Below are 57,118 nucleotides of genomic sequence, written 5' to 3'. Positions count from 1 at the left end.
TGAAGTTCTTCATGTTCAGACTGGCTAGGCTATACGCTTAAAAGAAAGCTTGCCAACCCGGAAAATCCGCTGACCCTCTTTTTCTTTCTGAAAACATTTTTTTATACGTTTTTCGAGCCCGAAAACGTATACCGTTAATGAATTCAATTATTTTTGTCCGACTTTTGTCCGACTGTTTTAAAAGTAAAGAGGATAAAAGATTGTGATTCAATCATTTATCCTCTTTTTAGTTGCGGAGGCCTGACTCGAACAGACGACCTTTGGGTTATGAGCCCAACGAGCTACCAACTGCTCCACTCCGCGATGTTGTGTTTTGATTACGGGTGCAAAGGTACGGCTTTTTTTCTAATCTCCAAATTATTTCTGCATCTTTTTCTCAAATAAAATAATCTTTTTATCTAATGTGTTGATATATAGAGTGTATGTAATATGTTAATTAACATTTACTTTAAGATTATACTTTATTTGTTTGTGTGGTACAAAGAAAAAATGTAATTTTGCTCACATATATATGTAATGTGCAATTGAACTTATATGGCAGTATCAAAGACTAGGGCTAAATTGGTAGACGTCGCCCGTCAGCTTTTTGCGAAGAATGGGGTGGATGATACGACAATGAATGATATAGCGGTGGCTTCCAAGAAAGGAAGACGCACGCTCTATACGTATTTCAAGAGCAAAGAAGACATTTATATGGCAGTGGTGGAGTCGGAGTTAGAGATGCTGTCGGGCGCTATGGAGAAAGTGGCTGAACAGGATATCGCTCCTGATACGAAAATACTGCGGCTGATAGAAACACATCTGGACTCTATCAAGATGGTGGTGTTCAGGAACGGAACTTTGCGTGCCGGTTTTTTCCGTGATATATGGAGAGTGGAGGCAGTGCGGAAGAATTTTGACCGAACGGAAACAAAGCTGTTCAGGCAGGTGTTGACGGAAGGAAAGGAAAAGGGAATCTTTGATATAGACAATGTGAATATCGTGGCGGATATTGTGCACTATTGCGTGAAGGGAATTGAAGCGCCTTATATACGTGGTCAGATAGGTGAGGAGCTGGACGATGAAACAGGATGGGCATACGTGGCAAAAATTGTGTATGGCGCATTGGGACGTAAAGAACAGAATAAGGAATAAAATTAACTTTATAATTATAAAATCAAAAATTATGGGATTATTAACAGGAAAGACTGCGATTGTGACAGGTGCCGCTCGTGGTATTGGTAAGGCGATTGCATTGAAGTTTGCTGCCGAAGGAGCAAATATCGCTTTTACAGACTTGGTAATTGATGAAAACGGTCAGAATACAGAAAAAGAAATTGCTGCGTTGGGTGTAAAGGTGAAAGGTTATGCTTCTAATGCTGCGAATTTTGAGGATACTGAGAAAGTGGTTAATCAGATTAAGGATGATTTTGGTTCTGTTGATATTCTGGTAAACAATGCAGGGATCACGAAAGATGGCTTGATGATGCGTATGAGTGAGGCACAGTGGGATGCGGTAATCGCTGTGAACTTGAAGTCTGCCTTTAACTTTATCCACGCATGCACTCCGATCATGATGCGTCAGAAGAGTGGGAGCATTATTAACATGGCTTCTGTAGTGGGTGTTCACGGAAATGCCGGTCAATGTAACTATTCTGCTTCAAAAGCCGGTATGATCGGTTTGGCTAAATCCATCGCTCAGGAATTGGGTTCTCGCGGTATCCGTGCCAATGCCATCGCTCCGGGATTCATCATTACGGATATGACAGCCAAATTGTCTGACGAAGTAAAAGCTGAGTGGGCTAAGAAGATTCCTTTGCGTCGTGGAGGTACTCCTGAAGATGTGGCGGATGTGGCTACTTTCTTGGCTTCTGATATGTCTTCGTATGTATCAGGACAGGTTATCCAGGTTGACGGCGGTATGAACATGTAATATGATAGTTGTTTACGAGGATAATCATATTATTGTAGTCAATAAGACTTCTTCTGAAATCGTTCAGGGAGACAAGACCGGTGATACTCCTTTGTCGGAGATGGTGAAACAATACCTGAAAGAGAAATATAATAAGCCGGGCAATGTTTTCATTGGGGTGACCCACCGCTTGGATCGTCCCGTCAGCGGATTGGTGGTGTTTGCCAAAACGAGCAAGGCATTGCCCAGACTGAATGAGATGTTCCGTAATGGTGAGGTGAAAAAGACCTATTGGGCGATAGTGAAAGAGTGCCCCAAGGAAACGGAGGGTGAGCTGGTACACTATCTGGTACGTAACGAGAAACAGAATAAGTCTTATGCATACGATAAGGAAGTAAAAAACTCCAAGAAAGCTGTACTGCATTATAAGCTTATCGGCCATTCTCAGAATTATTATTTATTGGAGGTGGATCTGAAAACCGGAAGGCATCATCAGATTCGTTGCCAGTTGGCCAAGATGGGATGTCCCATTAAAGGTGATTTGAAATATGGCTTTCCACGTTCCAATCCGGATGGCAGTATTTGCCTGCATGCTCGGACGGTACAGTTCGTTCACCCTGTGTCGAAGGAAATGATCCAGTTGACTGCACCGGTACCCGAAGGTAATTTGTGGAACGGCTTTGAGATGGATTAAAGATAGAAAACAAAAAGGGAATGCTTCACAGCATTCCCTTTTCTTACTTTTAGGCATCTTTCATTTACTTCAAAACTTCTCCGCTTTCGCTGAAAAGTACAGTGCTTTCAGTTCCCTCTTCATCAGTTAAAACAACCTTGTAAGTTTTAGTTCCATCTTCGTTCGCTTCTACGGCAGCTTCTTTGATAGTAGCTTCTGCATAGTTCTTTGTGATAGCTTCCTGCACGGCAGCCGGAAGGTCTTTCACTTCAATAGGGGTAAAGTCATTTATCATAGTTACGGTCACAGAGTCCACCATAAAGTTGTCGGCGAATGCTGCTGATGTTCCTAATCCCATTACCAATGCTGCTGCAACAAATAACTTTTTCATAATTGTAGGTTTTTACTGTTAATACTATGTTGTTTAGTTTTCTCTGATAACAGAAAAACAATATCTGTGCCAGAAAACGGGATTGTTTTTTAAAGTGCTGATATTTAGTAAATTGCCTTCGATTGGGATGAAAGGAAGATGGGAAAAAGTGTGGAATATGGGGAATATCTTGTGGAATTATTCCACATGGCCGATGGGGGAATGGGGTATATACTGTAAGGTTGTGCCCTACTGGAACAGCAGGGGTAACAGCCTTACGGTACAGTAGATTCTTGTTGGTAAAGTTATTGAATATCGTACAGCTTCAATTTGTTATATAAAGTTTTCCGGTCTATGCCTAATAAGATGGCGGCTTTACTTTTATTATTTCCTGTTTGCTTCAATGCCTCAAGGATACGTTTCTTTTCTGCCGCTTCATCATGCAGGCTGAATGTCTGCGGACCGGCGGACCTTATAGGTTCCTGCAGCTCATAACCTAATTCGGCAAGGGTGATGAAGTTGCTCTGTGCCAATAGGGTGGCACGTTTTACTATATTTTTCAATTGCCGGAGGTTTCCGGGCCATGAATACGTTTGTAAAGCTTGGCTGGCAGCGGTATCAAACCCTATCAGCTGGCGGTCCAGTTCTCTGTTTGCCTGATCCAAAAAGAAATTGGCGAATAGCAGGATATCTTCTTGCCGCTCTTTTAATGCCGGCATACGAAGGGTGAATTCATTGATGCGGTGGTAAAGATCTTCGCGGAAGTTTCCTTTTTCAATGGCCTGTTGCAGGTTCTCATTGGTAGCGCTGACCAGTCGCACGTCTACCTCTATTTCTTTATTGGAGCCGACCGGACGGATACGTCTTTCCTGCAAGGCACGGAGCAACTGTATCTGTACTTCATAACTTAAGTTGCCTATTTCATCCAGAAACAAAGTACCTCCGTTGGCTTCTACGAATGCTCCTGTTTTGTCGTTTAACGCCCCTGTGAAGGAGCCTTTGACATGACCGAAAAATTCGGAAGCTGCCAGCTCTTTGGGGATAGAACCGCAGTCTATGGCAATGAATGGCTTGTCGGCCCGTTTGCTTAGCTGATGAATACGGTGCGCCACATACTCTTTACCTGTTCCGCTAGCACCGTTTATCAGCACGGACATGGGGGTGGGGGCTACCAGACCTACATAATTGTAGAGTTGGCGCGCTGCCTCGCTTTCCCCCTCCAGAAAATTAGAGGGAGGAACGGTTGCACTGTGGGGAACGGCTTTGTTCTTAGATGCTTTGGGCGCGACTGTGTTCTTTTCTATTCCTACCGGTGTGGGTAAAGCTTTGTTTTGCAATGCCTCATTAATTTTCTTCAGCAACTCATCCGGTTGTATCGGCTTTGAAATGTAATCACTGGCTCCATGTTTTATAGCCTGTACAGCGCTTTGGATGTCAGCATAGCCTGTCATGATGATGAGTGGGATGTTATATTTCTGTTCTTTCATCCATGAAAGCAAGAAGATACCATCTTGATCAGGCAGGCGCAGATCAGACAAAACAAGATCGTATGGTTGTGCATCCAGTTGTTTGCGTGCGCGCGCATTACTGCTTGCTGTATCAACCGAAAATCCTTTTTTACCCAGCCAAGTTTTCAACATGGTGGCAAAAGTCAAGTCATCTTCTACTATCAGAATGGAATGTGGCATCTTTATGTGGTTTTTATTCGTGCAAAAATAAGCTTTTTTCACGGTGTACCGAAACACGGACTCTATTTCTAATACCTTTTAACTTAACAGGGCTTAATTCTTCATGCTTCATTCGGTATTTCGATCTGCTTTTTTGCTTCGTCAATTACTTTTTCTATTTCTTCTATTATAAAGTTTGTTTTCTCTATCGCTTCTTCACCGATTTCGGTTGTCCCTCGTCTTTGTTCCATCCATGTCAGTGCAGGAATGCAACGGGTAGCTCCCAGCATGGTGAACAGTGGCAACAGTTTATGAGCTATTGCCGTGATGTCTTCCATATTCTTTTTCGCCAATGCTTCTTCCATACACTCTCGGTTCTTTTTTGTTTCGCTGATGAAGGTACGGAGTATTTCTGAGGCTGCTTCCGGATCATCTTCCGAGAAGGCGGTCAGGGCGGAGAAATCCAACGTCTCTTGTTGGGGATGATTTTCTTTGGCCGGTGCTATATGGGGAGTCGGATTTCCTGTGGCGGGTACATCCTTTCCTGTGACCTGGAAGATGGCTGTAAACAATTCGTTTATGGTGAAAGGTTTGTGCAGGCAACCGGCAAAGCCATGTGAACAGAAATAATTTTCGTCCATATCGCTACGGGCGGTCAGGGCGATCACCGGCAGGGTTTGCACCCATGATGTGTCCAGCGTGCGGATGGCTTTCAATAAGTCGAATCCGTTCATGGCAGGCATTTGTATGTCGGTGAGTAAGACGTCGAAGCGCTTTTCTTTCAATTGGTTGAGGAGCTCTTCGGGATGATGGCAGCAGGTCACAGTCACTCCGGGGCGTTCCAGCATGGCGGTGGTAAGCTGTAACTGTATGCGGTCGTCGTCAATTAAAATCAGGTGAATCGGCTCACTGTCTTCGCGTGGAGTGTCTGTTTGCCGGATCCCGGTTGCGTCAGGGGAAGCAGGAGTATGTTCTGCTCCCGGTCCGGAAAGATTTTCATCCGGATGGGAAGGACCCTCAGGCAAAGGCAGATATACATGGAAGCAGCTGCCTTTGTCTTGTTCGCTTTCTATCTTGATATCCCCTTCGAGCAGAAGCACCAGTTTACGGGTGATGGCCAGTCCCAAGCCGAATCCTTCTTGTCCTTGTGCATTATGGAGCCGGGTGAATTCCTGAAAGATACGTTGTTGCTCTTCTTGGCTGATACCGCATCCTGTGTCACTGATACTGAAATGCAATTGGCCGTTTTCCAATGCTGCCCGCAGGGTGATGCCTCCTTCTTTAGTGAATTTCAGTGCATTGGATAGCAGATTCTCCGCTATTTGGCGGATACGGAACGGGTCTCCTATGTATACGCGGTTCAATGATTCGTTGCAATGATAGTTCAGTTCCAGCTGTTTGGAGTCTGCCATCGGTTTGAAGCTAATATAAATGGTGTCGAACAGTTGGTGGGGGTTGAACGATACCTGGTTGACGTCCATTTTATGTGCATCCAGCCGGTGGTAATCCAGCAGGGATTTGACCAGGCTGAGCAGGTGATTGGCTGAACTCTGCATATTGTTCAGATAGAAACGCTGGCGTTCTTCGGTAGTGATCCGCTCCAGCAGGTCGGTATAGCCCAAGATGGAACCCACGGGAGCTTTGATATCGTGGGTGATGGTCAGCATTAGTTTTTCACGCGCCGCCAATAAGTCTTCGGCGCGACGTTTGGCTTTTTCCAGTTCTCGGCGGTAGTGGTTGCTGCGAGTGATGTCTCTCCATATCAGGACCAGAAAGAAAATAGCCAGAACCACAGCGACAATGGCGATTCCCGCCACTGTGCGGATAGAGCTTTGGCGAATATATTCCTCTTGTATATGTTTGTTTTGGGCCAAAGCTTGCTCTTCCTCCTCTATAGTACTTAATAGCTGATTGACTTTCTGACTTAGTTTCAAGCCGCTGAGGCGCAGGGACTGGGTGCGGCGATTGACCATTTCCATACGTTCTTGTTGGGTATCGGTTACTCGGCTCTGTATGTTTTTCAACATGGTGACCACAGTATCTGCCGGACTGTATGCCTCGGTCAGCGTATCGGTATATTCTTCCTGAATCACATTGTTGACCTGTGTGGAATCTGCTTTTCCGGGCGAGAACACTTCTCCCAAACGTTTGAAGAAGCTTTTGGGCTTTTTACGAATAATATAAGAATTGGTGTGTGTGATTACTTTTTTTCGTACATGGGGAAGGCTGAGCAAGGAATCTTGCTGGGCGATCAGTTCGTCTATATGCTGTTTGTAAAGTATATCTGTCCCACCGTCCTGAATTGCTTTCAGCAGGTTGCGCATATTCCGTTCTTTATCCATGAAAAGCATTCCTACGGTATCCAGTCGCGCCAGTTGTATGCTGTCTGTCAGCAACGTGCGTAGGGAGTCAAGTGCCGTGGTGGCTTGTTTCATGGCTCGTTGGTATCGGTAGTATTGTTCTATTTGTCCCGTACTGAGTGATTGTCCGATGACTTCCGCCTGATAGAGCTGGCCGATAATTTGGTTGGTGACATGGCGCCGTTGGCTCAGGATGGCTTCATCATCACCGGTTCCGGACAGTGACTTCATTTCTTGATAGATATATCCGATAGATATAAAGAGCAGTGCAGTCAGCAGAATATAGCCGAATGCAACTTTCAGCTTGGTGGAACGGTTGGGCAGGCTCATGGTGGTTTTATTTTTATTTCGTATCACGGTTAAAGCGCAGGTAATAGAGTATTCCGGCTGTAGTCAGTCCGAAAGGAAATGCCATCCATATTCCTATGATTCCCCAATCCATGATGAAACCGAAAAAATAGCCGGCCGGCAGGGAGATAAGGAAATAGGCGATGAATGCGATATACATCATGGGTTTCACATCTGCGATTCCACGAAGGGCATTGGCGAAATTTATCTGTAAACCATCACCAAACTGGTAGATGATGAACGGAATGATAAGTTGTGCTACCATTACGCTGACCGCCGGACTGTCGCTGAACCATCCTCCCAGTTCGTTACGCAGCAGGAAGATGGGCAGGGCGCCTATCAGTGCGATGAGCAGCATGATATGGAATCCGGCGTATGCAGAGCGCCTGACGTTCATCCGGTCATTCTGTCCGCGGAAGTTGCTAACCCGCACGGCAACGGCTGCTCCCATGCCATAATACATCATAAAGCAGATTTGGGAAATGGCGAGCATCACTTGGTGGGCCGCCAGAGCAGTAGTCCCGATCCATCCCACCATAATGGCACTGAGACTGAACGAAGCAGTTTCCATTCCCATCTGCATGGCAATGGGCCATCCCAGTTTGTTCAGGTGCAGGAAGTCTGCCCGGTTGAGCGTATTGTGTAGAAAGCCTTCTTTATAAATATGATAACGTCGGGTACAGAAAAAAATGACGGCGAACACGATCACCATCATGATACGGGAGGCCAATGTGGAAATTCCCGCTCCCAGCAATCCCATTTCGGGCATTCCCAGTTTACCGTAAATCAGAATATAGTTGCCGATAATGTTCATTACATTTCCTGTCAATAAGATCCACATGGAAACGCGGGTATCGGTTATGCCGTCGGCAAATTGCTTGAAACCGTTGAAAAGCAGTACAAACAACAAGGATATCAGTAAAACGATGAAGTAGGGACGCATTAAAGGCAGCAGTTCTTCGGGTTGCCCCAGTCGGTGGATATTCAGATAAAGTATCCACATGATGAGTGTGAGCAATACGGCCAGCAGTGTGTTGGCAAACAGGCTGTTCTTCAGCATTCGTCCCACTACATGGGTTTCTCCTCGTCCGAACAGACTCCCTACGATAGGAGTCAGCCCGTATGAGAATCCGGTAGCGAAAATAATGGCCAAAGTAAACATATTGTTGACAAAACTGGCGGCGGCTAATTCATTCGTGCTGTGATGGCCTATCATCAATGTATCGGCAAAACCCAAAATGATGACACCTATCTGGCCGATAACGATAGGGATACCTAAAGTGAAAAGTGCTTTGTAATGTTGCATGGTTAATAAATTGCTAATGTGCCAATATGCTAATTTGCCAACTGGCTGCGCTGTGTTCCGCATGGCGCAGCCAGTTGGCAAATTAGCACATTATCAGGTCGGCAAATTACTTTTATAGTAGAGTGTGGAACAATTTTCTCGCACAAATGTTTTTTGTGCAGCTTCTTTTATCTGGCCGGCAGTGACCGAGCGATATTTGTTTACTTCATTGTTAATATCTTCCGCTTTGCCGGTCAGTTCAAAATAAGCCAGATTGGTAGCCACATTCAGGTAATTCAGGTTATTGAATATCTGTTCACTTTCATAGCGGTTCTTTACTTTTTCCAGCTCGTCTTCATCCACACTTTCTTCCGTCAATGCCTTCAGTTCCTGCCATACGGCAGCTTCGGCAGCTTCCAGCGTGACGCCTGGGGCGGGTTTGCCGGTGATATGGAACAATCCCTCGTCAATGCTGCCCGATATATAGGCGTCGATACTGTTGAATACCTGTTTCTCTTGTACCAGATGCTGCACCAGACGGCAGGAACGTCCGCTGCTCAGCAAGTCGCTTAGCATATCAAAAGCATAGTAGTCGGGATGGCGTCGTTCACAGATATGGAATGCCATAAAGAGCGCGTCTACAGGCACGTTCCGCTCTACTGTCAGTCGGCGTTCCTCCGTTTGCCGGGGTTCTGCCGGCAGTGAGCGGGGGGCTACGTTGCGGCGCGGGATAGGGCCGAACCACTTTTCAGCCAATGTCACTGTCTCTTCAAAAGTAATATGTCCCGTTACAGCCAGAATGGCGTTGTCCGGTGCATAATATTTAAAGAAAAAGGCTTTCACCTCTTCAAGGGTGGCATTGGCTATGTGGCTGATTTCTTTACCGATGGTAGGCCACTGGTACGGATGCACCTTATAAGCTAGGGCGCGTAGCAGATGTGAGGCGTCTCCGTATGGCTGGTTCAGGTTCCGCTGTTTGAACTCTTCGATTACCACTTGCCGTTGCACTTCCAGACTGCGCGGGTTAAAGTCGAGGGACAACATACGGTCACTCTCCAGCCAGAATCCGGTTTCCACATTCTGACGAGGGAGGGTGATGTAATAATTGGTTATGTCATTATTTGTCCATGCGTTGTTTTCGCCTCCGGCATTTTGTACCGGAGTGTCATAGTCGGGCACATGGATGGAGCCTCCGAACATCAGGTGCTCAAACAGATGGGCGAATCCGGTATGATCAGGATCTTCATCGCGTGCGCCCACATCGTACAATAGGTTCAGTGCCACCATCTGAGTCGTATTGTCCTCATTGTGTATCACACGCAGCCCGTTGGACAAGGTGTATCGGTTAATGTTAATCATCTGAGTCGCAAATTACTGAATACTTGCCTTGAGAATCCGGATATTCTCTATAGGGCGGTCTGCGCGGTTCGTTTTTGCTATTTCAATATTGTCCACTACTTCCATACCTTCGGTTACTTCACCGAATACGGTATAAGAACCGTCCAGGTGGGGAGCGCCGCCTATGGTGCTGTATGCTTTGATCTGTTCGGGGGTGAAGCGGAATTTCTCTTCTTTGTCCGCCAGCTCACGGGCTTGGGCTTCCAAGGTGTCCTGTAATTCCAGTAACCCGGCATTGTCTCCTGCCTTGCGCATCTTGTATATTTCCTTCATGTGCTGGCGTGCCAGACTGTCGAACAGAGCTTCTTCACGCTGTTCGTTTATTTTGTTCTCCATGCCCAGCAATTGCGGTTCGGTGAACTTGCGTCCGGTAACAATATAGAACTGGCAACCCGATGAAGCCTTTTCGGGGTTCACATCATCACCCTGGCGTGCTGCCGCCAATACTCCTTTCTTGTGGAAGAATTTCGGATTGAACTCAGCGGGAATGGTGTAACCCACATCACCGCTGCCCAGCATGGCAGTATCCGATGCGTTTTTGCTGTCCGGATCGCCAGCTTGGATCATGAATTGTTTGATAACCCGGTGGAACAATGTACTGTCATATACTCCTTCTTTTACCAGTTTGATAAAGTTATCACGATGTTTCGGCGTTTCATTATACAGGGCCACTGTGATATTTCCCATGGTGGTTTCCAGTTTTACCAAGGTACGCTTTTCATTTTCCATATGATGATTTGTTTGTCTTTTCGAGCCGGCGTTGCATGCAGTCAATGCAATGAAGGCCAGGCATATTAGTAAAATTTTGTTTGAAGTCATGAGCTATTTTTTATTTATCGGACAAAGATAGGAAATAAAATTGAGAGTAAGAGCGGAAAAGCGAAGAAAGGAAGGATAAAAAAAGGGAGAGAGCGGAGGAATACTTCAGACGCAGACGCGGCAGAACCAGGTCTTTTTTCCTCACAAACGTGCGTGTTCTTATAATTTGTAGAGAAGAAAAGTAAATGAGGCAGAGTGAGGGGAAGAGAAGCACCGGAAAGAGAAAAGACGAAAGAAAATAGATAAAAAGACCGGCGGCAAAACCGGAAGATGATAAAACTTGAAAAAAGAAAATTAAAAAAGTTTCTGAATAACATGGTTTGCATAAGTCTTGAAATTCGCATTGAATAGTAGTATGGCATCCATCGTTTCAGAGGGAAGTCTTTGATGAAGGATGCCGGATTTATATCATATTTGTAATATGCGCGCACGTGTGTGAGAAAAAGGAACTGCGTCTACGTTGGAAGTAGCTTCCGTCTTCTTGGAAATCTGTCGGCTTGTCCGTATTGTTCATATTATGGGAACAGACGGGAGAGCTGAAAGATTTAAATTTTGCGGGGGTAAGATTATAGATCTTTCCTAGTGGCAACAGGTAGTCCGTAAGTTCTTTTTTAATAAATTATGGGAAACAAAAGATAAAAGCTGCGTTCTTTCAACCATTATGCCGATAAAATTGTTTAAATTTGCAGGAATACTTGTACAGACACTCGATGAAGAAAAAATATGTTCGTTGGACATTGTGGACGATAGCATCTCCGTTCATTCTGTTCATCATTTTATGTATATTGATTTATTTGCCACCTATTCAGAATTTTCTGGTGGACAAAGCTGCTGTATATGCCTCGGAAGCTACGGGTATGAATATCTCCGTGGGACGTATCTCTTTGTCTTTTCCGTTGAATCTGGTGGTGACCAATGTAGATGCTGCTTCCCCGCATAATGATACGTTGCTCAGTGTACGCCGCCTGCAAGTGAATGTGCAGTTGCTGCCACTGCTGAAAAAGCAGGTGGAAGTGGATGGCATATCCCTGCAAGGAGCCACAGTGAATTCTAATGACTTGATACATGGCATGAAGTTGAACGGTACTTTGGGGGAATTGTTCATTTCCAGTCATGGAGTGGCACTGGACCCCGAAACTGCCATCGTTAACAAAGTCTTGTTGAAAGATACGGATTTATCTCTTTGCCTGAATGACACCGCTGCGGCCGATACGGCTGCAAGCGACACCGCCTATTGGAAAATAATATTGCAGGATATTGATTTACAGAATGTATCCTTTGCGCTGGATATGCCTTTGGACAGCTTGTCATTGGCGGCTTCGCTGGATAATGCCATACTGCGCGATGGGCTGATAGACTTGCATAAATCGGCCTATTCGCTGCAAACGTTTCGGATAGAGAACGGACGTGTGCGTTACGATAACGGGAAGCCGCTGGCTGCCGACAGCCTGTCCTCCGGACTGGACCCCTCCCATATTGCACTGACGGATATCGGTGTGAAACTGGATTCCCTATACTACGGAGGTAGGAATATGAAAGCCATAATCAGCCAGTTTGTGCTGAAAGAGCGTTCGGGAGTGGAAATCGTTTCTGCCACAGGGCGGATGGTTTCCAATGACAAGGTGCTGCGTGTGCCTTCATTGAAACTGGAAACCCGGGATTCTTATCTGGAACTGAACGCTGCGATGGATTGGAATGCCTTGGATTTTAAGGATGAAGGCTTGGTGTCCGCACGGCTGATGGCTGATATAGGAAAGCCGGATGTGGTGAGATTCATGGGAAGTATGGATGAAAAGTTTATCCGGCAGTATCCTTCCGAACCCTTGCGCATCCGTACAGGGATCGACGGTGATTTGAACAAGCTGAAACTGACTACGCTGACTGCCGAGCTGCCCGGTGCATTGGGATTGTTCGCCCGGGGGGAGCTAACCCATCTGACAGACAGTCTGCTGCGCGGGGGGGATATCACTTTGGAAGCTGAAACCAAGGATTTGAAGTTTGTTTCCACGTTGGCTGAAGGAATAGAAATTCCATACGGAACGCGCTTGGAAGGCAAATTTACGATGGCGGGCACTAAAATGGGCACGGACCTGCTGCTGATGCAGCCCGAAGCCCAGGCGGTGGTTGCGGCCGATACTATTCCTATAACGGTTTATAATGACAGCATCTCCGTAGCGGATGATTTCAAGATGGAACGGGCAGCCCGTCTGTTTGCCAAATACGACTTGTCGCGTGACAGGTATGAGGCAGACTTGGCTGTCAATCATTTTGACCTGCACCAGTTTATGCCTGCCGATTCTTTGTACACCTTGTCCACCCGTCTGAAAGTGGAGGGGGAAGGTTTTGACTTTTTTTCTCCCCGTACTTATTTCAATGCGGAGGGCGGCATAGACCGTTTCCATTATGGCAGTTATCATCTGACAGGAATTTCATTGGCTGCCGGACTGGAGAAATCGAAGGTGCATGCTTCACTGGCAGTGAAAAACTGGACCATGGATATCAAGGCGCATTTGGATGGTATCTTGAAACCTCATGATGTTTCGGGCGACTTGAAAATGGATGTGGCTCATTTGGATTGGCAGGCGCTTCATCTGATGGATACCCGTTTTCAGACCTCCCAGCACCTGGGGGTCCGTTTCAGCAGTGACCTCAGAAAAAGGTATGTCGTAGAGGCCGAGATGACGAATGCCACGATTGTCACTGCCAAACGCACTTCCCATTCCAAGGACCTGTTTGCTGGATTCAGTACTTCCAGAGATTCCACTTTTGCTTATCTGCGTGCGGGGGATCTTGATTTGAGTCTGGAAGGAGCAGGGCACATGGAATACATTTCCGGCAGGGCGGATTTGCTGATGAAGAAACTGGCGGAACAATGGGAAAGCAAACATATTGAACAGGAGGAGCTTCGGGAATTTCTTCCGGGACTATGTCTGAAAATATCTTCCGGTCCCGATAATCCGATAGCCAATTATCTGTCAATGATGGGGTTGTCATACAGTCGTCTGTTTATGGATGTGGATTCATCTCCGGCAGAGGGATTGAACGGGGAGGCTTATTTATATGGATTGCGTACAGACAGCCTGACTTTGGATACCATCTATTTGGATGTACAGCAGGACCTGAATGGCATAAATATGTTGAGCGGAGTGGTGAACGGACCCAAACCGGGACAGGAGGCGTTTGATGTGACGCTGGAGGGAAATGTGGGAAACAACAGTGCCCAGTTGTTGGTTCAATACCTGAATGCCCGTAAAGAACAGGGAGTATATATGGGCGTGATGGCCGACCTGCGCCGCCACGGCATACGCATGAAGGTTTTTCCAGAGCATCCCACGTTGGTATACCGTCCTTTTACCGTGAATAAAAATAACTATATTTATCTGGCTGACAACGGGCGGATTCATGCAAATCTGGATTTGCATGACGAGCAGGGGACCGGACTCAGTTTCTATACCAATCGGGAAGATACCATAGCCAAACAGGATATGACGGTGGAGCTTTCACGCATCAATCTGAAAGAATTCCGGCGTATCCTTCCCTATATGCCTGATATGGAAGGATGGATCGGAGCAGAAGCGCATTATATAGATTCCGGTCCGTATATGATGGTGAGCAGTGATTTGCGTATAGATGAATTCAAATATGAAGGCAGTGCGTTGGGAAATTGGGAACTGGGTGGTGTGTATCTGCCCGGTGAGGCAAAGGATCATCATCTGGATGCCTATATACGCCATGATGGTGAGGAGATAGCTCATTTGGGAGGTATCTATCTGCCCGCGGAGGAAGGAACGGGAAGCCTGAGCGCGGATATAGCCTTCGAACATTTTCCGCTGAATGTCGCCAATCCGTTTGTGCCCGACCGCATGGTGGAACTGGACGGGGATATTGATGGAACATTGTCCATGAAAGGTGATCCGGCCAAACCCTTGCTGAATGGGGAACTGGCATTGGATTCCGTGACTTTCTTCATGCCGGAGATGTCTGCCATGTTCCGTTTTGATAATGAACCGGTGCAGGTGGTGAACAGTAAGATGATGTTCAAGGAGTTCGATATATTCACCAAAGGCAAGACTCCTTTTACCATTAACGGCGAGGTGGATTTCTCGGATTTGGAACGGACGGCAGTGAACCTTAAAATGCATGCCGAGAATTATGAGTTGCTGAATGCTCCCCGTACCAAGCGGGCTATGGTTTACGGCAAGATGTATGTGGATTTTAACGCAACGCTGCGCGGTCCTGTGGAGGAACTGGTGATGCGGGGGAACATGAACATCTTGGGGAAGACCAATGTGACCTATGTCCTGAAAGACTCTCCCTTGACGGTGAACGACCGTTTGGGGGATATGGTGACTTTTGTCAATTTCAACGACACAACTTCGGTAGAGGAGTCCTCTGTCCAGCAAATCTCTTTGGGAGGGATGGATGTGGCCATGACCATGCATATAGACCAGGCGGTGCAGGCACGTGTGGATCTGGTGCCGGACGGCTCCAACTATATGTTGCTGGAAGGAGGCGGAGACTTGTCATTCCAGTACACTCCTCAGGGGGATATGTTGCTGACCGGGCGTTATTCCTTGATGAGCGGGGAGATGAAATACCAGATTCCGATTATTCCGCTGAAGACTTTTAATATTCAAAATGGCAGTTATGTGGAGTGGACGGGAAATATCATGAATCCGCAACTGAACATTACCGCGACCGAAAGGGTCCGTGCTTCGGTGGGCGAGGATGGAAAGACTTCGCGTATCGTCGGGTTTGATGTAGGGATCGCTTTGAGCCAGAGTCTGGAGAATCTGGGGCTGGCGTTTACCCTTTCGGCTCCCGAGGATGCGTCTGTGCAAGACCAGCTGAATGCCATGTCGGTGGAGGAACGGGGAAAACTGGCTGTCACCATGCTGGTGACCGGAATGTATATGGCTGAAGGAAACTCTACGGGAGGATTTAATGTGAATAATGCCTTGAACTCATTCCTGCAGAGCGAAATCTCGAATATTGCCGGAAAAGCACTTGATATCAATGTGGGCATGGAAACGGTGGATGACGCCGATAGCGGCGGGAAACGCACGGATTATAATTTCCAGTTCGCCAAACGTTTCTGGAATAACCGCTTCCGTATAGTGGTAGGCGGTAAAGTGTCTACCGGAAGTACGGTACAGCAGGATGAAACCTTTATTGATAATGTATCCATAGAATACCGCTTGGACAACAGCGGTACCCGGTATGTCAAGCTCTTCCACGACAAGAACTATGAGAGTGTGCTGGAAGGTGAGATCATAGAGACCGGTGTGGGTATTGTGCTTCGCAAGAAGATGAGTCACCTGGGCGAACTGTTTATTTTCAAGTCTAAGAAGAAAAAATGATTGTTGGAGATATGGAGAGAAAACATAACATAAACCTGCTTCTATTATCGGTATTGTTGCTGATGACAGCTGCCTGCTCTACTACCAGGAATTTGCCGGAAGACGAAACGCTATATGTCGGTGTGAAAAATATGGAGATTCTGAATGAAGACAAGACCCCTGCCGGTGTCCAGACCTTGGAAGAGGTGGAGGCTGCTTTGTCTTATCCTCCCAATAATGCCATTTTGGGAAGCAACTCCTTGCGTTTTCCCATTCCTTTCGGTTTGTGGATATACAATGATTTTGTGAAATACCAGGATAAAAAGGGGGTGGGGCATTGGATCTTCAACAAGCTGGGGTCTACTCCGGTGTATTTGTCTACGGTGAATCCGGAAACCCGTGTGAAGGTGGCCACCAATCTGTTGCATGATTATGGCTTTTTCAATGGTGCTGTGACTTATTCTGTAGACTCGTTGAAGAATCCTCGGAAAGCCAAGTTAAGTTATAAGATTGATATGGCGAACCCTTATTATCTGGACTCTGTCATGTATCTGAAATATCCTCCTCGCGCCGATAGTCTGATCAGGGCTGCTTATGACCAGAGGGTATTGCATAAAGGAGATAATTTCAGTGTGTTGAAACTGGAGGAGGAGCGCCAGCGGCTGAGTACCCTTTTCCGTAACAATGGTTATTATTATTTCCGTCCCGAATTCATTACTTTCCGTGCGGATACCTTGCGCAAACCGGGAATGGTCAGTTTGCAGGTTGTCCCGAAAGCTGGAGTGCCTGCCGATGCGAAAAGACCTTATTATATAGGGAATACTTCTGTTTATCTTACCGGATATAAAGGAGAGGAACCTACTGATTCCATCGTCTTTCCGGGAATGACTTTACACTATAGCGGTAAGAAACCCGGTATCCGCCCCGGAGTATTGGCTAAGCGCTTCTTTTACCAGAAAGGGCAGCTTTATTCTCAGGCCCGTCAGAATTTCACGCAGGAAGCCTTGGCGCGTTTGGGCATTTTCAAATTTGCCGAGTTCCGCTATGCCCCGCAAGATACATTGCCGGGGTGTGATACGCTGAATGTGCGGATGAATGCTACATTCGATTTGCCGTATGACGGAGAACTGGAATTCAATGTGACTACCAAAAGTACGGATCAGACTGGTCCCGGAGCGATTTTCAGCCTCTCGCGGAAGAATTTCATGCGTACAGCCGCCACGCTTTCTTTCCAGTTGAAAGGGTCATACGAATGGCAGACCAATTCTACGGCGGACGGGAACAGTTCTAAATTGAACTCATACGAGTTGGGAACTTCTTTTTCATTGGAGTATCCTCGCCTGGTGTTGCCGTGGATGAGTAAAAAAATGATGAGCTCGCGATTTCCGCAGCATACCTCATTCAAGTTGTATGCCAGTCAGTTGAACCGTGCCCGCTTCTTTAAAATGCTTTCTTTCGGTGGAACGGTGTCATACGATTTCCAGCCTTCGCGGGTATGGAAACATACTGTGACTCCTTTCAGATTGGCATTTAATACGTTGCAGCATACTACTACACGTTTTGATACGATAGTGGACAAGAACCGGAGCTTGAAAATCAGTTTGGGAAATCAGTTTATTCCAGCTATGAGTTATACGTTTACGTATGATAACGCCCCGTTGAAGAAACGCAATAATTTATGGTGGGAAACTTCCTTTACTTCGGCAGGTAATCTGACTTCGTTGGTGTATGCTGCTTTTGGGAAGGGATTCAAGGAAACAGATAAGAAGTTATTAAACAGTCCTTATGCGCAATTCCTGAAAATGACATCTGAAGTGCGTTGTTTGTTTAAAGTCGGAGAGAAACAGCATATAGCCACTCGTTTGATGGGGGGAATTTTGTATGCATATGGGAACCAGACTGTAGCGCCTTACAGCGAGCAGTTCTATATTGGGGGAGCTAACAGTATCCGTGCGTTTACAGTGCGCTCTATCGGCCCCGGTTCTTATCGTCCCGAAGATAAACAGTATGGTTATCTGGATGAAACCGGAGATGTGAAGCTGGAAGCGAATGTGGAATACCGTTTCCCTATCCTGGGTGATTTGTACGGGGCAGCTTTTCTGGACGCGGGAAATGTGTGGCTGCTGCGTGAACAAAAGAATGAGGAAGGTGAGAATATACGTCCCGGCGGTTTGCTTACTCTTCGTAATTTTGCTAAAAGTATAGCTTTGGGTACTGGGGTGGGATTGCGTTATGACCTTACTTTCCTGGTGATCCGCCTGGATCTGGGTATTGCTCTTCATGATCCGTATGATACCGGCAAGAAAGGATATTATAATATTCCTAAGTTTAAGGATGGACTGGGATTGCACTTTGCCATCGGCTATCCTTTCTAGAAATAGGGCTTGATTTGTGTCAAAAGGAGGGAAATGATTGATTTATGCTCGAATTTGAATGGAATGTAGCTTTTTTCCTCCGTATTATTTTGTAGCTTTGTACCATCAAATATTCAATTTTAAATAAATAAACTATGAAACCAACTTTATTTTTATTGGCGGCTGGTATGGGCAGCCGTTACGGAGGATTGAAGCAATTGGATGGTCTGGGTCCTAACGGCGAAACTATTATGGATTATTCTATTTATGACGCTATCAACGCCGGCTTTGGAAAACTGGTCTTTGTTATCCGTAAAGATTTTGAACAAGATTTTCGTGAAAAGATTATTTCTAAATATGAAGGTCATATTCCTTGCGAACTGGTATTCCAGGCTTTAGACAATCTGCCGGAGGGTTTTACTTGTCCTGCGGAGCGTACAAAACCTTGGGGAACTAACCATGCTGTCATGATGGGAGCTGATGTGATACAGGAACCGTTTGCGGTGATCAATTGCGATGACTTCTATGGCCGTGACTCGTTCCAGGTAATGGGCAAGTTCCTTTCTGCACTGCCCGAAGGTGCTAAAAACACGTATGCTATGGTGGGCTTCCGTGTAGGAAATACATTGAGCGAGAGTGGAACGGTATCCCGCGGCATCTGTGGAACCAATGCGGATCATTTGTTGACTTCCGTGGTAGAACGTACCAAAATTCAGCGCATAGACGGAGAAGTGAAGTATATTGACGACAATGGCGAATGGACAGCTACCCCTGACACAACTCCGGTGAGCATGAACTTCTGGGGCTTTACTCCTGATTACTTTGCTTACAGCAAGGAATTCTTTAAAGCATTCTTGAGCGATCCTAAAAATATGGAAAACTTGAAGAGCGAATTCTTTATTCCGCTGATGGTGGACAAGCTGATTAATGACGGTACTGCTACCGTTGAGGTATTGGATACTACCAGCAAATGGTTTGGAGTAACTTATCCTGAAGACCGTCAGAGTGTGGTTGACAAGATACAGGCATTGGTGGATGCCGGTGAATATCCTGCAAAATTATTTTAAGATGAGAGGTAGTGTAGTCACACTTATATAATTTACTTTCGGGGGCTGTCCGTTTTTTTTCGGACAGCCCCCGTTGGATTACTATTTTTTATCTTCTGTTTTCATTATTGCATCTTGTATTCGCTGGGAGATAACCCGGTATGGTGCTTGAAGTATTTGCCAAAAAAGGAAGGGTTCGGGAAGTTCATAAAATAAGCTACTTCCTGAATAGACATGACGGAGTATTTCAACAGCGCTTTGGCTTCCAGTATCACATATTCGTCAATCCACTCTCCGGCAGTTTTTCCGCTCACTTTCTTTACTACGGTGGAGAAATGTTTGGGACTCAGGAATAATTGCTCCGCATAAAAATCTACGCGTCTTTCTTTACGGTGATGTTCGGTCAGCAAGTTGATGAACTGGTTGAACAATACCTCTTCCCTTTTCAGTGATTTCGGATTCTCGGAAAGGAATTCCGGTTGTTTTCTATGAAGGATGGAACCTATCTTATATAAATAGGCCCCCATTAGTCTGCGTACGATTTCTGTCCTGAAGTTATCGTTCCGGCTTACGGTTTCTTCTATCAGTTCATAGAATGATTTCAGTTCCTGTACCTCTTCTTCCATCAAATGAAATTTGGGATTCTCTTTCAATGAGATGAAAAATGGCATGAAACTGTTCAGGTTGATATACATCTCTTTTAAGAAATCAGATGATATTAAAAACATTTGTGACAAATGAATGCCCGGTGATAACATGGACTGTAGAATATCGCCGGGAGCGCAAATAATCAGATCGTTTTGCTCAATGTCGTATTCCCGTAAATTGATATTGACTTTGGCAGAGCCTTTTTCACGGATAGAGATAATGATTCCATCCAGCCGTAATGGGTATTTAAAGATGGGGTTCATATTCTCGGGGATGTAATGTTCGCTTCTATCCATTACGAAATCATTGTTAATCCCTTTTAGACTGGGATTCATCTGTCGGATACGGGCTATGGATATATTTCCTATTTCATGTTCCATATTTCTTAATTTTGCCTCAAATGTATAAATCAAAAGTCAATAATCCACTCTTTTTTTCTCATAATATCATTTTTTAATTGAAATTGACGGATGTGAATTCGGAGGCGTGTGATGGCAGGAATTCTTAATTCTATTTAAAAGGGGGATGCTGGCAAACTATTTGTACATAATAACGTGTATATTTAACAACAGAATTATAAAGAACAAAACTATGTCAATGTATTGGATCTTATTTATTGGAATCGCGGTAATCAGCTATATTGTACAGAATAGTCTGCAAAGCAAGTTTAAGAAATACTCGAAGATGCCTTTGGCCAGCGGTATGACAGGAAAGGATGTGGCTGAAAAAATGTTGCATGATAACGGTATCTATGACGTGCGTGTAACCAGCACTCCGGGTATGCTGACCGATCATTATAATCCGGCAAACAAAACGGTGAACCTTAGTGAAGGGGTATATGGAAGCAACAGTGTGGCTGCTGCGGCAGTTGCCGCCCATGAATGCGGACACGCCGTGCAACATGCGCGTGCATACGCTCCGCTAAAGATGCGCTCGGCTTTGGTGCCTGTGGTGCAGTTCTCATCTTCTATTATGACTTGGGTGTTACTGGCAGGTATTTTGATGGTGAATACTTTCCCGCAGTTATTGTTGGCAGGAATTTGTCTTTTTGCCATGACCACTCTTTTCAGCTTTATTACGTTGCCTGTTGAGATCAATGCCAGCCAGCGTGCGTTGGTATGGTTGAGCAAGGCCGGAATTACAAATTCATATAACCATCATGCGGCAGAGGATGCGTTGCGTTCGGCTGCTTATACGTATGTGGTTGCGGCACTTAGTTCGTTGGCTACACTGATTTACTATATAATGATTTATATGGGACGTCGTGACTAAGACCTTATAAGGGAAATATATTTTTATTATAGAAGGCTGCCTACGGGGCAGCCTTTTCTAGTTATATTTTGATTAGTTTCGAAATAATTTTTGTTTTAATCTCTTTTTCTTTTCGTTTTAATTTGTATTTTTGCCCTGTCAGCAAAATGAGATAATACCTATGAAAAAACAATTACTGGTCTTTTTAACAATTTGTTGTTTCCCGTTTATGCTAAATGCACAAATGCCGGAACGTACTCCCGAGAATATTGCAAAATACAAAGAATTGTGCCGTGCCCATATTTATAAAGATATGAAAGGCATGTATCGTGAAGCCGGAGGAGCTTTAGTCTTTCCGTTCCTTGCTCCGGGAAGTAATCAATACTTAGATATGCTATGGGATTGGGATTCTTGGTTGAGCAACATCGCTCTGCGCCAAATCTTATTAGAGAACGGCACGGAAAAGGATAAGCAGGAGGCCCTGAAGTATGAACAGGGATGCATCCTCAATTCCTTGCACTATGGAGGTATGGACGGTTGGATTCCTATCTGGATAGAACGGAATGCCCCTAGCCGCGAAGAGATGTTGAAAACACGGAATCCTTGGAAAAGCAATATGCACAAACCTACATTGGCACAACATGCCGCCTTTATTGTCCGCAATATGAACGGGGATGCGGAGTGGTTGCGCGATGATTTTTATACGTTGCAGGCATTTGTCTGTAAATATTTGAATTTTCATCGTCACAAGGCGACTGGGTTATTCTATTGGGAAACTGATGAGGCTATCGGAGTTGATAATGATCCCAGTACTTTTTATCGTCCTCAGGGCAGTTCGGGATCCATCTTCTTGAACGCGTTGATGTATCGCGAATTACAGGCTATGGCATACTTGGCCGGCTGTCTGAATTTGGATGATATAGCAGTTTCCTTTGAGAAAGAAGCGGCAGTATTGAAAGGAAAGGTACAAGAACATTGTTGGGACCCGCGTGACCGTTTTTATTATAGTGTGGATTTGAATCTGCTTCCGGTGGAGAAACCGGATATAAAGGGGCTGTACCCGGGACAATTGTTTCTGCACGTAGGGCAGCCGCGTGATTATGATTGTTTGATTCAGCGTCTTAGTGTGTGGAGCGGATTTATGGCGATGTGGGCTGAAATTGCCACTCCGGAGCAAGCAAAGGAAATAGTGCGGATTCATTTTCATGATACTTGCTCCTTTAACGCTCCGGCGGGAATCCGTACTTTGTCTCCTTTGGAAAAAATGTATAATGTACGTGCCAGTGGGAATCCGTCTTCCTGGCAAGGTCCGGTTTGGATTAATGTGAATTATCTGGTCTTTCGTGGATTGGTGAAATATGGATTTACGGAAGAGGCCCGGGAATTGGCGGAAAAGACCATTTTGCTTTTGGGACGTGACTATGAACGTTTCGGGGCATTACATGAATATTATCTGCCTGATAATGGTGAGCCGGTATTGAATAAAGGTTTTCAGAACTGGAATTTACTGGTGTTGAATATGGCTGCATGGTTGGATGGGAAACCATTCGTTACTGAATTCTAGGTATGAAGCTGCCTTTTGACATAGAGCGGGAATTAATTCGGAAACTTATAAATGGAGACAAGATTGCTTTCAGCCATCTTTTCTCTTTTTATAAGTCCCAGGTCCTTTATTATTGTGTCCATTTTGTCAAGGATAAAGAGATAGCTGAGGATATAACACAAGATATTTTTTTGACCGTTTGGGAAAAGAAGGAAGATATTCGGATTGAGCAGTCTTTTTCCGCTTTTCTTTATACTATAGCAAGAAATCGTATTTACGATATATTTCGTTCTCTGTCTGCCCGATCTGTGCTATACGAAAAACTGATGGAACAGGCCATTGATTATGTAGATGATGTAGAGAAGAGTCTGGAAGAAAAGAATATTAAGGAATTGATTGCACAGGCTTTGGAACAGTTGAGTCCGCGCCAACGGGAGATTTTCGAATTGAGCCGGAATAGAGGACTGTCTCATAAAGAAATAGCTGAACAACTTGGTTTGTCTGTTTATACTGTGCAAGATCATATAAAAAATGCATTAGAGAAAATTCGTGCTTATCTGATCCCTTTCATTAGTGCCTGTCCAATACTTGTAAGCCTAATCATATTAAAATACGTTAAACCATAAGATTCCTATCCCCACCTTTTGCTTTTGATTCGTATCCTTTATAAAGAAACGAAAGAAATGCATAATGAAAGAAAAACAAAAGATACATTATTCGGTTTGGAAAAGATTTGTTGACGGTATTTATACCTGTAAGGATATTGAGGAACTGTTGGCAGACACAAAGACAGACCGGTCAAAAGACTTTGATGAAGCTTCTGCTTGTTTATGGAAAACTGGTGAAGAAGAGTCTTCATCCTCATGGGAGGAATGGATTTCCAATGAGCGTCAGGCACTTCAAATTATCAGCAATTACGAGGATAGGCGTCGGAATCACTCTATCTATTTAGTAAAAAAATGGGGGAGCATTGCTGCGGCTATATTGCTTTGCATCGTTTTGAGCGTAGTTTATTTTGCTAATCCGGCAGGCATGAAGGTTGCTCAATATGAAATACACGTACCTTATGGTAAAAGACAAAAAGTGGTGCTCCCTGACGGGACAAAAGTGATCTTGAATGCAGGCTCTTATATGAAATATCCGAGGCAGTTTGGAAAAGAAGGCCGTTACGTTCATTTCAAGGGAGAGGCTTATTTTGATGTAGCTAAAAATAAAGACTGTCCTTTCATTATTCAAAGTCAGGATTATAAAATACGTGTTTTGGGTACTACTTTTAATCTGAATAATTATGAAGATAGTGAGGAACTGCAACTGACTCTATGCACAGGAAAGGTGCTGATGAATTTCGGCGAAGAACAATTGAAACTGACCCCCGGCGAGCAATTGGTATTGGATAAAACCAATATGCATCTGGAGCGTGAGCATGTGAATACTCAAAATTATATGTTGTGGATGCAGAACAAGTTATACTTTAACCGTACTCCGATACAAGAAGTGACGAGGAGGTTGGAACGGGTGTATAATTGTACTATACGATTAGACTCAAGTTTTGTCTTTAACAATTTCCTTTCGGGTACGCATGATAATAGGAGTTTGGAGGCGGTTTTGGAGTCCATTCGCTTGGCTACGGGCATTAAATACAGGAAAGCAAACAATTCGTATATTCTATATAAATAATACCTTAATAATTAAATAATCAAGATCTATGAAACAACATGCGAAGAGGGCTTCGTGGGCCCGAGTATTGCTTGTACCGACCTTATTGCTAGGTTCGGCATCCATGGCTGCTTTCCCCGTGCATGCAGCACAAGTTGAATTGAATCAGATAGTTACATTGCAGATGCGTAAAGTGAAATTGGCTGATGTGTTCAAGAAACTGAGTAACCTTTCCGGTTATGAGTTTTTCTATGATGAGAGTGTTGTCCAAAAGTATAATACGATCGATATTGATTTGGACAATGTAAGTTTCGATCAGGCTTTAGAGCAAATCAGGAAACAAACTAGTCTGCAATTGAGCAAGGTGAATAACACCATTGTGGTGAGTCTTGCCAGACAAGTACTGGCATCTTCCGGTAAAGTACAGGCTTCCAGGCATAGAGTCACCGGTAGGGTAACCGATGCTAATAATGAACCGCTGATTGGGGTAAGTATAGTTATTCAAGGAAATAGCGGAGGAACTATAACGGATATTGACGGACGTTATACGTTGGAAGAAGTGGATGCCGATGCCACTTTGGTCTTCTCTTATATCGGTTATGTTTCACAGAAAATAGTTGTCGGAAATCAGCAGACATTGAATGTACAAATGAAAGAAGACAACCAGACTTTGGAAGAAGTCGTAGTAATAGGTTATGGTGTGCAAAAGAAAAGGGATATGACCGGTTCTATTGCTTCTATTAAAAGTAAGGATATCACAGCTATTCCTACTACCAATGCCTTGGAGTCATTACAAGGAAAAGTAGCCGGACTTGATCTTACAAACTCTTCGGGGCAAGCAGGAAGCACACCTAATTTTACGATCCGTGGAGAGCGTTCATTGACGGCTAGTAATGCTCCGTTGATTCTTGTGGATGGTATTGATTATGGTACCTCGCTAGATATAAATCCCACTGATATAGAATCTATTGAAGTGTTAAAAGATGCCTCTTCTACAGCTATTTATGGAACACGGGGTGCGAATGGTATTATTATGATTACGACTAAAAAGGGAAAAGAAGGAAAGTCAAAAGTATCCTTTAATGCTTTTGTTTCTTCTACCATGATAACTGATTATCCTGATATCATGGATGCTGAAGAATATGCCCAATACAAAAGAGAGGCCTATCGGGACAGAACAACAGGAAAATACGCAGAGGATGCTGCTGTATTTGCTCCTGAAGAACTGACTTATCTGGAAAAAGGATATGATACGAACTATCGTGACATGTTGATGCACAACGGATTTAACCAAAATTATGAGGTGTCTGTATCTGGGGGCAATACGAAAACCAAACATAATATATCTTTGGGTTACAGAAGCGAAGAGGGACTCTTTAAGGATGATAATTATAAACGGTATAATGCCCGTGTAGCACTGGACCATCAATTGTTTGACAATGTGCAGGTAGGGACAAACATTATCTATGCCTATGTAGATAAGAATAATCGTTATAGTCCGCTGAATATGGCTAATAAAATTGTTCCTATCTCGAAACCTTATGATGAGGAGGGGAATTTAGTGATGTATCCGTCTCCCGGTTATAATACTCAGATGAATCCGTTGATTGACGATCAGGAGGGTATGCGTGTGGATAATACCATTCAGGAGCGTTTCTTCGGCAGCTTGTACCTGAACTGGAATATCACCAAGGATATTTTATTCCGTACGACGCTGGGATTGAACTCAGTGAATGTGCGTAGAGGCTTTTTCTGTGATAAGAACTCGTTGCAGGGAAGTGGCAAGGATTCACAATCCTATAAGGAGCACACCATGACACGTAATCTGACATGGGAGAATGTGCTGACTTATTCAAAGGACTTCTCTGATATCCATAATTTGCAGGCAATGGTTGGAACCTGTACGATTCTCAACTCTAAAGAATATACCTATGCAGGTGGAAAGGGACAAGTATATGCTGATAACTGGTTCCATAATTTGTATTCCAATGAAAAAGAAATCACTATAAAGAGTTCACTGGTCGATCAAAATCTGGCTTCCTTCTTTGGGCGTGTTAATTATAAATTGATGGATCGCTATATGCTGACTGCTTCTTTGCGTGCCGATGGTTCTTCTGTTTTTGCACTAGGTAAGAAATGGGGATACTTTCCGTCTGTAGCACTGGCCTGGCGTATCAATGAAGAGAATTTCCTGAAAAATGTGGATGCTATTTCAAATTTAAAACTCCGATTGAGTTGGGGACAATCTGGCCAATGTGCTATTGATCCTTATCAAACCGTTGGTTTGCTGGGTAACTCCACTTATTCGTTCAATAATGAGGGAGCTTATGGATTCTATCCTAAAACGATGTCAAACAAGGAACTGACTTGGGAAACTACCACGCAGTATAACCTTGGTCTGGATTTCGGATTTTTTAATAATCGTATTTCAGGTAGTATTGATATTTACAAGGCAGAAACCCGGGATATTTTAATGAATCGTGTAATTCCATCTATTAACGGTTATGCTTCGGTTATGGAAAATATCGGTAAGACTGAAAGTACTGGTGTTGATTTGACACTGAGTACGGTTAATATTCAAAACAAGAACTTCTCCTGGTTCTCAGATTTCTCATTGTCACACAATAGGGAAAAAATAAAAGAACTTGCTTCGGGACAATTAAAGGATGAGGCGAATGCTTGGTTTGTAGGAGAACCTTTCAAAGTGTTTTATGATTATAAGAAAGAAGGCATCTGGCAATTGGGTGAAGAGGCTGCCGCTGCTGCCAATGGACAGGAACCGGGTGATATAAAGGTACAGGATGTGGATGGTAATGGTGTCATAACGACAGATGATCGTATCATTTACAGTCAGCGTCCAGATGTAACTTTTGGTTTCAATAATACTTTTAATTATAAGGGGTTTGATTTGTCTGTATTCTTGTATGCTCGTTTGGGTCAGTGGATTGCGTATGATTATAATACTACGTATCGTATCAATGCGTTGGAAAATGGTGGAAATGTAGATTACTGGACTCCCGAGAACCCTACCAATGCTTTTCCGCGTCCTAATAAAAGTAAGAGTTATACACAGGTTACTTACTATTCAACGTTGAAGTATGAAGATGGTTCTTTCTTTAAAATACGCGATATTACGTTGGGATATACTTTCAAACCGGAACTTTTGAAACATCTCAATCTATCCAAACTCCGTGTATATGCTACAGCAAAGAATTTCTTTACTTTCAGCAAGATTGATAATTATGATCCCGAACAGGGAGGAAGTATTTCTTTTCCTATGACAAAACAACTTGTATTTGGTCTGAATGTAGAATTTTAACTGGTAAAGAATGAAAATTATGAAACGAATTACATTATTATATGCATTGGCAGCTACTCTTATGGTTTGCTCGGGCTGCTCTGATTTTTTGGAAGAACACAATCGTAGTGCGGTTACTACCGAAGGTGGTTATTATGATACTGAGAAAGGTTTTGAGTCTTTGATTAACTCTTGTTATACTCCCTTGCGTTTTTGGGGTGGAAAGTCTGCTGCTATGGCATTCAGTGAAACGGGAACGGATATATTGGCTCCGGGCGGTGGTTGTGATTATCCCGCCATTGTTTCTTATCAGAATGATTTTGATGGGACCAATCCTATCAGTAAAGAGTATTATGACCGTTTTTACAAAGCGATCAACTTTTGTAATACAGCCATCTATCATGTAAAGAATGTTCCGTTCAGTGATAAGACACTTACCAGCAAACGAGAAGCAGAGGTGCGTTTCCTACGGGCGTATTATTATTGGATTCTGGTGGAAACATTTGGGGATACTTATTATACGGATCAGCCATCGGAGTCTATTGTTATGGCACCTAGGAAAACCTCGGTGGCAGAGATTTATACTCATATTTTTGAAGATTTGGATTTCTGTATGGATAGCCGGTTATCTGTTGCGCAAGCTGATGGAGGGCGTGTTACCATGTGGGCTGCCAAAGCCTTGAAGGCTCGTTTGCTATTGACTAGAGCAAGTGAATTGAATGATAAAGCATTGTATGAACAAGCCTATACTTTGGCAAAAGAAGTGATTGATAATGGTCCTTTCGAGTTATCAAAGGATTTTGCCTCAGTATTTGATATGGAAAATTCTGATGGAAATGGCAATAAAGAAGTGATTTGGTATATTGATTATTCTTCTACCAATCAGTTGTATAATCAGGAGATGGATAATGATATAATTCGTTCAGGCGGTAACCATACTCATTTGATTTTCTGTATGAAATATGATGACCAGCCCGGTATGGTTAGAAGCATAGAATATGGTCGTCCTTTTAATCACTATATGCCGACGCGTTATTTGCTGGATTGTTATGACGAGAATATAGACCAACGTTTTGAAGTGACTTTCCGTTCGTTATGGAAGGCTAATGGAGGAAAAACCGGAGATAACTACCCTTATATGGTACAAGGGGATACTGCTATATGGATAACAAAAGATGTTGTTCCTCAGGTAAAGCGTCAGTGGGCCAAAGGACGTTATCAGATACTTGATCGGACAGATATTTATCATGAAGATGGTTCTGTAAAAAGTCAGAAACAATGTATGCCTATCTCTAAATTTGAAGACCCTACTCGTGCTACGGTGAACGAGGATCGTGGAACACGGGATGCTTTTATAATCCGTGTGGCAGAAATGTATTTAATTGTGGCGGAAGCAGGAGCAAAAGCCGGCAAAGCAGATGCGTTGGCTTATATGAATATTCTTCGTGCCCAAAGAGCTAAGGCTGGCAAAGAGGAGGCTATGAAAGTTGCTCAAAGTGACATTGAGGATATTGATTTCATATTGGATGAACGTGCCCGGGAATTGGTCGGAGAACAATTACGTTGGTTTGATTTGAAACGAATGGGAAGTGAAATATTTATCCGCCGGATAAAATCCGGAAATCCTGATGCCGGTAAAAACGTGGAAGCTTATCATATGTTGCGTCCGTTCCCGCAAACTTTACTGGATGCCATAACGAATAAAGACGAATTTTTACAAAATGAGGGATATAAATAGGCTTGTAGGAAATAGGGTGAAAAGGTAGTTAGGAAAAATGGCAGCTATTGGTTCTTATACCAAAGTTGCCGTTTTTTTCTATTTTAACCTTGTATTTTATGTCTAATTGGCAATTTATCTTAGGAGGAAATCTACATTTGGTTATCTTTGTACTTGTTTGATAAATCGATGTAAAATGAGAAACACAATAAAGTTAAAATATATATGGTGTACTTTGTTTTTACTTCTTCATTGGGGTTTTGTCAAAGCACAGCCTATTTGTGTTGCACGCCAATATACAGTGAGAGACGGATTGATTCAAAGTAATCCGGCGCAGATTCTTCAAAGTCATAATGGTTTTATATGGGTCAGTACTTGGAATGGGGTAAGCCGGTTTGATGGACGCGATTTCGAAACTTTTCAGTTTGATTCTCTTTTGAACCAGCACATGCAGCGGCTGGAGAATACGGCCGACGGCAATTTATGGATGATTGCATACGATCGTCATAGCCTGTATTTATATGATATTCGTGAAAATAAGCTGATCAATGTTCTGAAACAGTATGAACAACATTTTAATACTCCGTTGCAAATAGAAAATTTGTATCCTTTATCCAAAGGGATTACTTGGGTTACTTTAAATAATGGAGGATGTTTCAGAATTTCAGATAAAGAGTGTACTGTTTCTTCAGGGATTCAGTATATTACAGCTATTGATGATGTGGAACTGGGGAAAGTCAGTAGGGTCTTTGAAGATAAACAGGGAGAGGAATGGGTATTTAGTGACAAGGGAGTTAGCATATTTGGCAAGCGGACCATTAGTTCATATCCCTTTTCTATGTTCGAAACAATGGATAATCTTGTTTTTCTTGCATCACAGAATGGCAGGCTAGCCTATTATGATGTAAATACCATGCAATTCAACATCGTTCCTTTTCAAGAGAAGATTCAGCATATAAACGGAATTAAAGTGTTGAAAGATAATCAGCTGGCTGTTTTGTCTGATAAAGGTTTGTACCTATGCCGTTTCCCTGAACTGGCGATGGAGAAATATGATTTCTCTCTTCCGGGGCATGATGATGCGGCTGTGAGAAAAGTCTACCAGGATTCTAAAGGATTTCTATGGATATTTACCGGATTGCCGGGAATTATCCGGCTTGATCCGGAAACCGGAGTGAAACAATATTTGAATACTCCTTCCGGATACATGGCTTCTTCTCCGGAAAATGAACTCTTTATTTATGAAGATCCTAACGGAGTGGTTTGGACTATTCCTTATAAAGGTATATTCAGTTATTATGACGAAAAGAGCCGGGAGCTAAAAGTCTATTTTACACCGGGAAGGAATCATATACCTTATTCTCCTATTATTAAAACAACTTATGTTGACAAACAAAATAATTTGTGGATCAAATCCCAGCGCTCATTTATAAAAATGTTCTTTCCGCCCAGTCCCTATACTTATAGGGAGTTGGACAATTATTTTGATACAAAATCATTTCTGTTTGATAGCGACGAACATTTATGGATTGCAACAAAGAAAGGGATTATACGTATTATGGATTCACAGAAAAACTTGTTGGGTTATTTGTCGCCTGATGGGGAACTGGCTCAAACGGAAACAGTTTTTGCAGAAGGTGGAATCTATGTCATGCTGAAGGATCAGGCGCAGACAATATGGCTTGGCAGTAAGGAAAACGGATTGTTCAGACTTGTTCCTCGGAATCGTCCTTATCATTATGAGGTATATCATTATATGAATAATCCGTCGGATCCTTATTCCATCAGTGACAATAAAATATCATGCATTGATGAGGATCATAACGGACGTATTTGGATTGGTACTTACGGTGGCGGATTGAATTTGGTTGAGGAAAAGGAAGATGGGGCGATACGTTTTATTCATGCGGAGAATAAATTGTCCGGTTTTCCTATTAATCGTACCAACAGTATTCGTTGTATGGTGGAGGGACCCGGTCATACTATGCTGGTGGGTACTATAGAAGGTTTGATCACTTTTTCTTCTGATTTTTCGGATTACGAAAATATTCGTTTTTATCTTAACCTTCCTCGTCCGCAGGCGACTGACGGATTGTGTAGTGCTGATGTGATGTCTGTTTTACGAACGACGGATGAAACTATCTATTGTTATTGTTATGGAGGTGGCCTTTGTAAGTTGGTTTCGTCAAATTTATTATCTGATGAACTTCGGTTCCGGTCGTTCGGCAAAGGGACATCTCCGTTGGCTAGAGCCTTGATTGAAGATAAAAATCATAATATATGGATCGGCTCGGAAACGGATATCACTCTGTTTGATGTGCACGATCAGACTTTTGAGTCTTTTGGAGAAACTTTTTTCAATCGCTCTTTTAATTATAGTGAATGTCTTCCGGTTACAGACAGGCAAGGGGATATCTTAATGGGTACAGAAGGCGGTATGCTTGTCTTTTCTCCGGATAGTATCGTTAAGCAGACTTATGAAGCTCCTATTGTAGTGACAGGTATAAAATATTCGGAGGATAATTTGTCTCATGTATTGAGTGATGCGGATTATTTAGAGATCCCTACCCGGCGGAGGAATTTTACCATCTCATTTGCTGCGTTGGATTATACTAATTCCTTGGATATCGAGTATGCTTATAAGTTGGATGATAATCAATGGTATTATATAGGTAAGAAGAACTCGGTTAGTTTTGTAAGTCTTCCGGCAGGAAAATATCAATTTCAGATAAAGGCGACCAATGGGGATGGTATTTGGATGAACACTGTGAAAACGGTTACTTTACAGGTATTACCCACCTTTTGGGAAACCGGTTGGGCTAAGGCTTTTTATCTAGTTGTTGTCTTGGTGATATCTTTAGCTATCGGATATGTTTTTTTCTATATTTACTATTTGAAGCATAAGGTAAATATGGAACAAAGATTGGCGGAAATAAAAGTACGTTCTTTTATTGATATCTCACATGAACTACGTACTCCTTTAACCCTTATATCCGGTCCGGTATCCGAAGTGTTGTCCCAGGAGCCTTTGACTTCCCGGACCCGGCATCATCTTCAATTGGTTCAGAAAAATATCAATCGTATGTTATTGCTCATTAATCAAGTATTGGATTTCAGAAAGATACAGAATAAAAAAATGGGCTTGACTATTGAATACCGGGATATCATTATCATGCTTCATAATATAATGGATAATTTCCGGTTGTTGGCAACAGAAAAAAATATAAATTTTTCTCTTCAGACAACGTTGCCTTCTGTTTTTTTGTGGATAGATAGTGATAAGTTCGAGAAAATTATCTTTAACTTGCTTTCCAATGCCTTTAAGTATACACCGGATAATAAGTCGATTACCTTGATTGTGATGGAAAGCGGACAGTTTGTTTCGATTGCCGTAAAAGATGAAGGTATTGGCATCTCTAAAGATAAAGTGCCATCTATATTTGAACGTTTCACTACAGTGTCCAAGGAAAATGACATGCAGCCTTCATCGGGTATAGGGCTTTCGCTGGTGAATGAGTTGGTTAAAATGCTGCATGGGGAAATTCAGGTCGAAAGTGAAGTAAAGAAAGGAAGTGTATTCAAACTGGTTTTGCATAAAGGAAAAGAAATATATGCTCAGGATAAAAATGTTGAATATATATTGAACGACACTTCGGAAGAACAGGAAACGGTCTTGGCGGAACCGGAACAAAATGATAAAATATCTTTGCCGGACATGCCTCCGGCAACAAAAGAAACTTTAGTAAAAGTGATGGTAGTGGAGGATAATGCGGAGTTGCGTCAATTTATATGTGAAATATTGTCGGGCACTTACCGTGTTGTTGGAGTTGCCGACGGGGTGATGGCATTGGAAAAGATAGAAGAGGAAATTCCGGATTTTATTATTACGGATATTATGATGCCGCGTATGGATGGTATTGAATTGATAAGGCACATCAAGGAGAATGTCAATACCTGTGATATCCCTCTTATTATCCTTTCTGCAAAATCGTCTGTTGAGGATCGTATTCAATGTTTACAATTAGGGATTGATGATTATATACCTAAACCTTTCAGCAGCGATTATTTAAAATCGAGAATTGAGAACTTGATCAGGCAAAGAAAAGTGCTTCAGTCGGCTTTTTTGTCAAAGTATGGTGCTCAACCGAAGAAAGAACCTTTAGAAGCCGTCGCTTATCCTGTGTCGCAAATTGTTCCTTTGGACGAGTTGTTTATGCAGAAGCTGGTAGGATTTATGGAAGAGAATTACAGTAATCCGGGGCTGCGGGTGAATGATCTGGCAGAGTTCATGAATATGAGCCGCTCTGTATTCAATCGGAAAGTGAATGGTATCATGGGGATTTCTCCGATAGAATATATAAAGAATTATAGGTTGAATAAAGCGAAAAGTTTTATACAAAGTGGTATGTCTTTCTCTGAGGTTGCTTTTGCCGTCGGCTTCTCTGATCCCGGTTACTTTGGCAAGGCGTTTAAAAAAGCATTTAATCAGACTTTGACTGAGTATAAAAATAATAACTAAGTTCCGTTTTGTGCTGTTTATAAAGGTAAATAGCAAGAAAATACCTTATTGATGTAAGATTTTACCTTTGGCTCTCAAGGGTAAAATCTATCTTTGTGCTCATTGACACAGTATGAAAATGTTCCGGAAAACTTTTATGAGTATAATTTTTAAAACATGATAGGATGAGTACAAAATTTTATGTAATAGCTGTTTGGACGCTGTTAAGTTTTGTGGTAAAAGTAAATGCACAAGACAAAGTGGAATGTTGGGACCGGTTTGAGTTGAGTTTTAAACAGGTGACCAAAGGGAATCCTTTTGATATACGTCTTTCCGCTACTTTCGTTTGTGGAAAGGAAAAGAAAACGGTGGAAGGATTTTATGATGGTGAGAATACTTATAGGATACGGTTTATGCCTGCTGTCGCCGGGGAATGGAGGTATGTTACATCTTCCAGTATAGGGGCTATGAATGGTCGGAAAGGTACATTCACAGTGATACCTGCCGGAAAAGATAATCATGGCATGGTATTGGTGGACGGAGAACATAATTTTAAATATGCGGACGGTACCCGTTATTATCCGATGGGTACGACGGCCTATGCATGGACACATATGAAGGAAACGACTCAGGAGGCTACTTTGAAATCGTTTGGTGAAGCCGGTTTTAATAAGGTAAGGATGTGTGTGTTTCCTAAAAACTATTCTTTAGTGAAAGACGAGCCTGCGCTTTATCCTTTTGAAATAAGGAAGACGATAAAAGATAAGGAAGGAAATGAAAGGAAAGAATGGGACTTTGACAGATTTGACCCGGCTTTTTTTCAGCATTTGGAGAAACGGATAGACCAACTGAACCGTTTGGGGATTGAGGCGGATTTGATCCTTTTCCATCCTTATGATAAGGGAAGATGGGGCTTTGATGCTATGTCGAATGAGGTGAATGTACGTTATATTAAATATATTACTGCTCGTTTGGCTTCTTTTAGAAATGTATGGTGGTCTATGGCAAACGAGTGGGATTATGTAAAAGCGAAAACTGTGGACGATTGGAAGCTGTTGACGAAAACTGTGGTTGAGAATGATCCTTATCGCCATTTATGTTCTATTCATGGAGCGACGGCTACTTATTTTGATTATTGGATGCCTGAATTTACCCATGTCAGCATACAGGATGAGGCACCGGTACTGAGTTCTACCGCTTCTGCTACTTTAAGAAAAATTTATCGCAAACCGGTTATATGTGATGAGGTTGGGTATGAAGGGAATCTACCTTATCGTTGGGGAAGGTTAAGTCCGCAGCAGATGACTTGCTTTATTTTGAATGGTTTGTTGGGTGGAATTTATGTCACTCACGGTGAATGTTATCAGCAGGGGAACGAACCTATCTTTTGGGCGCAAGGGGGATCTTTAAAAGGTGAAAGCTGGAAACGTGTGAAATTTTTAAGAACGATTATTGAAGCTGCTCCCCATCCGTTGGAGATGGCAGATGTCAGTCGTGACTTGGTTACTTCTACTGCTGGACCAGATTATTATCTGGTCAATATGGGAAAAGATGTGAAAGGTTTCTGGACTTTTAATCTGCCGGTAAAAAATGCGGATTATAACAAATTGCAAAAGAATAAACGGTTTAAAGTGGAGATTATTGATGTGTGGGCCATGACTGTCACGGAATATCCTGTGATATTTGAAACAACGGAGGAATTGGATTATCGTGTTTTTGATATACATCATCGGGGAGTAAGAATTCCGGATGCTCCTTATATTGTTCTTAGAATAACAGAAGTGAAATGATGGGATAAGCCTTCTGACGGGAGATGATTGATTTTTTTTATCATAAAAAAGGCTAATAGTTTTCGATTCTTTTTGTTTTAGCTTAAATTTGCGGTATAATTAACTCCCTAGATACACTAAAATGTTAAATACAGTAGAAGAAGGATTGGAAGATATTCGCCAAGGCAAAGTATTGATCGTTGTTGATGACGAAGATCGTGAAAACGAAGGCGATTTTATCGTTTCAGGAGAAAAGATTACTCCTGAAATTGTAAATTTTATGATTACTCATGGCAGAGGGTTGTTATGTGCTCCTCTGCCACGTTCACGTTGTGAAGAACTTTGTCTGGCTCCGATGGCAGAAGAAAACACTTCATTGCTAGGTACACCGTTTACTATGTCGGTAGATTTAAGAGGGTATGGCTGTACTACGGGAGTTTCTGCTTTCGACCGTTCGTCAACAATAAAAGCTTTGGTGGCAGGAAATCTGAATCCTTCCGAGTTTGCTCGTCCCGGACACGTTTTCCCTCTATATGGTGCGGAAAATGGGGTCTTGGAGCGTAATGGACATACCGAAGCCACACTGGATATGACAAGAATGGCAGGTTTGAAACCCGGAGGAGCTCTTGTTGAAATTTTGAATGAAGATGGTACAATGGCGCGTCTTCCCCAACTAGGTGAGATTGCAGCAAAATTCGGTTTGAAAATTGTTTCCATTAAGGATATTCAGGAATATCGTAAAAAACATAACCTCTAAATCTAATAAATATGGCACTCAATCAAAGAAGAGTAAAGATATTGCATCTGATTCGTGAAGACGGGCATGCAAAAGTTCAGGACCTTAGTAAAATTTTCAATGTGACGGATGTAACGATCCGTCAGGATTTGGAAGCCTTGGAACAAATGGGGTATATCCAAAGAGAGCATGGAGGTGCGTTTCTGAAAGGAGTAGGGTCGTTTGCCAAGACCGGGCAATTGTTCAATCAGACTCATTTGGAGGAAAAGAAAGAAATCGCTCAGAAAGCTATTCAGTTTATTCAGGAGGGGGACAGTATAATTCTTGATTCCGGTTCTACAACTACAGAGATCGCAAAGCTTTTAATGAATTATAAGGACCTGACAGTCATTACCAATGCTTTGAATATAGCTTTGATTTTAGGTGAGAATCATGGTATTAATCTGATTGTTACCGGAGGTGAATTCAAGGCTCCTACACTTTCTTTGACAGGAAAAATGGCGGCCGATTCATTTAAAGATATACGCGCTAATAAATTGTTTCTGGCTACGGCCGGTATTTCTTCGGATATGAAGCTAACTTATCCTAGTCTAAGTGATTTGGTCGTGAAATCTGCTATGATAGAGTCTGCCAGTAAAGTGTATCTGGTGGCTGATTGTTCAAAAATAGGTGTCAGTGCTTTTGCTAGTTTAGGCTCGGTTTCATTAGCAAATGCTATTATTACAGATAGTACTATAACCGAAGAGGATTTTGAAAGATTAAAAGAATTAGAGGTCGAAGTTATCTGATTCTTACTGAAACAAAGGTAATATGGGTGATTGAGAATGTTGGAAAATACATTCTTGATCACCTTTTTTATCAACTTTGATTTTACTTCCTTATTTCTCCTTATTGTTTGCTTCTTTTTTTTATAACAGTTCTGTTGGGTACAAAATAGACAATCGGAGAGTCTTGTTTATATAGAGATATAACTTTGTTAGCAGAATAAATTAATTGTCCTGATTTATAGATTATATAGGTGTTTATTGTTAATATAATCAAATTTATTTTCATTTTATTTCGTTTTATATTGAATATTTCCAGTTAAATTCCGTTCTTTGCGAAAGAATAAGAAAGAAAATGATAATAATATGCAAGTTGAAACGTTAGAATTACAATCGGAAAAGAATCGGAAACGATTGGTTGAGATTGTGTATAAAGCAAAAGCAGGACACATTGGAGGTGATCTGTCGTGTCTTAACGTGCTTACAGCACTTTATTTTGATATAATGCGTGTTTGGCCGGATAAACCAAAGGAAACGAAAAGAGATCGTTTTGTAATGAGCAAAGGGCATTGCGTAGAAGCGTTATATGTTACGTTGGAAGCAAAAGGTTTCATCTCTCGTGAGGTAACCGACACATTAGGAGAATTCGGATCTCTTTTGTCCGGCCATCCTACTATAGAGGTACCGGGTATTGAAGTAAATACAGGAGCTTTAGGGCATGGCTTGTCTGTAGGTGTCGGAATGGCGATGGCTGCCAAAATGGATAAAGCTGATTATAAAACGTATGTATTGATGGGAGATGGTGAGCAAGGGGAAGGTTCTATATATGAAGCTGCTATGGCAGGAAACCAGTATAAATTGGATAATCTGGTAGCCATTATTGACCGTAATCGTTTGCAGATCAGCGGTACAACCGAGGAGGTCATGTCATTGGAGAGTATGCGCGACCGCTGGACTGCCTTCGGTTGGGATGTATTGGAAATGAACGGAGATGAGATGGAAGATATCATCCGGACTTTCCGTTCTATTGATTATACGAATAAAAAGCCTCATTTGCTTATCTCCCATACTACAAAAGGAAAAGGAGTGTCTTATATGGAAGGCATTGCAAAATGGCATCATGGCGTGCCTACAGCCGAACAATATGAAGAGGCTGTTCGCGAGGTATCCGAAAGAATTGAAAAACTAGAAAAAGAAAACAATGGCAAATAATATGATAGCGTGCAGAAAGAGCTTTACAGATACGTTGCTGGAGTTGGCGCGTCAGGATAAAGATATTGTGGCGGTTACAACAGACGCCAGAGGATCTGTTACTTTGGGGGATTTTGCAAAAGAATTACCTGCACAGTTTGTAGAATGTGGAATAGCCGAACAGGATGCGGTAGGAATATCAGCAGGTTTGGCACATAGCGGAAAAAAAGTGTTTGTATGTGGCCCGGCTTGCTTTTACGTGGCACGTAGCTTGGAGCAGGTGAAGGTCGATTTGGCTTATAGTCAGAATAATGTGAAGATACTCGGAGTAAGTGGTGGAGTTGCTTATGGTGCTTTGGGGGCTACTCATCATAGCCTGCATGATATTGCCGTATTAAGAACTTTTCCGGGAATGAATATCGTTCTTCCTTGTGATGCCCGTCAGACACGCAAGTTGGTCAAACTATTGGTAGATTATCCTGAACCGGTGTATGTACGTGTAGGAAGAGCTGCTGTTCCCGATGTGTATGAGAATGATGATTTTGATTTTGTTCTGGGAAAAGCTAATATGCTGCTGAACGGTACGGACCTGACCATCATTGCTGCCGGAGAAACGGTTTATCATGCTTATCAAGCTGGTTTGATGTTACAGGAGAAAGGCATTAAGGCACGTGTGTTGGATATGTCTTCCATCAAGCCCGTTGATGCGGAAGCCATCAGGAAAGCGGCAGAAGAAACCGGAAGAATTATCACTGTGGAAGAGCATAGTCAGTTTGGTGGTTTGGGAGCTATTGTGGTTGAGACGCTTTCCGAAAATCCGGTTCCGGTACGCATTATCGGCATCCCCGATGAGAACGTGGTTCATGGAAACTCCCATGAAATCTTTGCCCATTACGGATTGGATAAAGAGGGCATCTGCAAGACTGCCCTTGAATTCGTGAAAAAATAAACATATCCTTTTTAAATCTAATAGTATGATTAGCAGAATAATTACCATAGATCAAAGTACTTCGGCAACAAAAGCCATGCTGTTCTCTGAAGATTGCGAATTGTTGCATCGGGTAAATATAGAACATCAGCAATTCTACCCGCAGATAGGATGGGTAGAGCATGATGCCGAAGAAATCTATAAAAATACCATAGAAGCGATACATTGTCTGCTTGAACAAGAAGAAGTGAATGGAAAGGATATTTCTTATTCTCTTGCCATCACCAATCAGCGCGAAACGGTGGTTGTTTGGAACCGACATACCGGCAAGTCCGTTTATCATGCCGTGGTATGGCAATGCCAGCGGGGAGCGGCTATTTGCAAAGAACTGAAAGATAAGGGATACAGCGAACTGGTACAACGAAAGACCGGATTGCTTATCGATCCTTATTTTTCTGCCAGTGGTGCTAAGTGGATATTGGATAACGTGGAAAATGCACGTGAACTGGCAGAAAAAGGCGATTTGTTGATGGGAACTATTGATTCCTGGCTGATTTGGAAACTGACCGAAGGCAGGAAGCATCTGACTGATTATACGAATGCGTCTCGTACCATGCTTTTTAATATTCATACTTTGGACTGGGATGAAGAGTTGTTGAAACTCTTCACTATTCCCCGGAGTATGATGCCGGAAGCATTGCCCTGTGATGCTGTTTTTGGAGAAACAACGATAGAGGGTTTGTTCAAATCTCCGATACAAATAGCAGGTGTTTTAGGTGATTCCCATGGAGCATTAACCGGTCAGATGTGTTTTGAGGCAGGTATGGGCAAGGTGACTTATGGAACGGGATCATCTGTTATGGTTAACATTGGAGAAGAGGCTGTCGCTGCTCCTGAAGGGCTGGTTACATCCGTCGGATTCTCGGCTTTGGGTAAAGTGTATTATGCTTTTGAGGGCAATATCCATTGCACCGGAGCCACTATCAAATGGATGGTGGAGAAATTGGGATTGGTGGACTCGTTCAATCAAATTGAAACCTTGGCGACTTCGGTGAAAAATAATGATGGAGTCTATCTGGTTCCCGCCTTTACCGGATTGGGAGCTCCCTGGTGGAAACCGGATGCTAAAGCTGCTATCTGGGGAATGACACTGAATGCTGGAAAAGCGCATGTGCTGCGTGCAGGATTGGAATCCATTGCTTATCAAGTGAAGGATTTGATAGACATGATGACCCGGCAGGCAGGAATCGAGCTGAAAGCGTTGCGTGTTGACGGAGGCCCCACGAAGAATCAGTTCCTGATGCAGTTTCAGGCTGATATGCTGCATGCCGTCATTAACCGTTCGGAGATAGAGGAAGCTTCTGCATTGGGGGCTGTTGTCATGAATGGCTTTGCCCGTAAGAAGTGGGCCAGTTTCCAAGAAGCCGCTGCCATGCGTACCATTGACAATTGCATCGCTCCCTGTATGGAGGAAAAAGAACTTCAATCTTTGTATAGTGGCTGGCGTGAGGCTGTTAAGAAAGTAATAGGACAGAATAACTAACTGAATATATCGTAACTTTTAATACCATTAGAAATGAAAAACAAGAAAAAAATGTGTTTTGGTGTCATCATTGGAACACGCGCTTATTTTAACTCGGAATTAGCAAAAGATGTCCGTAAACAATTGTTGGAAACACTGACGAAAGAGGGCTATGACTATGTCATTCTCCCCGAAGATGCTACGCCTACAGGCAGTAGCAGTATTGAAACAAGAGAAGATGGCTTGAAATGTGCAAAGTTGTTCCGTGAGAATCGTGACCGCATTGATGGAATCATTGTTTCATTACCTAACTTCGGTTTTGAAATCGGTATCATCAATGCTATCAGTGTAGCCGATCTGAATGTGCCTGTTTTGGTTCAGGCATGTGATGATGAGAATGACAAGGTGGATTTGGATAGCCGTCGTGACGCGTTCTGTGGTAAGATTTCCGTATGCAATAACTTGTATCAGTATGGCATTCCTTTTACTGATACTACGCTACATACTTATTCTATTTATTCTGATTTGCTGGCAGCCGATATTAATAAGTTCGCTGCGATCTGCCGGGTGGTGAATGGTCTTCGTCATGCTCGCATCGGTGCCATCGGCACTCGTCCTGCCGGTTTCCAGACCGTCCGCGCCAGCGAGAAACTGTTGCAGGCATCGGGCATTACAGTCGTTCCGGTAGATCTTTCTGAAATCTTGTCTGCCGCCCGTAAGATTGAAGATGCTGATGAAACGTTACAAGCAAAACTGAAAGAAATCAGACAATATGCTGCTGTTCCCGAACAATACAATGATAAACTGATTTTGCAGGCTAAATTTGGTGTGGCTGTAGAACAATGGATGGAAGCCAATGAAATTGATGCTGTAGCTATCCAGTGTTGGGACTCTTTGGAGCAAAACTATGGTTGTGCAGCTTGTGTGACTATGAGTATGTTGAGTGAAAAATTAATCCCTGCTGCTTGTGAAGTGGATATTGCCGGTGCAGTGTCTATGTATGCGTTGACATTGGCTTCCGGTCGCCCGTCGGCATTGCTTGACTGGAACAATAACTTTGCCGAGGATCGTGACAAGTGTGTGTGTACACATTGTGGTAACTTCCCTAAATCATTTGTAATGAATGATTTGAAGTTAGGAACATTAGGAGTGTTAGGCAGAACATTAGGTAAGGTACATACTTTCGGTGCCGTTTACGGTAAAGTAAAACAGGGTGATTTCACCTTCTTCCGCATCTCGACAGATGATACGAAGGGTTGTATCAAGTCTTATTTGGGCAAAGGTGACCTGACTGATGATCCATACGGAATGGATGGTTGTATAGCAGTAACCAAGGTGGATAATCTGCAGCCGCTTATGAAATATATTTGTAAGAATGGATTCGAACATCATGTGGCTATGTGCCGTGGCAATGTGAAAGATATTTTGGCGGAAGCTATTGAAACTTATCTGAACTGGAATATCTATATTCACGAATAATATCGATGAAATATGATATTGGTAGATAATTACTTTTTGGCAATCCTCTGCTGTGTTATTTGCTGTGCCTGCTGGGGCTCTTGGGCAAATACGCAGAAGATGGTTGCCGCCAAGCAATGGAGCTTTGAACTGTTTTATTGGGATTTGACCGTCGGTCTGTTCCTTACAGCTTTATTGGGGGCGGTGACTTTGGGAAGTATGGGAAGTGAAGGTCGTACCTTTTTTCAGGATTTGGCAGTCATGGACTGGTCTAGCATTCAATATGCATTCTTGGGCGGTGTTGTGTGGAACTTTGGCAATATATTTCTTACCGCAGCCATTGCTGTAGCCGGAATGTCAGTAGGTTTTCCTATCGGTGGAGGCTTGGCCTGGATTGGAGGTATTGTATTCAATTATTTATTAATCTCTTTGGCCGGTCAGACCTATCAGGGAAATCAGCTTTTACTATGGAGTGGTGTGTTAGTCATCATTGTAGCTATACTGATCTGCGGAAAAGCGTACGGAAAGTTATCGTCCGGCAAGGCTTCCACTCCGAAGAAGGGGATTCTGCTGGCCATTATGGCAGGTATCGCTATCATGTTTTTTTACGGATTGGTAGTGAAATCTCTTGACCCGCAGTATGTGGCGGGAGGAACCGGAACGCTGACTCCTTATACAGGTGTGTTCTTCTTTGCGGTAGGTATTCTGGCCAGCACACCTATATTCAATACCTTTGCCATGAAGCATCCGGTAGAAGGCAAGGCGGTGACCATGAAAGATTACTTTGCCGGCGATGCCAAGACCCATCTCACAGGTATGCTGGGAGGCTTTATCTGGATGGGCGGCATGGTGATTAGTTTTATGGGAGCAGGTGCTGCCAATCCGGCTATCTCTTATGCCCTTAGCAACGCAGCGCCTGTGGTGGCTATGATCTGGGGAGTTTTTGTCTGGAAGGAATTTAAGGAAGCTCCGAAGGGGACCAATAAACTGATTGCGGCTATGTTCTCCTTGTTTATTATCGGATTAATAAGCATTACTTTGTCAAATTAGAAATTAGATGAAGAGAAATTATAAAATAGGGCTTGTAATGAAGTCGTTACAAGCCGATTTTTTCAAAGTGATGAAAGAAGGGGCCATTCAGTATGCGGCCCCTCTTCCGTTTTTGGATTTGGTTTGTGTGGGAACGGCTACACAGACAGAGGTAGAGGAACAGGTTGACTTGATGTATTCCTTGATTCATCAGCAAGTCGATGCTATCGTATTGGTTCCTATAGATTCAAAAGCCTTAGTTCAGCCTGTAGTAGAGGCTGTCAGGAAAGGAGTTCCGGTAATCAATATTGATATCCGGTTGGATACTCAGCTATTGGAGCAGGCAGGAGTAGAAGTGGCTTTTGTGGGACCGGATAATTTTGCAGCTGCGTATGAAGTGGGTAAATTATTGGATAAGAAGTTGCGGAATGAAGATAAAGTTGCTATTATTGAAGGATTGGCGGCAGCCGATAATGCGCAGCAGCGTAAAAGAGGTTTTATCAAGGCGATAGAAGAAAAAGGGTTAAGATTGGTGGCATCCGAACCGGCCGACTGGGAAACGGAGAAAGCCGCCGAAGTTTTTCAGGCTATGTGGATGCGGTATCCTGATTTGAAAGCTGTATATTGCAGCAATGATGCGATGGCGTTGGGGGTTCTTCAGCAGATGCAAGAAAAAAATTGCTATCTGCCTGTAGTGGGCTTTGATAATGATGCGGTGATGAAAGAATTTCTTTCTACGGGAAAACTGGTTGCAACAGCTGATATTTTCAGCTCACAGATGGCTGTCCGGGGCATTGAGTTCGCTTTGGATGTATTGGAGGGAAAAATAGAGAATAGAGGGGCTCATTCTACAGCTTACGAAATTATTAAACAATGAGTTCGTAGGGAAACGGCCCATACTGAGATATGCACTTAAGGCACCGGCTGTTTAACTTCTTAATATTGCCGGCAATGAGCAATATTAAGAAGTATTCTTTTTACGAATGAAATATTTAGTGTAATTTTGTGGCTCAAAATAAATTAAATAGAATCATTATGGCAGCAAAACCAGGTATACCTAAAGGAACGAGAGATTTTTCGCCGGTGGAAATGGCGAAACGTAACTATATATTCAATACGATCCGTGATGTGTTTCATCTTTTCGGCTATCAGCAGATTGAAACTCCTTCTATGGAGAATTTGTCTACCTTGATGGGAAAATACGGTGACGAAGGGGATAAGTTATTGTTTAAGATACAGAACTCAGGTGATTATTTCAACGGCATTACCGATGAGGAATTGCTGGGCCGCAATGCGGTAAAGCTGGCGAGCAAGTTCTGTGAAAAAGGATTGCGCTACGATCTCACCGTACCTTTTGCCCGCTATGTGGTGATGCATCGTGATGAAATAAGTTTTCCTTTCAAACGTTATCAAATCCAACCGGTTTGGCGTGCGGATCGTCCCCAAAAAGGGCGTTACCGTGAGTTTTACCAATGTGACGCCGATGTGGTAGGCAGCAATTCTTTATTGAATGAAGTGGAGCTGGTACAGATGATAGACCGTGTATTTGGTAAATTCGGAGTACGTGTTTCAATTAAAATCAATAACCGTAAGATATTGACCGGTATTGCCGAGATTATCGGGGAGGCTGATAAAATTGTAGATATCACCGTAGCCATTGACAAACTGGATAAAATCGGATTGGAAAATGTAAATGCGGAATTGGCTTCTAAAGGGATTCCTCAAGAGGCTATTGATAAATTGCAGCCGATTATTTTATTGAGTGGAAGCAATGAAGAGAAATTGGAAACTTTGAAGACTGTCCTTGCTACCAGTGAAGCGGGATTGAAGGGAGTGGAAGAAAGTGAATTCATATTAAAAACCGTGTCTGCACTGGGTGTGAAGAGTGAAGTGGAATTGGATTTGACTTTGGCTCGCGGCTTGAATTATTATACGGGAGCAATTTTTGAAGTGAAGGCCTTGGATGTGCAGATTGGCAGCATCAGTGGTGGTGGCCGTTATGATAATCTGACCGGTGTCTTTGGTATGGATGGTATGTCTGGTGTAGGTATCTCTTTCGGAGCCGACCGTATTTTTGATGTGTTGAATCAGTTGGATTTGTATCCGAAAGAAGCGGTGAACGGAACCGAGCTGTTGTTTGTAAACTTCGGCGATAAAGAGGCTGCTTATTGTCTGCCTATCCTGGCAAAAGTCCGTGAAGCAGGGGTGCGCGCTGAAATTTATCCGGATGCTTCTAAAATGAAGAAGCAGATGGGATATGCCAATGACAAGCAGATTCCTTTTGTCGCTATTGTTGGTGAAAATGAAATGAACGAAGGGAAACTGACTTTGAAGAATATGACTACAGGCGAGCAGTCACTGGTTACACCGGATGAGTTGCTGGCGGTGGTGAAAGCTTGATGTTTACTAATTATCTGCAATCATACCATAAAAGCTTCATTGATGGATGATTGCATCACATGGGAATGCCCGATAACGTTTGCTTTATACGTTATTTGTATTGAAATATAAATGCTGGATTACCTATGTGGATAATCAGATTGTTTTTTCTTCCGTCACTACATCTTACTGATTCTAAAAGAGATGTAGTGACGGAAATTTTTGTATCCCCCCGAAATGGTTTGTTCTCTTTTTTCCGCGTAGAGGCGACAAAGCGGAATGCCTGTTCTTGTCGTTGTTGGTTGTATTTCTTGTTTTAAGGATGAAAACTGATGGAGCTGACCTGAAATATGATTTTCTTTTGCGAGAGTCTGATATTATTCACTATATTTGTGGAATGTTAGCCTTATAAATTTAATCAGATGATAGAGAAAAATCAGTTGATATCCCATTTGTATCAAAATAGGGATAATGGTCAATGGATGATACAAACCAATGATGAACATCAAAAGGGGGTTGCTGATATGGCGGCATCCTTCGCCGGGCAGTTCGGACTTCCTTCTTGGGGGCGTGCGCTCGGTCTACTTCATGACAAAGGAAAGGAACGGGCGGCATTCCAGCAATACATACGCAAGATGAATGGTTTGCCTACGAGTGACAAGAAGCGCTATGATGATCATACCCATGCTTTTGTGGGTGGAATATTGGCAAAAGAACTTATGGGAAAGGATGTTTCCCATCTTCTTGTAAACCAAATTATTTCTCATCACACGGGGTTACATGATTTCGGGGATGTGGAAAACATATTGAAAGAGAGGCTATTGTCCAAAGAAATAAACGAGGGTGACATTAGCATAAACAAACCTTTATTATTCCAAGAATTTATTGATTCACCTTTTTCTAAATCAAAGGTTGAATGGAAACACTTTCATCACCTTTCCCGTATGCTTTTTTCCTGTCTTGTAGATGCCGACCGGCTCGATACAGAACGGTTTATGGATGTAGAGTCATGGCGGAAGCGGGGAAATTCGGCTACGCTTGCCGATTTGCTTCCACAGCTGGAGGCATATATGCAAAAACTGCAATCGAATGCAGCTGATACGAAAGTGAACCGCATCCGCCAGCAAGTGAAAGAACAATGCAGTAGAACTTCTTCAAGCGAAAAAGGATTTTATAGTCTTACAGTTCCGACGGGAGGCGGTAAAACACTTTCTTCTTTGTTATGGGCCATGAAGCATGCTGTAAGCCATTCAATGAATCGTATCATCATCGCCATCCCATATACCAGTATCATTGTGCAAACGGCAGGGCTTTTGAAGGAAATCTTTGGTGAAGAAAATGTATTGGAGCATCATAGTAATTTCGACCCCGATGATATTAAGGACGAGGAAAATAGGGAAAAAGCAAAATTGGCTACAGAGAATTGGGACTATCCCATTATTGTCACTACCAATGTACAGCTTTTTGAATCTATGTTTAGCAATAAAACATCTGATTGCCGCAAACTGCACAACATGGCAAATTCAATTCTTGTTTTGGATGAGGTTCAGATGTTGCCAACCGGCTTCTTGCGGCCGATAGTCGATGCGCTGAAAGCGTATCAGGAAATGTTCGGGGTTTCGGTATTGTTTACCACGGCAAGCCAGCCGGTACTGAGTGGTCTGATAGAAGGAACAAATCCTAAAGCTGATTTTAAGGGAATAGAACATATCAAGGAAATTATTCCGGAAGAATTTGCTTTGCATGACCAGCTTCGCCGTGTGAAGTTGTCAATCGATGATACAGGAAAAACATACGATGAGATAGCTGCAAAGGTGTCTGAATATAATAAGGTGTTGTGCATAGTGAACACTCGTAAAGATGCCAAAGAGCTGTATGACCGTTTGCCCAATGACGGAGTGAAATTGCATTTGTCTAGAATGATGTGCCCTGCCCACTTACACGAAACTATTGGTAAAATAAAAACTTTATTGAAGGATGAGTCGCAGCCGATTGTCAGGGTCATTGCAACCCAGCTTGTGGAGGCCGGTGTGGATATAGACTTTCCGGTTGTGTTCCGTCAAGAAGCAGGACTCGATTCTGTATTGCAAGCAGCGGGACGGTGCAATCGGGAAGGACGAAGTGCCATGGGACATACATTTGTGTTCAGTCTGGCGGCAGAGAAGCGAAAGCTCTTCGGTTCAATGGCTGACTCCAACAATGCTCGGTTGAATTTGCCGGAAGATAGTGATTGGTTTGCTCCTTCTACCATGAAAGCCTATTTTTGTCAATTGTATAGCAGAAAACAAACATTTGATGAAAAGGATATAAAGCACTGGCTCTACAAACCTACTGAGCTATGTTTTGAAACTGCATCAAAAGAATTTCGCCTGATTGATGATACAAGTATAAATGTTATCGTAAATTGGGAAAACAGCATGGAACTTATAGAGCAGTTGAAAGAATCGGGGTGTACCTACTCGTTGGTGAAGCAATTGGCGAAATTTACTGTAGGCATCCGTTCCTATGATTTTAAGCAACTGAAAGGCTATGGGCTTGTCGAAGAAATATTGGAAGGAATATATGTATTGGCAGACAGGTCTCAGTATAATAAAACCACAGGTCTCAGCCTTGATAACCATTGGCTGGAGGAAGTATTAATGATATAAAGAAACGGATATGACAAAGAAAGAAACATTGAAATTGTTTGAAGAACGTAAAGTCCGCACCGTGTGGGATGATGAAAAGGAAAAATGGTATTTTTCGATAGTTGATGTGGTGTCAGTTTTAACAGACAGTGTTGATGCAACTGCTTATTGGCGTAAGTTAAAGCAAAGACTTAAAGAAGAGGGAAATGAAACCGTGACAAATTGTCACGGTTTGAAAATGAAAGCCACAGACGGTAAGATGCGACTTACAGATGTGGCTGATACAGAACAACTACTACGTATCATTCAGTCTATCCCATCTCCCAAGGCAGAACCGTTCAAGCAATGGATGGCACATGTAGCATCCGAACGTCTTGATCAGATGCAAGACCCTGAGTTGAGTATTGAGCAAGCTATGATGGACTACAAGCGACTTGGTTACTCTGACAACTGGATAAACCAACGCTTGAAGAGCATTGAAATCCGTAAAGATCTTACAGATCAATGGAAACTACATAATGTAGAGGAAGGTGTTCAATATGCTACTCTTACAGACATTATCTATCAGCAATGGACCGGAAAGTCGGCAAAGGAGTACAAACAGTTCAAGGGCTTGAAGAAAGAAAATCTCCGGGACAATATGACCAATGAAGAATTGGTTCTTAATATGCTGGCCGAACTCTCTACGACAAGTATTACTAAAGCTAAAAATCCTCAGACATTGGGTGAAAATATGCAGTGTGCGGCTGACGGTGGTGATGTGGCTCGTGTGGCACGCGAACAGTTGGAGCAAAAAACCGGTCGTGAAGTGGTAACTCCCTTGTCGGCAAAAAGGTTTTTTGAAGGTCAGAAGCCGGAAGATTTATTGGAAAACAAGGAAAACGATGAATGATATGGAATATACAGATAAAGAATATTGTCTGGAGGTGTGGGGCGATTGGGCTTGTTTCACTCGTCCGGAGTTGAAAGTAGAGCGTGTGAGTTATGATGTCATTACGCCATCGGCGGCACGCGCCATCTTTGAAGCGATACTGTTTAAACGTTATGCCATGCGTTGGCAGATAACCAAGATTGAGGTACTCAGGCCTATTAAATGGGCTACCATTAGACGGAATGAGGTGGGGGCAGTTGCCAGTAAATCACCTATCATTATTGAAGATAAACGTCAGCAGAAGAACACGTTGCTTCTGCTGGATGTGCGTTACCGAATTTATGCTAAGTTAGTATTTATTCCGGTAAAAGACCGTCCGAAAGAGGCTTTTGCCAAGCATCAGCCAAGTGCCGACGAGAATCCTATGAAGTATTATCAGATGTTCGAACGCAGGGCATCACAAGGGCAATGTTTTACGCAGCCCTATCTCGGATGTCGTGAGTTTTCTGCAAACTGGAAGTATATTGAAAGTACTGATAATCTTGATTATCCCTTAGCCGAAGACAGGGATTTCGGCATTATGCTTTATGATATGGACTTTGAGGAAAATCCACAAAAGCCGGATGCTATGTTTTATAGAGCCCAAATGAAAAAGGGAGTGATTGTTGTACCGGATAAAGATAGTGAGGAGGTGTTGAGATGATACTGAAAGCATTATATGATTACTATCATCGAAGTGGAGATGATGTGGCCCCTTTTGGTTTAGAATACAAAGAGATTGGATTTATTATTGTTATTGATAGATGTGGAAAATTTCTGCGCTTTGAAGACAGGCGCATAGATAAGAAGTCGGCACAGCAGTTTCTTGTTAAGAAAAGTGTTAGCCGATCAAGTGCCCCTGTTGCAAACTATTTGTATGACAATAGTAAATATGTATTTGGTTATTCCGATAAGGGGGATATGGAAAAGATACGTAAGTACTTTGAAGTATTTAAGGCGAAAGTAAAAGATATATATGATGCTTTTCCGGATAATGAGGACATAAAAGCTGTTTATGCATTTTATCAGCAAGACCATTCTTTTATAGTTGGGGCTATGCAGAAAGATTCTTTATGGGATGATATAGCCAAAAATCTTAATAAGAAATATTCTACCTTTTCTTTCCTTATAGAAGGGGATACGAAAATAGTGGCTTCGAAAAGGGAATTGATAAATTTGTTTGACGAGAATCATGGCGTGGCAGGAAATCTTTGTTTGATAACAGGGAGATATTCAAAAGTTGTAGAGATTACAACTGCTACAAAGATACTTGGAAGCCAAGAAACAGCTAAACTAGTTGCATTTCAAGTTAATTCCGGGTATGATTCGTATGGGAAATCTAAAGGATACAATGCTCCAATATCAGAAGAAGCTGAATTTGCATATACAACCGCATTGAATCATTTGCTGCGTTCGGATTCTCACAATAAGTTTATGGTGGGCTCACGTACTTATCTTTTCTGGGCTTCCTCCAATAGCGAGGCTTCAAAAGAGTCCGAAAATAGTCTATTTTCTTTGTTGGGGCGGATTGAAGAAGAAAATGACGACTCAAACAGGCGCATAAAGTTAGTATATGATACTTTCCAGTCTATCTATAACGGAAAATTATCGGCAAACGATGATGACAAATTCTTCATTTTGGGTTTGGCTCCCAATTCGGCAAGAATTGCGGTAGTATATTGGAATGAGATGCCTTTGCGTGAATTTGCAGGTTTGATAAGTAAACATTTTACGGATATGGAGATGGTTGACACTCGCAAAGATAAGAAGCCGTACGTGGGACTGCATTCCATTCTTGGAAATGTTACTCTTGGAGGAAAGTCAAGTGATGCGACTCCCAATCTTCCTGATGCTGTGGTGAGAAGCATATTTCAAGGGTTGCCGTATCCGGCTTCTCTCTTTCAAGCATGTATTCGTCGCATACGTGCAGAACAATCCGTCAATATAGTGCGTGCTGCTATCATCAAGGCATATCTCAACAGACTAAACGAAAATAACAACCATAAAAAATTAGATATTATGTTAGACAAAGAAAATCAAAATCAAGGGTATCTTTGTGGAAGGCTGTTTGCTGTGTTGGAAAACCTACAATATGCAGCAAATAAACAAGATTCCATTCGTTCAAGTTACATGAATGCGGCTTCATCTACGCCATCTACAGTATTTTCAACAGTTCTCAAATTATCAAACAGTCATTATGCTAAATTGGCTAAAGAGAAGAAAGGCCTTGCTAATTTCTTTGATAATCAAAAGAAAGAGATAATAGTTTTAATTCAAAATTTTCCTAATACATTGAGTTTGGAAGATCAAGGACGATTCTTCCTCGGCTATTATCATCAGAAAGCTCACAGAGAGAATCAAGAAACTGAAGAATAATTTTTAAAAATATACAATTATGTCAGAATTAAAGAATAGAATTGATTTCGTTTACATTTTTGATGTACAAGATGGTAATCCAAATGGTGACCCGGATGCAGGTAATCTTCCTCGGATAGATGCTGAAACTGGTATAGGCCTTGTTACAGATGTTTGTTTGAAACGCAAGGTACGTAATTATGTACAAATAGCCCAAGCAGGAAAAGCAGGTAACGATATTCTTGTCAAATCCAAAGAGATTTCTGGAGAAGAGGTCTTTATTAATGAAGAAATCCGCAAAATGTACAAAGAAGATTTAGGAATAGAACTAAAAATCAAAGAAAAAGCTCCTGCCGATAAGAGTTCAGCTGGTAAAATTGCTATGTGCAGACGCTTCTTTGACGTTAGGACTTTTGGAGCAGTACTCTCAACCGGACCTAACGCAGGACAAGTGAGGGGGCCGATTCAAATGACTTTTGCCCGTTCGCAAGATATGATTGTTTCAGCAGAGCATGCATTAACCGTATGTGTAGCTCGTGATGAAGAAAAGACCTATGAATCACAAGTGGGAATACAGGGACGTAAAGCGACCATTCCTTATGGCCTCTATGTCTGTCACGGCTTCATCTCCGCCAACTTGGCACAACAGACAGGATTTTCTGAAGAAGACCTTGAACTATTTTGGGAAGCTTTAAAGAACATGTTCGATGTGGATCGTTCGGCGGCACGTGGATTGATGAGTGCTCAAAAACTGATAGTCTTCAAGCATGACTCCATATTGGGTAATGCTCCCGCCAACAAGTTGTTTGAATTGGTAAAAGTGGAGAAAGTCTGCGATGGAGCACCACGCTCATTCATCGACTATTCAGTTACTATAGATAAGGAGAATGCTCCATCAAATGTAACTATTGAGGAACTGATATAATTCCATCGTATGTACAATGAAGACGATATGCTTATGTTGTCGGGGATTCAGCACTTTAGGTTCTGTCCCCGGCAATGGGCTTTGATACACATTGAGCAGCAATGGAACGATAATCGTCTCACCATCGAAGGACAGATTCTGCACAAGCATGTAGATGATCCGTTTTATAGACAAAAGTGTGGTGACCAGATAACATTACGTGCGGTGAATATCGCTTCGCGTGAACTTGGACTCTATGGAATCTCTGATGCCATAGAGTTACTTCCTTCCTCATCTTTTGAAAATACGATTTTGCATCCCAACTATCCGGGGCGATGGCAACCGGTTGCTGTGGAGTATAAGCATGGCAAACCGAAAAGAAACGAAGTGGATGAAGTGCAGTTGGCAGCACAAATCATGTGTATAGAAGAAATGTATGCTATCCATATACCATACGGCTCTTTCTTTTATGGGGAGCTTCGCCATCGGGTTAATGTGGATATAACGGAGGAGCTGCGAAATATAGTCAGACAATGTGCCCGGGATATGCACGATATATTTAGTAAAGCGGTTATCCCGAAGGCTGAATATGGGAAACATTGTGACAAGTGCTCGCTGAAAGATATCTGCATGCCGGAAATGGTAAATAATTGTACTTCGGTAGATAATTACCTTACTAAAAATCTGTACCTATGAGAAAACTATTGAATACTTTGTATGTGACGACACCGGAAGCGTATCTTAGTAAGGATGGGCTGAATGTCGTTATATCTGTTCAGCAGGAGGAGGTGTTTCGTATTCCTGTCATAAATATAGAGGGCATCGTTACGTTCGGATATATGGGCGCAAGTCCCGGTGTGATGAAATTGTGTAGTGACAATGGTATATCACTCACATTTCTTTCTCCACAAGGCAGATTTATCAGCAGGGTTCAAGGTGCTACGAAAGGGAATGTTCTGTTACGCAAAAAGCAGTACCAATTGTCGGACGATGCATCTTGGTCGTTGCATGTGGTTAGGTTGATGATTGGTGGTAAGATTCAAAACTATCGCAATATATTGAGGAGATATATTCGTGATTATGGTGAGAATGAAGACATTAATAGGGCGGTGCAAGTATTGGAACGTGCCAAGCGTGATGCTTTGAAGGCTCAAGATAAGACGGAATTAATTGGTTATGAGGGGATGGCTTCGAATGCCTATTTTGAGGTATTGCCAATCTTGATACTTAATCAGAAGACTGATTTCCCATTTCATGGTCGCAATCGTCGTCCTCCCAAGGATGCGGTGAATGCCATGTTGTCTTTTGCATATACGTTGATAGCCAATGATGTTGCGGCTGCTCTCGAAACTGTTGGCCTTGATCCATACGTCGGGTTTCTCCATACACTCCGTCCGGGGCGCACATCGTTGGCCTTAGATATGATGGAAGAGTTACGTGCTTACCTTGGCGACCGTTTTATTTTGTCGTTGATTAATAAAAGACAGATTTCAGTAAAAGACTTCTTGTTCCAAGGTGATAATGGGGTTGTTATGACAGATAAAGGGAAAAAGACTTTTATTACTGCATGGCAGGCAAGGAAAAGGGAAGTGATAATTCATCCTTATCTTAATGAAAAAGTTGAAATAGGGCTTCTGCCTTATGTGCAGGCTATGTTAATGGCAAGGTATATCAGGCAGGATATTGACGATTATCCGGTATTTCTTATAAAATGATTTTTAATTATGTACATTCTTGTGACTTACGATGTGGATACTACAAGCAAAGAGGGGGCTCGCCGTTTACGATGTGTGGCCAAGGCTTGTCTGGATTATGGACAGAGGGTGCAGAACTCAGTCTTTGAGTGTGTAGTGACGGAAGCGCAATATTCTCTTCTAAAAGGGAGAGTTAGGGATATTATTGATATGTCTCTTGATAGTGTTCGTTTTTATATTCTTAGTAAAAATGAGAATAAGAGGGTGGAAGTAATAGGTGTTGAAACGGCGTATAAACTTGAGGAGGCTCTTATAATATAATGCGAATGTGGTGTGTTACAAAAAAAGTAGTATCTTCGCATGTGTTAATAATCAGTAGATTAAATTATTTGTAAAGTATTTCTTCGTTATGAAGTTGAATAATAATGATGATTCGCATAACAGTGGATTAAATTTGCTGATTTATAATATGTTATTAGATATAGAGTCACACCCTGCGTGGGTGTGTGGATTGAAACCGAAAATAGGGACGAAGTGGGACAGGATCTTAATGTCACACCCTGCGTGGGTGTGTGGATTGAAACGGAAAACCAGCAGAAGCCCTATACTACTTTATGGGTCACACCCTGCGTGGGTGTGTGGATTGAAACTGAAAACATACTGTACGATTTTCTACTATCTTAGTCACACCCTGCGTGGGTGTGTGGATTGAAACAGCTATGAGAAAGAAATACGCTAAAAAACAATTGTCACACCCTGCGTGGGTGTGTGGATTGAAACGATGAAATACTTGAAGCTAACAGGGATGTGCTTGTCACACCCTGCGTGGGTGTGTGGATTGAAACATGTCAAACACGCCTGTAAACCATTCTACAATAGTCACACCCTGCGTGGGTGTGTGGATTGAAACAGCAGCTTTGCTGTTTCCAATGTTACAAGTTCTTCGGTCACACCCTGCGTGGGTGTGTGGATTGAAACAAATCAGGTATATGGATATCCAGATTATCCGGGTCACACCCTGCGTGGGTGTGTGGATTGAAACTTTTGATTTTATCTGTTGATCTAAACCTCCTATAGTCACACCCTGCGTGGGTGTGTGGATTGAAACTATTTCATTTGCACCGTTGGATAATTTTGTAGGGTCACACCCTGCGTGGGTGTGTGGATTGAAACATGTCTGCCTTGCTTATTTCGGTTGCCAGATTGGGTCACACCCTGCGTGGGTGTGTGGATTGAAACGTAGACTGATTGAAATCTTCACCGATAAGGGTGAGTCACACCCTGCGTGGGTGTGTGGATTGAAACCGTCCTCCGGAACAACTGGAGGGTGAAGCCTTTGTCACACCCTGCGTGGGTGTGTGGATTGAAACCAACAGTTGGGGGTGTCCGTAATGGGGCGTTCCGGTCACACCCTGCGTGGGTGTGTGGATTGAAACTCTGACAGTAATATAGATACTTTAGCAGTAGATAGTCACACCCTGCGTGGGTGTGTGGATTGAAACTCATGATGCGATACCGTATCAGTGATATGGCGGAGTCACACCCTGCGTGGGTGTGTGGATTGAAACAAAAATGGTCTTACAACAACAATCTTATAGGATGGTCACACCCTGCGTGGGTGTGTGGATTGAAACATTATGCCGTTATGTTTAATGATTTTAAGCCATGTCACACCCTGCGTGGGTGTGTGGATTGAAACTCCCGAATATCTGACATATTATGCTGTGATATCGTCACACCCTGCGTGGGTGTGTGGATTGAAACCCTTGAAAAGAGAAGATATCATGTTGCTGTTCGTCACACCCTGCGTGGGTGTGTGGATTGAAACTTACTGGGAGATGATATCCGATCTGGAGAACGGAGTCACACCCTGCGTGGGTGTGTGGATTGAAACTTTATTAGAATGATACACAACAACCAGCAAGAAGGTCACACCCTGCGTGGGTGTGTGGATTGAAACCATGACGACCCAAAGCATAATAATCTTAACTTAGTCACACCCTGCGTGGGTGTGTGGATTGAAACTCTCCTCCGTGTATAGTTGCATTTATATCTATTGTCACACCCTGCGTGGGTGTGTGGATTGAGACTCGAAATAGCGTAGCGATCCTTGCTCATCACAAGGTCACACCCTGCGTGGGTGTGTGGATTGAAACACGCAATCCACCACTATCATAGCTCGGATGAACTGTCACACCCTGCGTGGGTGTATATGGATTGAAGCATTGTTCACTCGTTGGTCAAGTTTATGGAAGAATTGTAAGCATTCGGCCTCTTGTGTATTTCTCTTCAAGCTGTTATAAAGTCAAAAGCCAAACGAAGTACGTTAGGCTTTTGACTTTGTTATGACTGGAAAAAACACGCACAATCCCGGATGCTTATCTTTTGTCTGTCTTCTTTTGTGGTTTCACCTAGGTGACAATACATTGGCATCTAAGTGGAGAGGCGTAGTCACCCAAGTGATACGCTTGCTTCACCTTGGTGAAACTATAAATTCAACTAAGTGTTTCAAAGCAAATATATTATATTTTTACTATACTATCCCTTGTTGCTTATTTGTTATGTTATTGATTATTAATGTATTGTTATCTGTTTGTATCGATTGTTTTTCTTGTCTTTATAAGATATATTAAAACATAAACTAACATGAAAATTGGTATAATTGACCTTTGTAAACAAATAGAAGATCCT

38 protein-coding genes, 1 tRNA gene and 1 CRISPR repeat array are annotated in these 57,118 nt (G+C 42.7%); of the genes, 31 read left to right on the top strand and 8 right to left on the bottom strand.

The features are described from left to right. Nucleotides 1-230 precede the first annotated feature (230 nt). A tRNA-Met gene (locus RE317_RS17700) sits at nt 231-303 on the bottom strand. Nucleotides 304-534: 231 nt separating this feature from the next. On the opposite strand from RE317_RS17700, the gene RE317_RS17695 reads away from it, so the two are divergent. The 3 genes from RE317_RS17695 to RE317_RS17685 are packed head-to-tail and all read left to right on the top strand — an operon-like array spanning nt 535 to nt 2,585. Further along, complete coding sequence (locus RE317_RS17695) at nt 535-1,134, top strand: TetR/AcrR family transcriptional regulator (RefSeq protein ID WP_005840108.1); 600 nt, start codon at nt 535-537, stop codon at nt 1,132-1,134. 31 nt (nt 1,135-1,165) lie between these two features. Beyond that, nucleotides 1,166-1,912, top strand: a complete 747-nt coding sequence (gene fabG / locus RE317_RS17690; protein ID WP_005840106.1) for a 3-oxoacyl-[acyl-carrier-protein] reductase — start codon at nt 1,166-1,168, stop codon at nt 1,910-1,912. 1 nt (nt 1,913) lies between these two features. Then, entirely contained in the window at nt 1,914-2,585 is a 672-nt protein-coding gene (locus tag RE317_RS17685; RefSeq protein WP_005840104.1) for an RluA family pseudouridine synthase, read from the top strand. A 64-nt stretch (nt 2,586-2,649) separates the two neighbouring features. Here RE317_RS17685 and RE317_RS17680 read toward each other — a convergent pair whose 3' ends face one another. The 6 genes from RE317_RS17680 to RE317_RS17655 form a co-directional block, all read right to left on the bottom strand. Continuing rightward, nucleotides 2,650-2,955, bottom strand: a complete 306-nt coding sequence (locus RE317_RS17680) for a hypothetical protein (RefSeq protein ID WP_008667669.1) — start codon at nt 2,953-2,955, stop codon at nt 2,650-2,652. A 284-nt stretch (nt 2,956-3,239) separates the two neighbouring features. Beyond that, on the bottom strand, nt 3,240-4,622 hold the full coding sequence (locus RE317_RS17675; RefSeq protein WP_005852895.1) for a sigma-54 dependent transcriptional regulator: 1,383 nt from the start codon (nt 4,620-4,622) through the stop codon (nt 3,240-3,242). A 101-nt stretch (nt 4,623-4,723) separates the two neighbouring features. Beyond that, nucleotides 4,724-7,291, bottom strand: a complete 2,568-nt coding sequence (locus tag RE317_RS17670) for an ATP-binding protein (protein ID WP_008667667.1) — start codon at nt 7,289-7,291, stop codon at nt 4,724-4,726. Nucleotides 7,292-7,304: 13 nt separating this feature from the next. Next, the gene (locus RE317_RS17665) at nt 7,305-8,615 is read right to left on the bottom strand and encodes an MATE family efflux transporter (protein ID WP_008667662.1); all 1,311 of its coding nucleotides are present in this window, start codon (nt 8,613-8,615) and stop codon (nt 7,305-7,307) included. A 93-nt stretch (nt 8,616-8,708) separates the two neighbouring features. Next, nucleotides 8,709-9,953, bottom strand: a complete 1,245-nt coding sequence (locus RE317_RS17660) for a pitrilysin family protein (RefSeq protein WP_008667661.1) — start codon at nt 9,951-9,953, stop codon at nt 8,709-8,711. Nucleotides 9,954-9,965: 12 nt separating this feature from the next. Continuing rightward, complete coding sequence (locus RE317_RS17655; RefSeq protein WP_005840090.1) at nt 9,966-10,811, bottom strand: peptidylprolyl isomerase; 846 nt, start codon at nt 10,809-10,811, stop codon at nt 9,966-9,968. A 710-nt stretch (nt 10,812-11,521) separates the two neighbouring features. Here RE317_RS17655 and RE317_RS17650 point away from each other — a divergent pair. From RE317_RS17650 to RE317_RS17640, 3 genes are all read left to right on the top strand, one after another. Continuing rightward, complete coding sequence (locus RE317_RS17650; protein WP_008782049.1) at nt 11,522-16,171, top strand: translocation/assembly module TamB domain-containing protein; 4,650 nt, start codon at nt 11,522-11,524, stop codon at nt 16,169-16,171. After that, the gene (locus RE317_RS17645; RefSeq protein WP_008667658.1) at nt 16,168-18,525 is read left to right on the top strand and encodes a BamA/TamA family outer membrane protein; all 2,358 of its coding nucleotides are present in this window, start codon (nt 16,168-16,170) and stop codon (nt 18,523-18,525) included. The genes RE317_RS17650 and RE317_RS17645 overlap by 4 nt, the downstream gene beginning before the upstream one ends. Before the next feature lie 134 nt (nt 18,526-18,659). Further along, the gene (locus RE317_RS17640; RefSeq protein ID WP_005842371.1) at nt 18,660-19,571 is read left to right on the top strand and encodes a nucleotidyltransferase; all 912 of its coding nucleotides are present in this window, start codon (nt 18,660-18,662) and stop codon (nt 19,569-19,571) included. 104 nt (nt 19,572-19,675) lie between these two features. On the opposite strand, the gene RE317_RS17635 is transcribed toward RE317_RS17640, so the two are convergent. Continuing rightward, nucleotides 19,676-20,578, bottom strand: a complete 903-nt coding sequence (locus RE317_RS17635) for a helix-turn-helix domain-containing protein (protein ID WP_005842369.1) — start codon at nt 20,576-20,578, stop codon at nt 19,676-19,678. 211 nt (nt 20,579-20,789) lie between these two features. On the opposite strand from RE317_RS17635, the gene RE317_RS17630 reads away from it, so the two are divergent. From RE317_RS17630 to cas2, 25 genes are all read left to right on the top strand, one after another. Next, on the top strand, nt 20,790-21,470 hold the full coding sequence (locus RE317_RS17630; RefSeq protein WP_005842367.1) for a zinc metallopeptidase: 681 nt from the start codon (nt 20,790-20,792) through the stop codon (nt 21,468-21,470). A gap of 160 nt (nt 21,471-21,630) precedes the next feature. Then, complete coding sequence (locus tag RE317_RS17625) at nt 21,631-23,013, top strand: trehalase family glycosidase (RefSeq protein WP_008667656.1); 1,383 nt, start codon at nt 21,631-21,633, stop codon at nt 23,011-23,013. Between the two features lie 2 nt (nt 23,014-23,015). Then, the gene (locus RE317_RS17620) at nt 23,016-23,618 is read left to right on the top strand and encodes an RNA polymerase sigma factor (RefSeq protein WP_008667655.1); all 603 of its coding nucleotides are present in this window, start codon (nt 23,016-23,018) and stop codon (nt 23,616-23,618) included. 64 nt (nt 23,619-23,682) lie between these two features. After that, nucleotides 23,683-24,669 (top strand): FecR family protein, encoded by a 987-nt coding sequence (locus RE317_RS17615; protein WP_008667654.1) that lies wholly within the window; start codon nt 23,683-23,685, stop codon nt 24,667-24,669. A 28-nt stretch (nt 24,670-24,697) separates the two neighbouring features. Beyond that, complete coding sequence (locus RE317_RS17610; protein ID WP_008667653.1) at nt 24,698-27,967, top strand: TonB-dependent receptor; 3,270 nt, start codon at nt 24,698-24,700, stop codon at nt 27,965-27,967. Between the two features lie 19 nt (nt 27,968-27,986). Then, entirely contained in the window at nt 27,987-29,684 is a 1,698-nt protein-coding gene (locus tag RE317_RS17605; protein WP_008667651.1) for a RagB/SusD family nutrient uptake outer membrane protein, read from the top strand. Nucleotides 29,685-29,859: 175 nt separating this feature from the next. Next, nucleotides 29,860-34,182, top strand: a complete 4,323-nt coding sequence (locus RE317_RS17600; protein WP_008667649.1) for a hybrid sensor histidine kinase/response regulator transcription factor — start codon at nt 29,860-29,862, stop codon at nt 34,180-34,182. 164 nt (nt 34,183-34,346) lie between these two features. Beyond that, nucleotides 34,347-35,951 (top strand): DUF5060 domain-containing protein, encoded by a 1,605-nt coding sequence (locus RE317_RS17595; protein ID WP_008667648.1) that lies wholly within the window; start codon nt 34,347-34,349, stop codon nt 35,949-35,951. A 121-nt stretch (nt 35,952-36,072) separates the two neighbouring features. Further along, nucleotides 36,073-36,687 carry a 3,4-dihydroxy-2-butanone-4-phosphate synthase gene (gene ribB, locus RE317_RS17590; protein WP_005842361.1) on the top strand — a complete coding sequence of 205 codons (615 nt, stop codon included), beginning with the start codon at nt 36,073-36,075 and terminating at the stop codon, nt 36,685-36,687. An 11-nt stretch (nt 36,688-36,698) separates the two neighbouring features. Next, on the top strand, nt 36,699-37,454 hold the full coding sequence (locus RE317_RS17585; RefSeq protein WP_005842359.1) for a DeoR/GlpR family DNA-binding transcription regulator: 756 nt from the start codon (nt 36,699-36,701) through the stop codon (nt 37,452-37,454). A gap of 309 nt (nt 37,455-37,763) precedes the next feature. After that, nucleotides 37,764-38,642, top strand: coding sequence for a transketolase (locus RE317_RS17580; protein ID WP_258968642.1), 879 nt, complete (start codon nt 37,764-37,766; stop codon nt 38,640-38,642). Next, entirely contained in the window at nt 38,632-39,570 is a 939-nt protein-coding gene (locus tag RE317_RS17575; protein ID WP_008782053.1) for a transketolase family protein, read from the top strand. Before RE317_RS17580 ends, RE317_RS17575 begins: the two co-directional genes overlap by 11 nt. Nucleotides 39,571-39,595: 25 nt before the next feature. Next, nucleotides 39,596-41,092, top strand: a complete 1,497-nt coding sequence (locus tag RE317_RS17570) for a glycerol kinase (protein ID WP_008667641.1) — start codon at nt 39,596-39,598, stop codon at nt 41,090-41,092. Between the two features lie 33 nt (nt 41,093-41,125). Beyond that, entirely contained in the window at nt 41,126-42,550 is a 1,425-nt protein-coding gene (locus tag RE317_RS17565) for an L-fucose/L-arabinose isomerase family protein (protein WP_005842349.1), read from the top strand. 12 nt (nt 42,551-42,562) lie between these two features. After that, entirely contained in the window at nt 42,563-43,579 is a 1,017-nt protein-coding gene (locus RE317_RS17560) for a GRP family sugar transporter (protein WP_005842348.1), read from the top strand. 7 nt (nt 43,580-43,586) lie between these two features. Next, on the top strand, nt 43,587-44,435 hold the full coding sequence (locus tag RE317_RS17555) for a substrate-binding domain-containing protein (protein WP_008782056.1): 849 nt from the start codon (nt 43,587-43,589) through the stop codon (nt 44,433-44,435). A gap of 158 nt (nt 44,436-44,593) precedes the next feature. Beyond that, the gene (hisS, locus tag RE317_RS17550) at nt 44,594-45,958 is read left to right on the top strand and encodes a histidine--tRNA ligase (RefSeq protein WP_008667630.1); all 1,365 of its coding nucleotides are present in this window, start codon (nt 44,594-44,596) and stop codon (nt 45,956-45,958) included. Between the two features lie 401 nt (nt 45,959-46,359). Beyond that, complete coding sequence (locus RE317_RS17545; RefSeq protein WP_008667627.1) at nt 46,360-48,585, top strand: CRISPR-associated helicase/endonuclease Cas3; 2,226 nt, start codon at nt 46,360-46,362, stop codon at nt 48,583-48,585. A 10-nt stretch (nt 48,586-48,595) separates the two neighbouring features. After that, nucleotides 48,596-49,456 (top strand): Bro-N domain-containing protein, encoded by an 861-nt coding sequence (locus RE317_RS17540; protein ID WP_008667625.1) that lies wholly within the window; start codon nt 48,596-48,598, stop codon nt 49,454-49,456. Nucleotide 49,457: 1 nt separating this feature from the next. Next, on the top strand, nt 49,458-50,138 hold the full coding sequence (gene cas5c / locus RE317_RS17535; protein WP_005852926.1) for a type I-C CRISPR-associated protein Cas5c: 681 nt from the start codon (nt 49,458-49,460) through the stop codon (nt 50,136-50,138). Then, complete coding sequence (gene cas8c / locus RE317_RS17530; protein WP_008782057.1) at nt 50,135-51,850, top strand: type I-C CRISPR-associated protein Cas8c/Csd1; 1,716 nt, start codon at nt 50,135-50,137, stop codon at nt 51,848-51,850. Before cas5c ends, cas8c begins: the two co-directional genes overlap by 4 nt. Before the next feature lie 19 nt (nt 51,851-51,869). Then, nucleotides 51,870-52,754 carry a type I-C CRISPR-associated protein Cas7/Csd2 gene (gene cas7c / locus RE317_RS17525; RefSeq protein WP_008670702.1) on the top strand — a complete coding sequence of 295 codons (885 nt, stop codon included), beginning with the start codon at nt 51,870-51,872 and terminating at the stop codon, nt 52,752-52,754. A gap of 9 nt (nt 52,755-52,763) precedes the next feature. Beyond that, nucleotides 52,764-53,429 carry a CRISPR-associated protein Cas4 gene (cas4, locus tag RE317_RS17520; protein ID WP_008670705.1) on the top strand — a complete coding sequence of 222 codons (666 nt, stop codon included), beginning with the start codon at nt 52,764-52,766 and terminating at the stop codon, nt 53,427-53,429. Then, nucleotides 53,426-54,448 carry a type I-C CRISPR-associated endonuclease Cas1c gene (gene cas1c, locus RE317_RS17515; protein WP_005852930.1) on the top strand — a complete coding sequence of 341 codons (1,023 nt, stop codon included), beginning with the start codon at nt 53,426-53,428 and terminating at the stop codon, nt 54,446-54,448. The genes cas4 and cas1c overlap by 4 nt, the downstream gene beginning before the upstream one ends. 9 nt (nt 54,449-54,457) lie before the next feature. After that, on the top strand, nt 54,458-54,748 hold the full coding sequence (cas2, locus tag RE317_RS17510; protein WP_005852931.1) for a CRISPR-associated endonuclease Cas2: 291 nt from the start codon (nt 54,458-54,460) through the stop codon (nt 54,746-54,748). Between the two features lie 165 nt (nt 54,749-54,913). Next, a CRISPR array of direct repeats spans nt 54,914-56,649; the repeat unit is 32 nt; unit sequence GTCACACCCTGCGTGGGTGTGTGGATTGAAAC. Nucleotides 56,650-57,118: the final 469 nt, after the last annotated feature.

Origin of the sequence: Phocaeicola sp. GP0067 (assembly GCF_031119655.1) — a bacterium.
Taxonomy (GTDB): Bacteria; Bacteroidota; Bacteroidia; order Bacteroidales; family Bacteroidaceae; genus Phocaeicola; species Phocaeicola vulgatus.
Note: the sequence above shows the minus strand (reverse complement) of the source record. Positions and strands in the feature narration are given on the sequence as shown.

Excerpts from the sequence above, each read along its gene's own strand:
- RE317_RS17675 (WP_005852895.1), bottom strand. The coding sequence starts at position 4,622 with ATGCCACATTCCATTCTGATAGTAGAAGATGACTTGACTTTTGCCACC.
- RE317_RS17610 (WP_008667653.1), top strand. The coding sequence starts at position 24,698 with ATGAAACAACATGCGAAGAGGGCTTCGTGGGCCCGAGTATTGCTTGTA.
- RE317_RS17695 (WP_005840108.1), top strand. The coding sequence starts at position 535 with ATGGCAGTATCAAAGACTAGGGCTAAATTGGTAGACGTCGCCCGTCAG.
- cas4 (WP_008670705.1), top strand. The coding sequence starts at position 52,764 with ATGTACAATGAAGACGATATGCTTATGTTGTCGGGGATTCAGCACTTT.
- cas5c (WP_005852926.1), top strand. The coding sequence starts at position 49,458 with ATGGAATATACAGATAAAGAATATTGTCTGGAGGTGTGGGGCGATTGG.
- cas8c (WP_008782057.1), top strand. The coding sequence starts at position 50,135 with ATGATACTGAAAGCATTATATGATTACTATCATCGAAGTGGAGATGAT.
- cas1c (WP_005852930.1), top strand. The coding sequence starts at position 53,426 with ATGAGAAAACTATTGAATACTTTGTATGTGACGACACCGGAAGCGTAT.
- RE317_RS17625 (WP_008667656.1), top strand. The coding sequence starts at position 21,631 with ATGAAAAAACAATTACTGGTCTTTTTAACAATTTGTTGTTTCCCGTTT.
- RE317_RS17575 (WP_008782053.1), top strand. The coding sequence starts at position 38,632 with ATGGCAAATAATATGATAGCGTGCAGAAAGAGCTTTACAGATACGTTG.
- RE317_RS17655 (WP_005840090.1), bottom strand. The coding sequence starts at position 10,811 with ATGACTTCAAACAAAATTTTACTAATATGCCTGGCCTTCATTGCATTG.
- RE317_RS17545 (WP_008667627.1), top strand. The coding sequence starts at position 46,360 with ATGATAGAGAAAAATCAGTTGATATCCCATTTGTATCAAAATAGGGAT.
- RE317_RS17665 (WP_008667662.1), bottom strand. The coding sequence starts at position 8,615 with ATGCAACATTACAAAGCACTTTTCACTTTAGGTATCCCTATCGTTATC.
- RE317_RS17595 (WP_008667648.1), top strand. The coding sequence starts at position 34,347 with ATGAGTACAAAATTTTATGTAATAGCTGTTTGGACGCTGTTAAGTTTT.
- cas2 (WP_005852931.1), top strand. The coding sequence starts at position 54,458 with ATGTACATTCTTGTGACTTACGATGTGGATACTACAAGCAAAGAGGGG.
- ribB (WP_005842361.1), top strand. The coding sequence starts at position 36,073 with ATGTTAAATACAGTAGAAGAAGGATTGGAAGATATTCGCCAAGGCAAA.
- RE317_RS17540 (WP_008667625.1), top strand. The coding sequence starts at position 48,596 with ATGACAAAGAAAGAAACATTGAAATTGTTTGAAGAACGTAAAGTCCGC.
- RE317_RS17605 (WP_008667651.1), top strand. The coding sequence starts at position 27,987 with ATGAAACGAATTACATTATTATATGCATTGGCAGCTACTCTTATGGTT.
- RE317_RS17620 (WP_008667655.1), top strand. The coding sequence starts at position 23,016 with ATGAAGCTGCCTTTTGACATAGAGCGGGAATTAATTCGGAAACTTATA.
- RE317_RS17615 (WP_008667654.1), top strand. The coding sequence starts at position 23,683 with ATGAAAGAAAAACAAAAGATACATTATTCGGTTTGGAAAAGATTTGTT.
- hisS (WP_008667630.1), top strand. The coding sequence starts at position 44,594 with ATGGCAGCAAAACCAGGTATACCTAAAGGAACGAGAGATTTTTCGCCG.
- RE317_RS17560 (WP_005842348.1), top strand. The coding sequence starts at position 42,563 with ATGATATTGGTAGATAATTACTTTTTGGCAATCCTCTGCTGTGTTATT.
- RE317_RS17685 (WP_005840104.1), top strand. The coding sequence starts at position 1,914 with ATGATAGTTGTTTACGAGGATAATCATATTATTGTAGTCAATAAGACT.
- RE317_RS17585 (WP_005842359.1), top strand. The coding sequence starts at position 36,699 with ATGGCACTCAATCAAAGAAGAGTAAAGATATTGCATCTGATTCGTGAA.
- RE317_RS17645 (WP_008667658.1), top strand. The coding sequence starts at position 16,168 with ATGATTGTTGGAGATATGGAGAGAAAACATAACATAAACCTGCTTCTA.
- RE317_RS17555 (WP_008782056.1), top strand. The coding sequence starts at position 43,587 with ATGAAGAGAAATTATAAAATAGGGCTTGTAATGAAGTCGTTACAAGCC.
- RE317_RS17680 (WP_008667669.1), bottom strand. The coding sequence starts at position 2,955 with ATGAAAAAGTTATTTGTTGCAGCAGCATTGGTAATGGGATTAGGAACA.
- RE317_RS17600 (WP_008667649.1), top strand. The coding sequence starts at position 29,860 with ATGAGAAACACAATAAAGTTAAAATATATATGGTGTACTTTGTTTTTA.
- fabG (WP_005840106.1), top strand. The coding sequence starts at position 1,166 with ATGGGATTATTAACAGGAAAGACTGCGATTGTGACAGGTGCCGCTCGT.
- RE317_RS17650 (WP_008782049.1), top strand. The coding sequence starts at position 11,522 with ATGAAGAAAAAATATGTTCGTTGGACATTGTGGACGATAGCATCTCCG.
- RE317_RS17565 (WP_005842349.1), top strand. The coding sequence starts at position 41,126 with ATGAAAAACAAGAAAAAAATGTGTTTTGGTGTCATCATTGGAACACGC.
- RE317_RS17570 (WP_008667641.1), top strand. The coding sequence starts at position 39,596 with ATGATTAGCAGAATAATTACCATAGATCAAAGTACTTCGGCAACAAAA.
- RE317_RS17630 (WP_005842367.1), top strand. The coding sequence starts at position 20,790 with ATGTCAATGTATTGGATCTTATTTATTGGAATCGCGGTAATCAGCTAT.
- cas7c (WP_008670702.1), top strand. The coding sequence starts at position 51,870 with ATGTCAGAATTAAAGAATAGAATTGATTTCGTTTACATTTTTGATGTA.
- RE317_RS17660 (WP_008667661.1), bottom strand. The coding sequence starts at position 9,953 with ATGATTAACATTAACCGATACACCTTGTCCAACGGGCTGCGTGTGATA.
- RE317_RS17640 (WP_005842371.1), top strand. The coding sequence starts at position 18,660 with ATGAAACCAACTTTATTTTTATTGGCGGCTGGTATGGGCAGCCGTTAC.
- RE317_RS17670 (WP_008667667.1), bottom strand. The coding sequence starts at position 7,291 with ATGAGCCTGCCCAACCGTTCCACCAAGCTGAAAGTTGCATTCGGCTAT.
- RE317_RS17635 (WP_005842369.1), bottom strand. The coding sequence starts at position 20,578 with ATGGAACATGAAATAGGAAATATATCCATAGCCCGTATCCGACAGATG.